This window comes from Alteromonas sp. KUL150 (assembly GCF_009811475.1).
In the GTDB taxonomy this organism is placed as follows: Bacteria; Pseudomonadota; Gammaproteobacteria; order Enterobacterales; family Alteromonadaceae; genus Alteromonas; species Alteromonas gracilis.
This window is the reverse complement of the sequence record NZ_BLIJ01000069.1, coordinates 57672-105645: the sequence shown is the minus strand read 5'-3', so window position 1 is coordinate 105645 and position 47974 is coordinate 57672. Positions and strand designations below refer to the sequence as shown.

Annotated in this window: 46 protein-coding genes (1 of these 46 running past the window's edge); 19 read left to right on the top strand and 27 right to left on the bottom strand. The window is 44.0% G+C overall.

The genetic code is table 11. The annotated features are described in order from the left end of the window. The 5 genes from GVO62_RS19530 to dusC form a co-directional block, all read left to right on the top strand. Positions 1-203 (top strand): hypothetical protein (locus GVO62_RS19530; protein WP_236547214.1); only part of this gene is annotated, 203 nt, incomplete at its 5' end. A 126-nt stretch (positions 204-329) separates the two neighbouring features. Continuing rightward, positions 330-1235, top strand: coding sequence for a M14 family metallopeptidase (locus GVO62_RS16855; protein ID WP_159120241.1), 906 nt, complete (start codon positions 330-332; stop codon positions 1233-1235). Positions 1236-1294: 59 nt separating this feature from the next. Next, positions 1295-1516, top strand: a complete 222-nt coding sequence (locus GVO62_RS16850; RefSeq protein WP_159120240.1) for a hypothetical protein — start codon at positions 1295-1297, stop codon at positions 1514-1516. Beyond that, the gene (locus GVO62_RS16845; RefSeq protein ID WP_159120239.1) at positions 1513-1683 is read left to right on the top strand and encodes a DUF1289 domain-containing protein; all 171 of its coding nucleotides are present in this window, start codon (positions 1513-1515) and stop codon (positions 1681-1683) included. The genes GVO62_RS16850 and GVO62_RS16845 overlap by 4 nt, the downstream gene beginning before the upstream one ends. A gap of 298 nt (positions 1684-1981) precedes the next feature. Next, entirely contained in the window at positions 1982-2920 is a 939-nt protein-coding gene (dusC, locus tag GVO62_RS16840) for a tRNA dihydrouridine(16) synthase DusC (RefSeq protein WP_159120238.1), read from the top strand. Positions 2921-2940: 20 nt separating this feature from the next. Here dusC and GVO62_RS16835 read toward each other — a convergent pair whose 3' ends face one another. The 3 genes from GVO62_RS16835 to GVO62_RS16825 form a co-directional block, all read right to left on the bottom strand. Next, the gene (locus GVO62_RS16835; RefSeq protein WP_159120237.1) at positions 2941-3915 is read right to left on the bottom strand and encodes a transposase; all 975 of its coding nucleotides are present in this window, start codon (positions 3913-3915) and stop codon (positions 2941-2943) included. A 328-nt stretch (positions 3916-4243) separates the two neighbouring features. Further along, positions 4244-4426, bottom strand: coding sequence for a hypothetical protein (locus GVO62_RS16830; protein WP_159120236.1), 183 nt, complete (start codon positions 4424-4426; stop codon positions 4244-4246). A gap of 45 nt (positions 4427-4471) precedes the next feature. Next, positions 4472-5128, bottom strand: coding sequence for an arylesterase (locus tag GVO62_RS16825; RefSeq protein ID WP_159120235.1), 657 nt, complete (start codon positions 5126-5128; stop codon positions 4472-4474). A gap of 16 nt (positions 5129-5144) precedes the next feature. Here GVO62_RS16825 and GVO62_RS16820 point away from each other — a divergent pair, with 16 nt between their 5' ends. Together GVO62_RS16820 and GVO62_RS16815 are read left to right on the top strand one after the other, a co-directional pair. Beyond that, a complete protein-coding gene (locus tag GVO62_RS16820) occupies positions 5145-5843 on the top strand; it encodes an ABC transporter ATP-binding protein (RefSeq protein WP_159120234.1) in 699 nt (232 codons plus the stop codon). Beyond that, on the top strand, positions 5844-8366 hold the full coding sequence (locus GVO62_RS16815; protein ID WP_159120233.1) for an ABC transporter permease: 2523 nt from the start codon (positions 5844-5846) through the stop codon (positions 8364-8366). Positions 8367-8706: 340 nt separating this feature from the next. Here the strand turns inward: GVO62_RS16815 and GVO62_RS16810 are convergent, their stop codons facing one another. Next, positions 8707-9597 (bottom strand): TIGR01777 family oxidoreductase, encoded by an 891-nt coding sequence (locus tag GVO62_RS16810; protein ID WP_159120232.1) that lies wholly within the window; start codon positions 9595-9597, stop codon positions 8707-8709. A gap of 23 nt (positions 9598-9620) precedes the next feature. Continuing rightward, positions 9621-9989, bottom strand: coding sequence for a dihydroneopterin triphosphate 2'-epimerase (folX, locus tag GVO62_RS16805; protein ID WP_105931964.1), 369 nt, complete (start codon positions 9987-9989; stop codon positions 9621-9623). A gap of 73 nt (positions 9990-10062) precedes the next feature. Between folX and GVO62_RS16800 the strand changes: the two genes are divergently transcribed. Continuing rightward, positions 10063-11103, top strand: a complete 1041-nt coding sequence (locus tag GVO62_RS16800) for an AI-2E family transporter (protein ID WP_105931965.1) — start codon at positions 10063-10065, stop codon at positions 11101-11103. A 246-nt stretch (positions 11104-11349) separates the two neighbouring features. Here the strand turns inward: GVO62_RS16800 and GVO62_RS16795 are convergent, their stop codons facing one another. The 3 genes from GVO62_RS16795 to GVO62_RS16785 are packed head-to-tail and all read right to left on the bottom strand — an operon-like array spanning position 11350 to position 13623. Then, entirely contained in the window at positions 11350-12681 is a 1332-nt protein-coding gene (locus GVO62_RS16795; protein WP_159120231.1) for an ATP-binding protein, read from the bottom strand. Then, positions 12678-13352, bottom strand: a complete 675-nt coding sequence (locus GVO62_RS16790) for a response regulator transcription factor (RefSeq protein ID WP_159120230.1) — start codon at positions 13350-13352, stop codon at positions 12678-12680. Before GVO62_RS16790 ends, GVO62_RS16795 begins: the two co-directional genes overlap by 4 nt. Before the next feature lies 1 nt (position 13353). Further along, complete coding sequence (locus tag GVO62_RS16785; protein WP_105931968.1) at positions 13354-13623, bottom strand: PepSY domain-containing protein; 270 nt, start codon at positions 13621-13623, stop codon at positions 13354-13356. 804 nt (positions 13624-14427) lie between these two features. Between GVO62_RS16785 and GVO62_RS16780 the strand changes: the two genes are divergently transcribed. Further along, positions 14428-14892, top strand: a complete 465-nt coding sequence (locus GVO62_RS16780) for a pyridoxamine 5'-phosphate oxidase family protein (protein ID WP_159120229.1) — start codon at positions 14428-14430, stop codon at positions 14890-14892. A 273-nt stretch (positions 14893-15165) separates the two neighbouring features. Here GVO62_RS16780 and GVO62_RS16775 read toward each other — a convergent pair whose 3' ends face one another. Genes GVO62_RS16775 through GVO62_RS16745 form a run of 7 tightly spaced genes read right to left on the bottom strand, consistent with a single transcriptional unit; the run spans position 15166 to position 22252 of the window. Further along, positions 15166-15465 (bottom strand): YciI family protein, encoded by a 300-nt coding sequence (locus GVO62_RS16775; protein ID WP_159120228.1) that lies wholly within the window; start codon positions 15463-15465, stop codon positions 15166-15168. Positions 15466-15469: 4 nt separating this feature from the next. After that, on the bottom strand, positions 15470-16279 hold the full coding sequence (trpA, locus tag GVO62_RS16770) for a tryptophan synthase subunit alpha (protein ID WP_159120227.1): 810 nt from the start codon (positions 16277-16279) through the stop codon (positions 15470-15472). After that, positions 16279-17460: a tryptophan synthase subunit beta gene (gene trpB / locus GVO62_RS16765; RefSeq protein ID WP_159120226.1), complete on the bottom strand. Its 1182-nt coding sequence runs from the start codon at positions 17458-17460 to the stop codon at positions 16279-16281. Before trpB ends, trpA begins: the two co-directional genes overlap by 1 nt. A 21-nt stretch (positions 17461-17481) precedes the next feature. Continuing rightward, positions 17482-18903 carry a bifunctional indole-3-glycerol-phosphate synthase TrpC/phosphoribosylanthranilate isomerase TrpF gene (trpCF, locus tag GVO62_RS16760; protein WP_159120225.1) on the bottom strand — a complete coding sequence of 474 codons (1422 nt, stop codon included), beginning with the start codon at positions 18901-18903 and terminating at the stop codon, positions 17482-17484. Beyond that, positions 18896-19927, bottom strand: a complete 1032-nt coding sequence (gene trpD, locus GVO62_RS16755; protein WP_105931974.1) for an anthranilate phosphoribosyltransferase — start codon at positions 19925-19927, stop codon at positions 18896-18898. Before trpD ends, trpCF begins: the two co-directional genes overlap by 8 nt. Further along, a complete protein-coding gene (locus GVO62_RS16750; protein WP_159120224.1) occupies positions 19920-20552 on the bottom strand; it encodes an aminodeoxychorismate/anthranilate synthase component II in 633 nt (210 codons plus the stop codon). The genes trpD and GVO62_RS16750 overlap by 8 nt, the downstream gene beginning before the upstream one ends. After that, complete coding sequence (locus GVO62_RS16745) at positions 20549-22252, bottom strand: anthranilate synthase component 1 (RefSeq protein WP_159120223.1); 1704 nt, start codon at positions 22250-22252, stop codon at positions 20549-20551. The genes GVO62_RS16750 and GVO62_RS16745 overlap by 4 nt, the downstream gene beginning before the upstream one ends. A gap of 278 nt (positions 22253-22530) precedes the next feature. Between GVO62_RS16745 and GVO62_RS16740 the strand changes: the two genes are divergently transcribed. The 6 genes from GVO62_RS16740 (at position 22531) to dkgB (ending at position 27680) form a co-directional block, all read left to right on the top strand. Continuing rightward, a complete protein-coding gene (locus tag GVO62_RS16740; protein WP_159120222.1) occupies positions 22531-23388 on the top strand; it encodes a PHP domain-containing protein in 858 nt (285 codons plus the stop codon). Between the two features lie 156 nt (positions 23389-23544). Beyond that, complete coding sequence (locus tag GVO62_RS16735) at positions 23545-24165, top strand: L-threonylcarbamoyladenylate synthase (protein ID WP_105931976.1); 621 nt, start codon at positions 23545-23547, stop codon at positions 24163-24165. A gap of 110 nt (positions 24166-24275) precedes the next feature. After that, a complete protein-coding gene (locus tag GVO62_RS16730; RefSeq protein WP_159120221.1) occupies positions 24276-25136 on the top strand; it encodes a segregation and condensation protein A in 861 nt (286 codons plus the stop codon). Continuing rightward, the gene (gene scpB, locus GVO62_RS16725) at positions 25123-25716 is read left to right on the top strand and encodes an SMC-Scp complex subunit ScpB (protein ID WP_159120220.1); all 594 of its coding nucleotides are present in this window, start codon (positions 25123-25125) and stop codon (positions 25714-25716) included. Before GVO62_RS16730 ends, scpB begins: the two co-directional genes overlap by 14 nt. A gap of 38 nt (positions 25717-25754) precedes the next feature. After that, the gene (gene rluB / locus GVO62_RS16720) at positions 25755-26651 is read left to right on the top strand and encodes a 23S rRNA pseudouridine(2605) synthase RluB (RefSeq protein WP_105931979.1); all 897 of its coding nucleotides are present in this window, start codon (positions 25755-25757) and stop codon (positions 26649-26651) included. Between the two features lie 225 nt (positions 26652-26876). Next, positions 26877-27680, top strand: a complete 804-nt coding sequence (gene dkgB / locus GVO62_RS16715; RefSeq protein ID WP_159120219.1) for a 2,5-didehydrogluconate reductase DkgB — start codon at positions 26877-26879, stop codon at positions 27678-27680. A gap of 156 nt (positions 27681-27836) precedes the next feature. On the opposite strand, the gene GVO62_RS16710 is transcribed toward dkgB, so the two are convergent. Both GVO62_RS16710 and GVO62_RS16705 read right to left on the bottom strand, forming a co-directional pair. Next, a complete protein-coding gene (locus GVO62_RS16710; RefSeq protein WP_159120218.1) occupies positions 27837-28403 on the bottom strand; it encodes a sugar O-acetyltransferase in 567 nt (188 codons plus the stop codon). Between the two features lie 39 nt (positions 28404-28442). Continuing rightward, on the bottom strand, positions 28443-29114 hold the full coding sequence (locus GVO62_RS16705; RefSeq protein ID WP_159120217.1) for a DUF4097 family beta strand repeat-containing protein: 672 nt from the start codon (positions 29112-29114) through the stop codon (positions 28443-28445). A 1016-nt stretch (positions 29115-30130) separates the two neighbouring features. Here GVO62_RS16705 and GVO62_RS16700 point away from each other — a divergent pair. Then, positions 30131-31417, top strand: a complete 1287-nt coding sequence (locus tag GVO62_RS16700) for a DUF445 domain-containing protein (protein WP_159120216.1) — start codon at positions 30131-30133, stop codon at positions 31415-31417. 95 nt (positions 31418-31512) lie between these two features. Here GVO62_RS16700 and tmpT read toward each other — a convergent pair whose 3' ends face one another. From tmpT to GVO62_RS16670, 6 genes are all read right to left on the bottom strand, one after another. Further along, the gene (gene tmpT, locus GVO62_RS16695; RefSeq protein WP_159120215.1) at positions 31513-32166 is read right to left on the bottom strand and encodes a thiopurine S-methyltransferase; all 654 of its coding nucleotides are present in this window, start codon (positions 32164-32166) and stop codon (positions 31513-31515) included. A gap of 100 nt (positions 32167-32266) precedes the next feature. Beyond that, positions 32267-32623 (bottom strand): outer membrane protein assembly factor BamE, encoded by a 357-nt coding sequence (locus GVO62_RS16690; RefSeq protein ID WP_105931985.1) that lies wholly within the window; start codon positions 32621-32623, stop codon positions 32267-32269. Positions 32624-32747: 124 nt separating this feature from the next. Continuing rightward, entirely contained in the window at positions 32748-34433 is a 1686-nt protein-coding gene (recN, locus tag GVO62_RS16685) for a DNA repair protein RecN (protein WP_159120214.1), read from the bottom strand. Positions 34434-34737: 304 nt separating this feature from the next. After that, positions 34738-35247, bottom strand: a complete 510-nt coding sequence (gene dps, locus GVO62_RS16680) for a DNA starvation/stationary phase protection protein Dps (protein WP_105931987.1) — start codon at positions 35245-35247, stop codon at positions 34738-34740. A gap of 272 nt (positions 35248-35519) precedes the next feature. Then, positions 35520-36395, bottom strand: coding sequence for an NAD(+) kinase (gene nadK / locus GVO62_RS16675; protein WP_105931988.1), 876 nt, complete (start codon positions 36393-36395; stop codon positions 35520-35522). 90 nt (positions 36396-36485) lie between these two features. Next, positions 36486-38843: a fatty acid cis/trans isomerase gene (locus tag GVO62_RS16670; RefSeq protein ID WP_159120213.1), complete on the bottom strand. Its 2358-nt coding sequence runs from the start codon at positions 38841-38843 to the stop codon at positions 36486-36488. Positions 38844-39114: 271 nt separating this feature from the next. On the opposite strand from GVO62_RS16670, the gene GVO62_RS16665 reads away from it, so the two are divergent. Then, positions 39115-40275 carry an iron-containing alcohol dehydrogenase gene (locus tag GVO62_RS16665; RefSeq protein ID WP_159120212.1) on the top strand — a complete coding sequence of 387 codons (1161 nt, stop codon included), beginning with the start codon at positions 39115-39117 and terminating at the stop codon, positions 40273-40275. Between the two features lie 102 nt (positions 40276-40377). Here GVO62_RS16665 and GVO62_RS16660 read toward each other — a convergent pair whose 3' ends face one another. The 4 genes from GVO62_RS16660 to GVO62_RS16645 all read right to left on the bottom strand — a co-directional run bounded on the left by GVO62_RS16660 (position 40378) and on the right by GVO62_RS16645 (position 44978). Continuing rightward, positions 40378-41145 (bottom strand): 3-hydroxybutyrate dehydrogenase, encoded by a 768-nt coding sequence (locus GVO62_RS16660; RefSeq protein ID WP_105931991.1) that lies wholly within the window; start codon positions 41143-41145, stop codon positions 40378-40380. Further along, positions 41138-42196: an extracellular catalytic domain type 2 short-chain-length polyhydroxyalkanoate depolymerase gene (locus GVO62_RS16655; protein WP_373996028.1), complete on the bottom strand. Its 1059-nt coding sequence runs from the start codon at positions 42194-42196 to the stop codon at positions 41138-41140. Before GVO62_RS16655 ends, GVO62_RS16660 begins: the two co-directional genes overlap by 8 nt. Continuing rightward, positions 42196-43506, bottom strand: a complete 1311-nt coding sequence (locus GVO62_RS16650; RefSeq protein ID WP_373996027.1) for an E22 family MetX-like putative esterase — start codon at positions 43504-43506, stop codon at positions 42196-42198. The genes GVO62_RS16655 and GVO62_RS16650 overlap by 1 nt, the downstream gene beginning before the upstream one ends. 176 nt (positions 43507-43682) lie before the next feature. Then, positions 43683-44978, bottom strand: a complete 1296-nt coding sequence (locus GVO62_RS16645) for a GntP family permease (RefSeq protein WP_159120210.1) — start codon at positions 44976-44978, stop codon at positions 43683-43685. Positions 44979-45240: 262 nt separating this feature from the next. Here GVO62_RS16645 and GVO62_RS16640 point away from each other — a divergent pair, with 262 nt between their 5' ends. Both GVO62_RS16640 and GVO62_RS16635 read left to right on the top strand, forming a co-directional pair. After that, positions 45241-47601 (top strand): TonB-dependent receptor, encoded by a 2361-nt coding sequence (locus tag GVO62_RS16640; RefSeq protein WP_159120209.1) that lies wholly within the window; start codon positions 45241-45243, stop codon positions 47599-47601. A 178-nt stretch (positions 47602-47779) separates the two neighbouring features. After that, positions 47780-47974, top strand: the 5' end (the start) of a protein-coding gene (locus GVO62_RS16635; protein ID WP_159120208.1) for a response regulator transcription factor. The gene runs 474 nt beyond the window's last position; the window shows 195 of its 669 coding nt (coding positions 1-195); its start codon is at positions 47780-47782; the stop codon falls past the right edge of the window.

The window sequence follows — 47974 nt, the reverse complement described above, 5'->3', positions numbered from 1 at the left end:
TATCAAAAAACCAGCCTTTTGGCTGGTTTTTTTGTTTCTGTCCTCTAAAACGCAATGGACAGACATTTATTCCTTTTTGCCAAGAAGCAATATTTTATGGACAGACACTCGTCTTTCCTTTCCTAAGCCACCAAGCCAATGTTTACAACAACCTCTTTTGTAGAATTTGGAAATTCTTATCAAGGGACGGTCAACACGTTTAATCGAAAACTATTATTAAGATTTGATGCGTAAAGAACTCATGTCATAAACATTTATGAATCTTTAGTGGGATAGATACTCACGCCCGTCTAACTGATATGATCTCTAAATTACTAAAGAGGTGCTATATGCAGAATTATACAATTGGAACTCCGGGTGAGCCATGGGGCGAAGAAGAAAAAGCCCAATGGAAAGCACAGCAGGCTGTGAAAAGAAGCTATCAAGAAGAAGTACTTAATAAACTTTTTAATATTATCCCTGAAGGGTTTGAGTTAAAGCAGTATGGCGCGCTGCCTTACGATACTGCGCGCTATCCACTATATGCCGTAATCCCCAAGAATATTGACGCTAAAAAGCCATCTGCGCTTGTTACAGGCGGTGTGCACGGCTATGAAACAAGTGGTGTGCAAGGCGCACTTCAGTTTATTGAAACTAAGCTGTCAAAGTATGCAGATCAAGTAAACATTATAGTTGTACCATGTGTGAGTCCTTGGGGATATGAAACAATAAACAGATGGAATCCGTTAGCATTGGATCCAAATCGCTCGTTTTACAGTGACTCTCCTGCACCAGAGTCTGCTCAACTTATGCAATTAGCATCTGATTTAGCGTTATCTCTATCGCTTCATATTGATTTACATGAAACGACAGACACGGATAACAGCGAGTTTAGACCAGCATTGGCTGCGAGGGATGGGGTAACCCATGACAACTGGAACATTCCAGATGGTTTCTATACGGTTGCTAACACTCCAAGTCCACAAATAGAGTTCCAAAAAGCTGTGATTGATGCTGTGAGAAAAGTAACACATATCGCACCAGCAGATGATAACGGAAAGATTATAGGTGCAGATGTGGTGAGTGAAGGTGTAATTTGCTATGACAAGAAGGCGTTGTACCTTTGCGGGGGCATGACAGATGCCCTGTATGTAACAACGACAGAAGTTTATCCTGATAGTGATAATGCAACACCTGAAAACTGTAATGACGCCCAGGTAAGTGCCATTTGTGCAGCACTCGATTATTTAATTTAGCCGCTTGAACGTTTAGACGTCTAGATGTATATTTGAGCCTCTTTTTTAGGAGGCTCTTTGTGTTTACGTATTCAGCGGTTATTTACGACGGTAAAAAGCAAAATTTAGTGAGACATGAATGTGGGACAGACACTGAATTTACGTCGTATCTCGATTCTCGTTTTGGTTGTCACGTTTGTTTGTGGTCCAACAAAGAGCTCTCAGCCAATACGCTAGCGGTTATTGAGGCTACTCGGTCAAACAGTAAAAAAGATGATTTTGATAAAACCAATGTATTATGAATTTAGAATCTCCATGTAAAGCTCTCTGCAAACTAACTGATGACGATATTTGTGCTGGCTGTAAACGCACTATTGAAGAAATCACAAACTGGCGGACATACACTGAAAATCAAAAGCAGGCTGTATTCGTTCGGCTAGCGAGTCTAGAAAAGACTAGGCCGAGTTAACTACCGTTTTTGACTAAATGCAAAGCTGTCTTCAGTTTCATGGCGTAAGTGGATAATCAGACAGACACTTAATATTGACCGTTGGACAGCCACTCAAGGTTGATTAGCTTAGCTTATTTCAACAGAGATCAAACAACCACCTCATATGCTCAGTATGGCGGTTAGTCTGCGCGATAACCGCGCGATAACCGGACAGTCATATAAGTTGCGAAACAAAACACCAAAGCCTGGCTGGCATTGTCGCTTTTTGATACACTCCCGCGCCAATTTTTTGTTTTAGCAGTTCGAGAAATACATAATGAAAGTAATGCTTGCCCCCATGGAGGGCGTTGTAGATCACTTGATGAGAGATATGCTGACTCGCGTGGGTGGCTTCGACCAATGTGTTACTGAGTTTGTTAGGGTCGTTGACCAAAAGCTGCCTAAAAAAACCTTCTATAGACTTTGTCCCGAACTTTACAATGGTGGAAAAACGCCATCTGGAATTCCTGTAAGAGTTCAGTTATTAGGTCAGCACCCAGAATGGCTTGCTGAAAATGCCCAAACCGCAGTAGAGCTGGGCTCTCCTGGCGTTGATCTTAACTTTGGTTGCCCAGCTAAAACAGTGAATAAAAGCAAGGGCGGCGCCGTTTTACTCAAAGAAACTCAAACACTTTACAACATTGTGAAAGCAGTGAGAGATGCTGTTCCTTCAGATATTCCTGTATCGGCTAAAATCAGGCTAGGTTTTGAAGATAAGTCGTTAGCTATCGATAATGCTGTAGCAATCACGGAAGCTGGAGCTTCTGAACTAGTAGTGCATGCAAGAACAAAAACAGAAGGCTACAAACCACCTGCTTACTGGGATTGGATTGCAAAAATTAAACAACACACTGATATTCCGCTCGTGGCAAACGGTGAAATATGGAATTCAGCAGATGCGAAACGATGCCAAGACGAATCTGGGTGCACTAACCTTATGATAGGTCGAGGCGCTTTGGCTATGCCGAATCTAGCGCTCTGCATTAAAGGTGATAAAGCACCTATGCCATGGGCAGAGCTAGCAGCTTTGCTCATACAATACTCGGGTTATGAAATATTCGGCGATAAGGGAAAATATTACCCCAATCGTATAAAGCAGTGGTGCGGCTATTTAAAAAGACAATATCCAGAAGCAGACGTCTTATTCAATGACATTAGGCGCCTGACAAAATCTCAAGATATTGTGGATGTATTAGCCCGTCAAGCCGATATATAGGTTTAGATCGTCGCATTAATTCAAGATAAATACTTTTGAGCGTTCGATACGTTCGGTCGACATCCTCTTTCGCAGCAATTGGCAAAATTATCCATAAGCTCAGGGCATCCGACTGGGCCAGTGAAAAGTGTTTCGAAATTGCTCGTTACCATTCGCCAATTCTCTCTCGTCATGCCGATTTTTGTAAGTAGTCGGCTTGGAAACTGGGGGAGATCTTGTTTAATTTTCGAATTCTCCTGCTTTAACGTGTTGTTAAGAAGCTGAAGGTAGTCTGGAAAGTCGAAAGGTAACGCTACTTTTCCATCTATGCGTTTATCATTAAAAGGCATTAGGAACTTTGGCACTTTGTTTGAACGTTGTGCATTCAATCGATATTGGATACTTGTAAAGTGAGAACTATTGAGTGTATTGGCTATGTTAGCGCGTATAGGGTTTAAATCTACGTAAGCCATAACGCTGGCCAATGCTTTTTCATCAAGTATTGCTTGGGATCTAAAGCGTCTTTCCCAGAAATATCCCTTACAGCTATCTTCCTTGTTTGCTTTTCTGGCTATATATTCATTTAACATTCGCATGAACCAACTGATGCTTTGCAAACGTTCTCTGTAGATTACTGAAAGCGATTTTAACTCAAGCATTTCATTAGGTTTTATCGAATCGATTTCATTGAAATATCGCTGTACTAAGGGGGGACATTTATAAAACATCCTCCAGCGCAACAGTACTTCCTCCATCGACCATTTATCGGCTCTCCCTTTCGCTACGTGAAGGACTAAGTGCACATGATTGTGCATAACCGCGTAGGCACATAAATCTATAGCGAAAGCCTGTGAGAGATTATGCAGTCTATCTTGTATCCACTTTCTTCTGTGTTCGTAACTGATACCCGTACGAGAGTCTCGTCCGCAAAGATAGGATTGCCTCACACAGCGGGAGATACAGTGATAAAAAGGCGTAACATCAGTATTAATTTGTTTATATCTAGGTAAAGGCATATCCGTATCCCAAAGTTATTTACATTGCATTATGAAATGTAAGAAATGAAATTTAAGTGGTCTTTGGGACAGTTTTAAATAAGCGGTATAAATTGAACGGTATTACCTACGAAACTTTTTGAGAAAGGATAAGGGAAAATAAAAGTTGTTAGGCTTAAATTAAAACATTGGACAGACACTTATTGTAAACACTAGATGTGTGGCCTCTTCAAGTTGAGTGTGTGTCCAATTAAATAATATCGATAAGAGCAAGGTCTGCCTCTCAGATTCGCTTCGGGATTTATATACCAATATTGAGCTCAGCTCTTTATTGGTCAGAATTTAGCGGTCAAACGACAACGTTAATTCTTGACCCCACGCGACTGTCGGGTGTAGTTGCCGCTTGTTGCGTGTTTTCCGGCTGCGTTGTGGGAGTTTCTTGTTCGCTTCTAGTTGCGTTCTGCTGTGGAGTTTGTTGGCTAGACTCCAAAATTGTCGAAACTGGCGTTGAATTGACTGAAGATACGTCCATAACCGAACCTCACGAGATGAATTCTAAGTTTATAGGGTAGCACAATTATTGACCATCGAGTATTAAACTTCTTAAGTGTCTGTCCATAAATGTTGCTATTAAGGGCTGAGCACTTGCATTTGGATGAATACCATCGTTTTGCATTAAGTCTTTATCCAAAGCTATCTCTTGAAGAAAAAATGGTATTTTCTCAACGTTGTTTTCGCTAGCAACTTTTTCGTAATTCTCTGTAAACATTTTCGTATATCGACCACCATAGTTTGAGGGGATCTGCATTTCTTGAAGATAAACGGTTGCGTTGCTTTCTTTAGCAACTTCAACTAACGCATTTAGATTGTTTTTTATTTTGGCGATATTGTGACCCTGAAGACCATCGTTTCCACCTAATTCGATTAGAACGTGGGAAGGATTATGCTGATTTAACAAGCGAGGAAGACGCGCTAATCCACCATCAGTCGTTTCACCACTTACCGCAGCGTTTACGATATCAATCTTAATCTCATCGTCATGCCACATGTTTTGTAACAAACTGACCCATCCCTCATGTTGCTGTAAGCCATATGCTGCGGATAAGCTGTCACCTAAGATGAGTAATACCGCATTTTCACCTGAATCGTCCTGCTCAGCTTGATCTGATAACGCGTGGCAAGGTATTAAAAGAATAAGTAAAAAAACGAACAAATTACGAAACTTAACTAACACGAATTGATGACCCCTTATGATAAAAGCTAATTCAGTAACTAAAGTAGTAAATACGAGTGAAGGTTCGTTGCAGATCCTTCGCCCAATTTCTTTTGAAGTCAAGTCAGGTGAGTCAGTTGCCGTTATCGGCGCGTCAGGTTCTGGAAAATCAACCTTATTGGGGTTGTTAGCCGGGCTAGATCAAGTTTCAGAGGGAGAAATCTTCCTAGATAACGAAGCGCTTCATAATATGGATGAAGAAGAACGAGCGGTACTTAGGGGGAATAAAGTAGGGTTTATTTTTCAAAGCTTTATGCTGGTTCAAAGTCTTACTGCGCTAGAGAATGTGATGTTGCCAGCGGAAATTGCTGGGCTTGACAACCCTAAAGCGCTTGCTATTGATATTTTAGAGCAGGTTGGGCTTAAACATCGTGCCCATCACTTTCCAAATCAGTTATCAGGAGGGGAGCAACAAAGGGTCGCGATTGCTCGTGCTTTTATCACCTCGCCGAAAATCCTTTTCGCTGATGAACCTACAGGAAATTTAGATGCTAAAAACAGTGAGAAAATAGAGGCGTTGCTCTTCCAAATGAATAGAGAAAAGGGGACCACACTAGTATTGGTCACTCATGATAATGAACTTGCTGAACATTGCGATAGACAGTTAACCATGAATGCAGGCGAACTTGTAGAAACAACGCAAAGTAAAATTGCGAACAAGAAAGAGGCGGTGTAAATGTCGACGTCTTTCAGCTTGGCCTGGCGGCTTTTTAAACATGAGGCTAGACGGGGTGAACTTACTATCATCTTGTTGGCCATTGTATTATCGGTAGCTGCTGTTTTATCTCTATCACTTTTTAGTGAACGACTGCAGGATGCGCTCAAATCTCGCTCAGCGGCATTTATCGCGGCTGACGCACAACTTCGATCAGATGAACCGCTCGATGAGGAATGGTTTCTCAAAGCGCAACAAGACGGTTTATCAACAGCGAAACAGGTATCAACTCGCTCGATGGTGTTTAACGGCGATGCAATGTCGCTAGTGGACTTGCGAGCAGTTAATAGCACGTACCCATTGAAGGGAACGGTAAATATTACTGATGAGCCTTTTGGCGAGAAACGCGACACTTCAGAATTGCCGCAAAGCGGAGAGGCTTGGGTTCAATCCCGGCTATTTCAAAGTCTTGGCTTATCTATCGGTGACCGCATCGAAATTGGAGACGGAAACTTTACCGTTACTAGGGTGCTGGTAGATATTCCTGATGCAGGCTTCAGTGTATTCAATACTGATCCTATCGCACTCATAAACCTTGCAGATTTAGAAAAAACAGCGGTTACAGGGCCAGGAAGTAGGGCGCGTTACGTAGGATTTTTTGCTGGTGACGCGAGTGATATTAGTAATTTTAACAGCTGGCTGTTACCGAAGTTAAATGATGACCTGCATTCATGGCGTACGGTTGAAGACGATGAATCAGCGATAGGTCGTTCAGTGGCAAGTGCTGAGCGTTACTTCCTTTTAGCCAGTCTACTGGCAATCGTCTTAGCTGCGGTGTCAATAGCCGTTGCTGCCCAGCGTTATGCGCAACGTCACTTTGACCCCGTAGCAATAATGAAAACACTTGGCGCAACGAGTGCAACTATTCGCAAAATTTATCTGTATCAAATTTTATTGATTACGGCTCTCGGGATTTTAATTGGTTTGGTGATTGGATTTATAGGTCAGCAAATCGTGGTTTCACTTGTAGCAGACAAAGTTGATGTTTCTCTTGACGTCTGGCACTGGCGGCCGCTGGTAATTGCTGTTGCAACGGGGGCTACTTGCGCCCTTTTGTTTTCCTTGTACCCACTGCTACAGCTATTTTCGGTGCCTCCGCTTCGCGTGTTACGTAAGGATATTTCTACCAATTTACGCTCAAGAGGTATTCAGTTTGCTGCATCAGGTGGCGCTATTTTTACGCTAATGTGGATGTATAGTCAGGATCTAAAAATCAGCGCAATTTTGTTTGTATCTGGCTCTGCGTTGGTGCTTAGTTTGCTCGGTGCTACGTTTGGATTAATAGCGGTGGGACGGAAACTTGGCAGCGGAAAAATGGGGCCATGGCAATTAGCTTGGGCCCGAATTAAGCGTCGCGCTATGGATAACAGTGTTCAACTCATCAGTTTCTCGGTCACAATCATGTTGCTACTCGTGGTCTTGGTGATGCGAAATGACATGGTTTCGCAATGGCGTTCACAGTTGCCAGAGGGGACACCTAATTACTTTTTGATCAATATCACACCTGATATCCAACCAAAATTGGACAGACACTTTTCTGACAACGGAGTGAAGATAGAGGAATTTTATCCAGTTATAAGAGGGCGTTTCGTTTCCGTTAACGGAGAAGGAGTCAATACCGACGTATCTAAAGAGGATGAGCCTAACAGAGAAGGGCGTAGAGGACTAGGTCGAGAAGCAAACCTTACCTGGAGCAATACGCTGCAAAAAGAAAACGAAGTTATAGAAGGTGAATGGCATGGCGATAGCGATGAGACGTTTGCCGACGGCTTGTTTCCCGTCTCTGTTGAAGAGGGCGTTGCGGAACGTTTGAATATTCAGATGGGCGACAGGCTTACGTTTAACGTAGGGAGCGAGATAGTTGAAACGAAGGTAACGAGCTTGCGTAAGGTTAATTGGCAAACTATGCAGCCAAACTTCTTTTTTGTAATACATCCGGATGCAATGGCGGCATTCAGTCCAACTTATATCACTAGTTTCTATTTACCCACTGAAAGAAAAGCTGAATTGACTAATCTTCTGAAGCCTTTTGCGTCAATCACTATGTTTGATGTTGATGCGCGGATAAACCAATTGAGAGAGATTGTTGACCAAGTCTCTGTGGCCGTTGAGTTTATTCTGGTACTCGTTTTACTTGCGGGAAGCTTGGTTTTAATTGCTCAGGTTCAGGCAAGTATGGATGAGCGAAGTCAGGAAATTGCGATATTACGGACTCTAGGCGCGAAGGGTAGACTAATTCGAAAAAGCGTCATCTTCGAATTCGTGATCATTGGTGTAGTTGCTGGCTTTATGGCAGCCATGGCGAATGAATTGAGTCTATACCTACTCCAAACCTCAGTATTCCAGATGCAGGCTAGTCTTCACCCTGAATATTGGGTTATAGCCCCGGCGGTAGGTGCTGTAGTGGTTGGTATTTTAGGTGCCGTGGGGTGCTGGAGGTTACTGAAATTAAATACCAGTCAAATGCTTCGTAATATGGTTTAAGAAAATAAATATTGTGAATAAATATTGTGGACAGACACTTTAAATCCATGGGTGTCTGTCCATTGTTATCTTTTGTCAGCTGCTCCAAAAGTTCTGTCGTTTTAAAATGACCAGGGGTAAGTGTCTGTCCATAGTTTCCCTGTCAATAGTCTTATCGTGATTTCCGAGAGCCGTTCGGTTTTATAATAAAAGTTGAAAAACCTCTTTGGGAAGGATAGCTGGCGTTAGCGGTAGAGCTAGACTAGGAGAATATCGGAGAAGCAAATTGGACAGACATTTTGTTACAATGAAGTGTCTGTCCATAATGAGAGAACTATTACTGGATTAGCGCGGTGTAGCACTAATAAATGTCGCTTAACGCCTCTGTTAGAGAAGGGAATGTAAACTTGTATCCTGCAGCAACTAGTTTTTCAGGGATAACTCGCTGGCCTTCTAAAATCATTGTTGACGATTCTCCCATGGCTAATTTCATCACAAAGCTAGGCACGTTGAATAGACAAGGCCGCTTTAGTGCTTTTGCAAGTGACTTTGAAAATTCTTTATTCGTCACAGGAACTGGAGCGGTCAGATTAAAAGCGCCTCTACATGAGCTGTTATTAAGTAAGAATGAAATTCCTTGAACCATGTCTTGAAGGTGGATCCAAGCTAAATACTGTCTGCCAGAGCCCAATGTTCCGCCTGTACCTAACTTGAAAGGCAAAGCCATTTTGTCTAGCGCACCTCCCTTTTCGGTTAAAACAACCCCTGTTCTAAGTGTCACTACACGAGTGTTTTCTTGAACAACGCTGTTAGCTATTGCCTCCCATTTCGCACACAACTCATGAGTGAATTCGTTGTGAGGAGGCGTATCCTCAGAAACAACCCTATCTCCTTGGTTTCCGTAAAAGCCGATAGCTGAGCCCGATATAAAGACTTCAGGAGGGGAAGTGCTGTCGTTAATTTTTGAAACCAATTCAGCAGTTATGTTCCAGCGGCTGTCGCAAATTTTCTTTTTTTGCGTGTCTGTCCATCGTTTATCAGCAATCGGTTCACCCGCTAAGTTTATTACTGCATCAAACGTATCGAAGTTTTGCAAAGCGGCAACACTTTCCACATACTTAACGTCGTTCCCCAATAACTTTTTTGCTTTAGCAATATTTCGGGAAACGACAGTAAATGTATGTTCATCCGTAAATTGTCGAATAAACTCACTGCCAATTAGTCCGGTGCCGCCAGTCATTAATATGTTCAACACACGCTCCTTAGAGGATAAGTCTATTCAGATTTATTGCATGAAAGCGTTAAAGAAACTGAGTCAGAAAACCTCAATGCGTGGGGTTTATCAACTTCCACCTCTGCGTAACGCACTGATGAATGCTCAGCCGCGATACTTAACACATCAGCTGTTAATTTTTCTAAAAGTGAAAATCGATTGTCCTCAACTAGCTTAATAATTGCCTTTGTAATGGTCTTATAGTTTAAAGCATCGGACATATCGTCGGTATTGGTAGCTTTTTCGGCGTCGTAGTCAATTTTTACATTGACAACAACGTCTTGTTTGTTTTTTATCTCATCTTCATTGATGCCAATGTAAGTACGTAGTCTTAGGTTTTTAATTTTTATAGTGGCAAGATTAAAATTCATTGGAGTCTCTTGTTTGTAGTTGTCTATAAGTCGTTGTAAAGTGTAGTCGTTTCAGTCAGGAATGTAGCACAATATGTCAATGGAACTACGCTCGCCAACAGCAAAGATTCTTATCGTTTTAGCATGCTTAGTGGTTGTAATGGCAGGCGTTAAAGCCGCTAGTACAATTATGGTACCTTTCTTTTTATCTATTTTTATTGCCATAGCTTGTAGTCCAATAATTCGCTGGACCTCTAAATTTGGCGTGCCGAAATGGCTCTCGATTACCTTTGTTATACTGCTCATAGTGGTATTTGGTTTTCTTTTGGCTGGCCTAGTAGGGCAGTCAATGACTGAATTTCGCGAGAACCTTCCCGAATACAGAAGCAAGCTCGATTCTGAATTTGCATGGGTGGTCGCCAAGCTCGCTGAATTCAATATTCATATCAATAGAGAGCTCATTGCTTCTCATTTGGACCCTGCAACGGCCATGTCAGTCGCAACAAACTTTATAAGTGGTATGGGGGGCGTGCTCTCAAACCTATTTTTGATACTGCTTACCGTGATATTTATGCTTTTTGAAGCAGATAGCATACCTCGTCGTTTACATATTGCCCTAGCTGACCCTGGTATGAAACTTCAGCATATTGATAAGTTCATTAGGTCTGTAAATAGTTATCTAGCAATAAAAACAGTGGTAAGCCTTGGGACAGGCTTAATTATAGGTACGTGGTTATACGTAATGGGAGTAGACCACTTCATGCTATGGGCTGTATTGGCCTTCATGCTGAACTTTATCCCTAACATAGGCTCAATCATTGCCGCAGTTCCAGCAGTACTCATCGCCTTTGTTCAATTAGGGCCTGCGTCGGCGGGGTTTGCCGCATTAGGCTTTGTGCTAGTTAATACTATAATGGGAAATATGGTAGAGCCAAAGTTAATGGGCAAAGGCATGGGGTTGTCGACTCTTGTCGTATTTCTCTCGCTTATTTTTTGGGGATGGCTATTAGGAACGGTTGGTATGCTTTTATCAGTCCCGTTGACAATGGTTGTGAAAATCGCTCTTGAGTCACGAGAAGAGAGTAAGTGGTTGGCTGTACTACTGTCGAGTGAAGGCCAAAAAGCCTCATCATAAACGTGGTATTTTTGTTGGTTAATAGAGGACAGACACTTCTTTTCTTTTGCGCTGATGTGGAAGTGATTTAAGCAACAATTTAGGGAGCGTTGATAAGCTTGCCTAAAATGGACAGCCACAGCATTTTTTTGACTGGTTAGATTGGACAGACACATCTTATGAGACTAAGTGTCTGTCCCTAATTTTTTTCGATTGAATAGCGCCCTAAATTGAAGAAACTTATGCGATGGACATCTTAGCTCGATGTTAACCGTGTTTTGGGAATTCAACAATGATGCTTGCGCCACCGAGAGTACTATCCTCTATGTGCATTCTTCCTTCGTAAATAGAAACTAAATCGGCAGCTAGCGCCATACCGATACCATGTCCTTCAGCGTATGTGTCTAAGCGTGCTCCTCGCTCTAAAAGAAATGCTTTTTTATCGTCGGGGATCCCTGGCCCGTCATCATCCACTTTTAAAATAAGCCACTCAGCATTTATCTCGCCGTAAACTATGACATTTCGTTTCGCTGCTTTACATGCGTTATCCAGAAGGTTGCCACAAAGCTCCATAAGATCGGTTTCGTCTCCTTTAAATGCAATGTTTTCGTCAACGTCAAACTCAATGTTAAGTGCTTTTTCTTGATAGACTTTATCCATCGCATCGGCAAGTTTGTGTAGAACCGGTGTAATCGGAACGGCTTTTTGCCAGCCAGACTTTCCTGCACTGGCTCTTTTGAGCTGCCGCTTAATTATTCGGTCAATCTGTTTTAACGCTTCATCCACCTCAGTCGGAAGCTCAGGGTTGCCAGAGGCAACAGCCAGCGGGGTTTTTAAACTATGGGCCAAATCGCCCAAGCTATTTTTATACCTCGCTCTTTGTGCCGCTTCACTTTGAAGTAGACCATTGATAGATTGCTTCAATGAGTCAAATTCCACAGGATAGCGTGAATTTAGCTGTGGTTTAACACCATTGGCTGTTTGAGATATTTCAGCAATTAGCTTTCTTACGGGCAGCAGTACTACGCTTACACCAACAATAATAAAAACGAGAAGCACGAAGCAGAGTGTGAATATCCACTGCCACGTGGTATTTATAAAAGTACGACGCTCGCTTTCGAAAAGGGCCTTGTCATTAAAGATATAAAATCGCACTGGCTCAAAGTCTCTGCTAGAAGCAAATTCTGCGGTAAAAGCGTAGACAAAGTACGAAGCGTTTTCTTTAAATGCTGGCGTGAATGACTCCAAAAATAGCTCGTTTCCTACCGCGACTTCTATTTCTGGTGATGAAAAGGTGTATTCGAGGGCAGAAGCTGACTGCCAGATGACTTCGTCTCGAAATACGATAACTCCGAGGTATCCTGAACCTGGTAGATTTAATTGTTCCTCGTAAAGGATTTCAGGCATGTAAGGTTGGTCACCATCCAACTCAAATGCAGAAAGCAAACCTAAATTCATTAATCTAAGTTCGCTCATTTTGGCTTGTGTCAGGCTTTCAGTGTAGGCTTCGTCAAGAATGATAACAGTGAATGGCGCAAAAAATGCCAAAATAATAACCGCGAAAAAGATGCTTCGCAGGCGAAGTGACAATTGTCTCATAAATTTTTATTTATCCGATAGCCCCTACCTCTTAGGGTTTCAATCGGCTTCAAATCGCCCGAAGGATCGAGCTTTTTACGCAACCTACCGATAAACACTTCAATCACGTTACTGTCTAGATCAAAGTCTTGATCGTAGATGTGTTCAGTAAGTTCAGTTTTTGAAATAACTTTATTGGGGTTTAGCATCAAGTATTCCATCACTTTATACTCGTATGCCGTTAAGTCCAGTGCTTGCCCATTCAGCGATAGCTCTTCACTTACTGTATCTAAAGCAATAGGACCAAATTGTATCGTCGGGTTGGCTTGTCCTGAGGCCCGCCTGATTAACGCCTTGGCTCTGGCCAGTAATTCTTCATTATGAAATGGCTTGGTGAGGTAGTCGTCGGCACCTGCATCCAAACCTTCAACTTTCTCCTGCCACCGATCTCTTGCAGTTAATATTAGAATAGGGCATGAAATGTCGGCTTGACGCGCTTTTTTGATAACCTCAAACCCGTCAAGCTTTGGCATTCCTATATCAACAATGGCAAGGTCATAGCTATATTCTTTTATAAGAAATAGCGCGTGTTCACCATTATCTGCCAAGTCAACGCTATAACCGTTTTGCTGCAATAAAGCGTCAAGTTGGGTCAATAGTCGGCTATCATCTTCAGCTACGAGAATACGCATATTAATCCTTACCTTTACTTTGTTTGACCTTACCTGAGCGTTTGTCGACTTCGACTGATACAACGCGACCAGACTTCTTCAAAACTTTAACCCGGTAGTTCTGCGAGGTTTGTTCAACTTTTAAAACACGACCATCTGCTGCTATACGTGCACGCTCCGCGGCCTCACTTTTAGAGATATCACCGCCTGAACTTTGTAACGCCATAGCGGGGGCAATGCTTGACAGTGCTAACGCTGCACAAAACACCAAAATTCGAAGCGATAATGTCATACACCCTCACAATAATTGTCCTACTCAGGCCAAACTACAGATAAGTATAACTTGGTAAACTGAATCTATTCTGAATTAGGTCAAGTCTACCTTGCCAAGCAAAAACTGTATATAACGCATCAGTTACTTACGCACCAAGAAAAGACGCAAGAAAAAACGGACAGACACTCAAAAAGGTTAGAGGTTAAAAAATTTCATTCGAAAAATTTGGACAGAAATTTGAGCAGTGAAAGTTTAGGACACACACTTGATTGACAATAAAAGTAGGAGCATTTTCAAAATAACCTTTAAAACTGACTTAATAAGAGTGTCTGTCCACGATTTCTCTGTTTACGATTTACCGAGATTTCCATAACAACCCGTCCGATCAATGAAGTAAGTGTCTGTCCATAATTACGCAGACTGTGGCCATGACGACTTCTCCCAAGAACACAGAGTAAATTTTACTCACGTATTGCAAAAAAGTGTCTGTCCATAGTGGTTATCGGAAGACTAATCGCAACTCTATTCCTACAGTAGGTGCATCAAAATTGGACTGGCTCCAGATTGCAGTAGTTTGAGCGGTAATCATTAAATGTGTACAGGCTTAGAAGGAGCGTGTTAATGCGGGGAGGTAACCAGTTTGCCAGTTACGAAAGTTCGAAGCTCTACAAAATAGCGATCGAGGCTTAGAGCATTGGCATGACATGTGCGTGAATCTATTCACCGAGTATTCACAAATGGAATAGAAGTATGCGTTAGGTTGACTCGTACCGAAGTACTTTTCAGGTATCAACCTCTACTTTTATCTTTTAAGGAGAAACAATGTCTAGTGATATCAAGAAAACAATGTGGAAAGCAATGTCAGACAGCCCAAAAGTCATGGTTACTTTGATAGGCGAAGATATGCATGCCGAGCCAATGTATGCACAGCTTGGTAAAGAGGCTGATGGTGAATTTTGGTTTTATACCTCTAGAGACAATCGCATTGCTAAAGGCGGAAAGGCAATGGTGCATTTTGCATCTAAAGGGCATGATGTATTTGCCTGTATTCGTGGAACGCTTACCGTTGAATCGCGTAAAGAGATAATAGACAAATACTGGTCAAATCCCGTTGAAGCGTGGTTCGAGCAAGGTAAAGATGACCCTTCTCTACTGATGCTTCGTTTCGAACTTACAGACGCTGAAGTGTGGGACGCTGATCCGTCGCTCAAAGGTATGTTTAAAATGCTTACCGGAAAAACAGTAAAGCCTGAGGAAATGGGGGCGCACGAGAAAGTAGATTTGTAAAGGTAAGCTTGCTTGCAGCTTGCGTTTGACCTATAGCGATGCTGACTCAATTGAATAGATCACTTAAGTGTCTGTCTATAGTTAACTTATATTCGGCTTAGTAATCAGGCTTGGACCACAAATTTATATTCACGCTTCAAAACAAGTGTCTGTCCAAAACGAGTTCAAAACTAACTTGAATGAACTTTACAAAGAAAAAGCCCCAGAAATTCGGAGTTATCCGATTTTTTGGGGCTTTTGCTATTTATAAAATCAAAAACTCTAGGCCAAAAGCTAAGGCAAAACTTTTTTGTACGGTTTCACTATAACGCTTTCATAAACACCGGCCTCAATATACGGATCGGCGTCTGCCCACGTTTGTGCATCCTCTAACGAGTCAAACTCTGCTACTACAAGTGAGCCTGTAAATCCAGCCGGCCCCGGGTCTGGGCTGTCAACAGCTGGGAAAGGCCCAGCCATAACCAGACGTCCCGCATCTTTCAAAGCATTTAAACGTTCAAGGTGTGCAGGTCGCGCAGCTAAGCGCTTTTCTAAACTCTCCGCCACATCGGTGGCACAAATCATATATAGCATGCGCTTATCCTTTGGCCGTTGCAGCTTTCATGCTTTCAACAAAGCTGCCGAGCTCGCTTAGCATTTTATGACTGTCCGACAAGTTAGCCGCGATAATATTTACTGTTGCCGAGCCAGAAATTGCACCGGCAGCGCCAGCATCAATGGCAGATTTAACCTGCTCTGGTGTAGAAATACCAAACCCTAGCAGTGCCGGAGCAGCTTTGTGCTTATTCAAACGTTCGATAAGTTCAGATGCTGGAATATTTGCTGCGGTCTCTGCACCTGTGACGCCAGCACGACCAAGTAGATAGGTATAACCTTTTGAGTATTCGCCAATCTTTTCCATGGTTTCGTCAGTTGCATTCGGTGGAGCAATTAAAATTTGTGAGATGTTTGTCGCCTCAGCAGCCTTTTGAAACGGTGCAGCTTCGCGGATTGGCACGTCTGCCACTAGTATCGAGTCGACGCCTGCCGCTTGCGCTTTGCTGTAAAAGTTTTCAACACCCTGTGCCATTACCAAGTTGCTGTATAAAAGCAGCCCAATGGGTACTTCTGGGTATTTTGCGCGTACTCGCGAAATTACTTCTAAGCAATCTGCTACGGTAACCTTGCCTTTAAGAGCGCGGATAGCCGAGGCTTGAATAGTCGGACCATCGGCTATCGGGTCTGAATACGGAATACCTAGCTCTAGCGCGTCTGCGCCGCTTTCTACTAGTTGACAAATAATGGCTTCAGATTGCTCTAAGTCCGGGTCGCCAACCATTACAAAGGGTACGAATGCGCCTTGGTTCTTTTCCTCAAGGCCAGCAAACATTTGTGCATATCTATCCATTATAAATCTTCCCCTAAAATGTTGATAACGTGCGCTAAGTCTTTATCACCACGGCCCGACAAGTTAACTACAATAATCGTTTCCTCGTCAGCTTCGTCAGCCATGTTGAGCGCGTGTGCAAGAGCATGTGATGATTCTAATGCTGGAATAATCCCTTCTTTTCGCGCTAGAAGCTGGAATGCATTCAACGCTTCTTCATCGGTTGCAGCCACATATTCAGCGCGTCCAATGTCGTGCAGGTAGGCATGCTGAGGACCAACAGCTGGATAGTCGAGCCCCGCCGATACGGAATAGCTCTCTTCAATTTGACCTTCTTTGTCCTGCATGATGAAGGTATAAGCGCCGTGAAGAATACCTTTTGTACCCGTAACTATGGTGGCACCATGCTCTTTGGTGTGAACGCCTTTTCCGGCAGGCTCAACGCCCACTAATCGAACAGATGGTTCATCGATGAAGTCTGCAAACATACCGATTGCATTTGACCCACCACCAACGCACGCAACTACGGCGTCAGGCAAGCGGCCCTCTTTTTCCATGATTTGTGCGCGCGTTTCTTCACCAATCATACGATGATATTCACGAACAATGGTCGGGAAAGGGTGAGGGCCTGCTGCAGTACCTAAAAGGTAATGTGCAGTATCATAGTTTGCAGACCAGTCACGCATGGCTTCATTTACCGCATCTTTAAGCGTGCCAGACCCGGCATTCACGGGAATAACCTCAGCACCCATTAATTTCATTCGAAAAACATTCGGCGCTTGACGCTCTACGTCTTTCGCACCCATGTAAATGCGCGCTTTAAGACCAAGTAAGGCACACGCTAGTGCAGTTGCAACACCATGTTGGCCAGCACCCGTTTCAGCAATAACTTCTTTTTTACCCATGCGCTTGGTAAGTAGCGCTTGACCCAATACCTGGTTGGTTTTGTGGGCGCCACCGTGAAGTAGATCTTCACGCTTAAGATAAAGTTTCACTTTTGGGTTGCTAACAAGGTTCCGTGTTAACGTCATCGACGTAGGGCGGCCTGCATAATCTTTTAGCAGTGATAAAAACTCTTCGTTAAAACTTGGATCGTCTTTGGCATCTAAGAACGCTTTTTCCAACTGATCCAATGCTGGAATAAGTAATTCGGGCACGTACATGCCACCAAATTCGCCAAATTTTGTGTCTAACTGGTTCATTACGTTGTCCTGTTTTTTAAATTAGTAACGGCGGCAAATAGTAAAAAGTGCGTCGAGCTTGCTTTCACTTTTTGTGCCTGGCGCGGTTTCAACGCCTGAATTTACATCAATGGCGCCACAGCCTGTTGCAATTGCATTCGCCACATTGTCGGCGTTTATACCGCCAGCAAGCACTAACTTATGCTTGGCTTGAATATCATTAATAAGTTGCCAGTTGAAAGATTCACCTGTACCACCTTTCGTGTCGCCTACTTGGCAGTCAAGTAGTACGCGGCTTAGTAGGTCATTCTTTAAGTGTCTGTCCACTGATTTGTCCACTGATTCGGGAAGGGCGTCTGCGGATGTTGCCTGTACGCCTTCTGCTTTCCAAATTTCACAACCTTCAGGTAGTTTATCTGCTAATGCTGCGATGTATGTTTCATCCTCGTTACCATGTAGCTGAACGGCAAAGAGGCCTAGTGAGGCAGCAAGAGACGCCACTTCATCAACATCATGGTTTACAAACACTCCCACAAAAGCACCCTCTACATCTTGCGTGATAGATATCGCCTGTTCCTTTGATACACAACGGGGAGATTTCTCTGCAAATATAAGCCCGCCAAAACTAGCGCCTCTATCGAACGCCATCTGCGCTTGTTCTTTGCTGGTTAATCCGCAGACTTTCACTGCTCCATTAACCAATGTTTTTACAGCGCGTCGAAGGTCAGTCTCTGCCATCAGAGCGCTGCCAACCAAAAAGCCCTGTGATACAGGTGCCAAGCGCAATACGTCTTGATGGGTGTATATACCTGACTCTGAAATAACCACGTAGTCGTGCGTGGATTCCTTTAACATCGGCACAAGGCGCTCAGTAGTAGCTAGATCAGTAGAGAGATCACGAAGATTGCGGTTATTGATACCAATAATATTAGCTTCAAGCGCAATGGCTCGCTCCATCTCTTCTTCGTTGCTCACTTCAGTAAGAATGTCTAATGATAGCGAATTTGCTACGCTAGCCAGCTCGCGATACTCATCGTCGCTCAAAACGCTAAGCATGAGCAGCACAGCGTCAGCGTTATAGTGGCGGGCTAGATACACTTGATAGCTGTCGACAAAAAAATCTTTGTTAAGAACCGGCTGAGAAACGCGCTCTGTCACGTAAGCTAGGTATTCAAACTTCCCTTGAAAGTACTTCTCGTCAGTAAGCACTGATATCCCAGCAGCGTGAGGAGTATAGGCCGATAAAATCTCGTCTAAATCGAAATTTTCTCGAATAAGCCCCTTTGAAGGAGATGCCTTTTTACATTCAAAAATAAAGCCTGCATTTGGCTCGTTTAGCGCAGCAAATAAGCTTTTTTCGGAAGCAGTCAAATTAGCTTTAAAACTATCTAGCGGCAGCGCCTCTTTGCGCGCGGCGACTTCTTCTCGCTTGTCTGCAACAATTTTCTCAAGCACATTAGCCATTCGTGCTTACCTCCTGAGTAATTTTGGCAACCTTTGATAACAACTGCATAGGTAACCCTTCTGCCATGGCGTTCATTGCCATTTCGGCGCCTTCTTTGAACGTGGTAGCTTTGCCCGTCACTTTCAACAGTGCACCACAGTTCATTGCAATAGCCGCGCGGTGCGCCTCTTTGCCTTCACCGTTAAGGGCTGCTTCAACAAACTGTTTATTTTCTTCTGGCTCGCCACCTTCAATTGCCGATAGCGGATAGTGGGGCAAACCAAAATCTTGTGCAGTTACCGACAGCTTACGAATGTCGCCATGTTCCAGATCGTAAATGATTGATTCGCCATGAAGAGCCAACTCATCCAGTCCGTCTCCGTGAACAATCATGGCGCGATGTTGCCCAAGCAGCATCAGTGTTTTTGCATAGGGTTCTAGCAGTTGGGGAGAGTATACGCCGAAAACGCCGTGAGTTGGACCCGCAGGGTTTGCCAATGGGCCTAATATATTGAATAGCGTTCTGGTCTTCATCGCAGCTCGCACGGGGGCTGCGTGGCGCATGCCTGCGTGATATACCGGTGCAAAAAGAAATGTGAAATTTGCTTCATCTAAACATTTACGAGAGGTCTCAGGGCTTATTTCTAGATTTAAACCAAATTGACGAAACAAATCGGCTGAACCAGACTTGCTTGAGACACTTCTATTCCCGTGTTTTGCCACTTTTACGCCGCATGATGCTGCGACTACGCCCGCAGCACTGGAAATGTTGATAGTGTTATGCCCGTCACCACCAGTGCCTACAATATCCGCAAACTCGTAAGACGGCGTAGGGAAAGGCAGGGCATTGGCCACCATAGCGCTCGCTGCGCCGGCTATTTCGCCTGGCGACTCTTTTTTCATTTTCAGCGCGGTAAGCACGGCTGCAATCATTACTTCACTTTGCTCACCGTGCATGATGCTGTTGAATAAGCTGTACGCTTCGGTTTGCGACAGCGATTCTCGCAGCATAATTTGTTCAAGTAGAGGGCCTGCGTTAAGCATGGTTCGCTCCCTGTAGCGTTAAATAATCAATACTTTGTTTCAACAACAAACTGCCGTGTGCTGTTAAAATCGATTCTGGATGAAATTGGAAACCAAGCATGCGGTCTTCATCATTGTAAACTGCCATCACTGCCTCACTTCCATCATCGTTTATTGTTGATGCACAGACGGTAAGCTTCTCAGGCAATTCGTGGGCTACTAATGAATGGTAGCGTGCAACGTGCAGCGGCTGCTGAAGATCTTTAAACATGGCTTCTTCCGAATGCGTAATGGCCGACGACTTTCCGTGCATTACTTGGCTAGCTCGCCCCACTGTACCGCCGTAGTACTCCACAATTGCCTGATGGCCAAGGCAAATACCAATGACAGGAAATACGCCGCTGACCATTTTAAGCAAAGCAGGCATACAGCCAGCATCACTGGGAGCGCCAGGGCCTGGGGAAAGCATCAATAAAACAGGGCCTTTCGTCGCTTGTTCCTGCATTTTATTAAAAAGAAGCTCAGCTGACACAGTATTTCGATAAACTTTTATGTCTAAGTCTAATGTACGCAGTTCATCGACAAGGTTATAGGTAAACGAGTCTACATTATCGAGCAAAAATAAAGTGGTAACTTGGTGGTTCATGCGCTGCCTCCTTTATTTGACGCGGCACTTATGTGTTCTATTTCCTCTTGAAGTGCCGCCTTAACAGCACCTATAACGGCCTGTGCTTTGGCTCGCGTTTCGTCAGCTTCAGCTTGGGGAATGGAATCGTATACCACACCTGCGCCTGCTTGAATGTAAGCTGTGCCGTTTTTAACGAAGGCAGAGCGTATAACGATACAAGTGTCCATGTCGCCTTGGCTATTTAAGTACCCCACTGCACCACCGTAACTACCACGACGCTTTTTCTCTACTTCACGGATCAAGGTGGCTGCGCTGACCTTTGGTGCACCTACCAGAGTACCCATATTCATGCAGGCTTGATACGCGTGCAATGGGTCTAGGTCGTCGCGCAATTGACCTACCACGCGAGACACTAAGTGCATTACGTGTGAGTAGCGATCTACTTTAAGCAAATCTTTAACGAATCGAGTACCCGGACGGCTAACTTTAGCCACGTCATTTCTCGCCAGGTCAACCAGCATGATGTGCTCAGATTTTTCTTTCGTATCTTCGCGAAGGTTTAACTCTATGCGACTGTCCAAATCTCTATCAATGCTGCCGTCTGGACGCTTGCCTCGAGGGCGAGTTCCTGCAATAGGGTAAATTTCTACTTGATTGCTTTCTCTTTCGTATTTAAGCGCCGACTCGGGTGAGGCCCCAAAAATACTAAAAGCGGCATCTTGCATGAAAAACATGTAAGGGCTTGGATTCGATTCTTTAAGTTTGGCGTAAGCGAGCAGTGGCGAAGGACAGGGGAGAGAAAATGTGCGCGAAGGCACAACCTGAAAAATATCGCCAGCAAGAATGTGCTGCTTTAAATCAAGCACGTGGTCACAAAACTGCTCGTCGCTAATGTCTACGCTTGCCTCAAAAGAAGAAAGTGTCTGTCCATTTTGTGTTTGTCCATTTTGTGTTGCTTCTATTAATTCGAGTGTCTGTCCATTTTGCGATTCATTCTGTCTACTTGTTAATAGTGGCTCAGCAGGCATCTCATGAAGCAGTTGATGAATGGCCTCTAACCGCTGCGCAATTGCAAAATATTGCTGAGCTACATCCTCACCGCTAAATACGCTGCCGATAAGGTGGGTTTCGCGGGTTTGATGATCAACGGTAATTAATGTCTCCGCCAAATAGAACACAAAATCAGGGCAGTCATTTTCACCTTCAGCAACATCCGGCAGTTTTTCGAAGCCCGCAAGCATGTCGTAAGCGAATACACCGCCCAGAAAAATAGCATGAGGGTGTTGGCGGATGGGGGTTACTTTATTGAGAACAATACGCAGCGCGTCCATAACGCTCGCGGCTTTCAACCGGCTATCTTCGTCTAATTCGTTATCTGCGTCATCGCAAAGAAGAACGATAGAAGTGTCTGTCCTATCAATGATATTCAGGCCTTCGGGAGCGTGCGTAGCAAACAAAGGTAAAACTGAAGCGCCGTTTCCTGTTAGTGCCTTAACCTCAACTCGGTTGCCTCTGCATTCCATGCGAAGGGCGGCATCAACCATCAATAAACTTTGCAGGTCATCTTTTGAATCGATTTCTGCTGATTCTAAAAGTAGTGCGTTACTTGTATTCCCACAAAGGTGGGCAAACGCGGCGAGTGGATCATCAACATAGTGACCTACCTGCTCTATTGTCTCTACTTTACCTGGGGAAGTCCCCAGTTCCGCTAAACTCATTTTTGCTACTCTCCAATTGCAAAAAGATAAAAAAAAGGCCCGTATAAACGGGCCTTTATGTGTTTTCATTCACGCACTACAGTGCACACCGCCCGTTAAGTTAGGGAGTGCCACCACCAAGCTGCAACTGTCATTGCTGTAGAAATGTTGTAAGAATGCATGAATTACTCGTTGTTTTTTCAAACTTCAATAGGATTTGAAGCTGTTAGTACGTATACTTTGTGCGTATAGAAGAAAACAAATTGCCTTTCGTGTCAACCTAAAATTTGCATATTACTTTGAAAATAGATTTACATAGCCATACAAAATACTCAGACGGCCATCTCACGCCAGAAGAATTAATCCTTCGAGCTCACACCATGCAGGTGGATGTACTTGCGCTTACCGACCACGACACCGTAGCGGGCTTAGACGAGGCTCATGCCACTCAAGCGAAACAAAAGCGGTCTTTGACCATCATTGATGGTGTTGAAATTTCCACCACTTGGCACGGTTTTGATATCCACATTGTAGGCTTGAACGTAGACAGACAATGCCCAACGTTCTTATCTCATCTCAATGGTCAAGCTCAAGTCCGCGAGGCACGCGCTGAAAAAATAGCTGATAAACTCGAGAAGTGTGGGTTTGAAGGCGTTTTAACGCGAGCTAAAGCACTAGCCGGTGTAGGGCAGGTTACTCGCGCTCATTTTGCTCGAGTCTTAGTGAACAATTATGGCGTGCCGACTATGCAGGCTGCCTTTAAAAAGTATTTAGGCAAAGGTAAAAGGGCAGCGGTTAAAGCCGAATGGCCAAGTATAGAAAGTGCAATTGAATGGATCCACGATGCAGGTGGCCAAGCCGTGCTCGCGCACCCCGCGCATTACGATATGACGGCTAAATGGCTAAGGCGATTAGTAGATTTGTTCGCACAATCTGGTGGAGATGCTATTGAGACGGCGTTCCCCGGTATAAACAAAACTAAGCAAGAACTGATCAATGAAATTGCACAAACTCACAATTTGCTAGCTTCAGCGGGCTCCGACTTTCACTTCCCCTCTCGCTGGACTGAGTTAGGTAAAAACCTTGGAATTAGTAGCCAACTAATCCCTATCTGGCACGATTGGCTGCAGATTAAAGAGCTTGAAAGTGCACCGTAAGCAAATCTATAGTTGAAATTCAGTGGCAATAAGGCGTTGATAGAAGCAAAGCGATAACGAGTCGGTCCTCAGCCAATCAATGCCCACATAAATAACCATAAAAAGTGCTAGCAACCAGAACAAGTTGAATAGCGTTTTTTATAAAAGGAAGTAATCATGAGTCAATTTTTTTATGTACACCCAGATAACCCGCAAAAACGCTTGATAAGCCAAGCATGCGAGCTAATTCGCGAGGGTGCGGTTGTGGTCTACCCTACAGACTCAGGCTATGCCATAGGCTGTCAAATGGAAGACAAGAAGGCGTTAGAGCAACTTTGCCGCATTCGTCAAATAGATAAAGACCACAATTTTACTTTGATGTGTCGTGATATGTCAGAGCTATCAATTTATGCCAAGGTTGATAACACTGCCTTTAGGCAGATAAAGAACAATACGCCAGGTCACTATACGTTTGTGCTAAAAGCAACGCGAGAAGTACCGAAGCGCTTACAGAATCCCAAACGCAAAACCATTGGGATCCGCGTGCCGGATAACGCCATTGCGCTAGCATTACTGGAAGAACTTGGCGAGCCGTTGATGTCTACGTCTTTGATTTTGCCAGGCAACACCATGGCTGAATCAGACCCTGACGTGATTCGAGATAATTTAGAAAAGCAAGTTGGGCTTATCATTCACGGCGGTTATATTGGCGAACATCCCACAACTGTGATTGATTTATCGGAAGATACGCCCGTTATTTTACGTCATGGTACTGGCGATCCGTCTCCGTTCGAATAATTGGCGGTTGCTCTGCCAATCAAAGAAAGTTGCCAGGTGGCATGTGACGTTAATGAATGAACGTTAGAACCAATAATATTCGCTGCGGCAGGTAAAACGGTTGTGGGACTGTGTCTGAATTAACTAAAACAAATAACAACAAAGAAACGCCTCATGAAAAGGGGCTTTCGACACCTGTTCAGCAGCCGCTTCCCCTTGCGTTTATTAATGGCGAGGCGCTTATTGAGAAACCGGAAGATCTGTTCATTCCTCCTGATGCCCTTGAAGTTATCCTTGAAACTTTCGAAGGGCCTCTCGACTTACTGTTATATCTGATCCGTAAGCAAAAGTTCGATATCACAACTCTGCCAATTGCTGCTGTTACTAAGCAATATATGGAATATGTAGACGCCATGATGGCGCTAAAGCTAGAGTTGGCAGCAGAGTATCTGCTGATGGCTGCAATTCTGGCTGAAATAAAGTCTCGTCTTTTATTACCGAAGCGCAGTGACGACAGTGAGGAAGAAGACGATCCTAGGGCCGAGTTGATCAGACGTCTAAAAGAATATGAACTGGTGAAACAGGCCGCAGAAGACTTGGATATTCAGCCTCGTCTTGAAAGGGATGTGTTTAAAGCACATGTGGAAGTTAGTGAGAACGTTGCGCCAATTCGTGTTGAGCCTGACGTATCTTTAGCCGAGATAGTGCTGGCATTTAGCAAAGCGATGAAACGGGCGGAAGCGTTTGAACATCACACTATTGAAAGGGAAGCCTTGAGCACGCGAGAGCGCATGTCGCTTATCTTATCGTTGCTTACGTCTGCAGAATATACGCCGCTTGAACGCCTTTTCACTGTTGAAGAAGGAAGGGCCGGTGTAGTGGTTTGCTTCTTAGCAATTTTAGAATTGGTAAAAGAACAGCTAATTTTATGCATTCAGGCAGGTTCTTATGCAAAAATTCATGTAAAATTAGGATCGCATGAAGAAAATTAACACGGCGCAGCTGAAACAATTGGTCGAGGCCGCAATATTTGTGGCCGACACGCCCGTAACGAAGCAGCAGTTGAAAGAAACGGTGCTTAACGAGTTCACCGTGGCTGATAGAACTTTGAGTAAGGTAATTAACGAACTAAAGTTAGATTATCAACCTCGGGGCATTCAGCTAGTAGAAGTAGCGAGTGGCTATCGCTTTCAATCATTAGATGCATTAAGCCCGTGGTTAAGTAAATTATGGCAAGAAAATGCGCCTAAGTACTCAAGAGCAATGCTTGAGACACTTGCGCTCATTGCCTATCGTCAACCTATTACCCGCGGAGAGATTGAGCAGGTAAGAGGTGTAGCGGTAAGCAGTAATATTATAAAGACACTCACAGAACGAGACTGGATTAAGGTAGTTGGTCACAAAGAAGTACCGGGGCGACCCGCACTTTATGCTACCACGAAAGGCTTTTTAGACTACTTTTCAATGGCGTCATTGAGCGATTTGCCCAATGTTCATGCCTTTGAAAATATGGCCGAAAGTATTGCGTCAGACTCGCCGCTTAAGGTGTTAAATGAGGCACCGTCTGAATAGACCGTGCGACCGTAAACAAGCAATTAAGAGTGAAAACCATGACTGAAAAGTTGCAAAAAGTACTGGCTAACCAAGGGCTAGGCTCGCGACGAGAAATGGAACGTTGGATTGAAGAAGGCCGTGTATCGGTCGATGGCACCAAAGCAACCCTTGGCGATCGAGTTGACCACACCGCACAAATTCGCGTAGATGGGCATCTATTGTCTCGCCAAACTGAACAACCGGTATGCCGTGTTCTAATGTATAACAAGCCTGAAGGTGAACTATGCAGCCGTCATGATCCAGAAGGGCGCGACACAGTATTTGACCGACTTCCAGCTATTCGATTGGGCCGTTGGATCACGGTGGGCCGCTTGGATATGAACACTAGCGGCCTTCTGTTATTTACCAATGATGGTGAGTTAGCAAACCGCCTGATGCATCCTAAATGCGAAGTAGAGCGCGAATATGCCGTTCGCGTATTTGGTGAAGTAACGGGTAAAACGCTGCATACTTTGCAAAAAGGCGTTGAGCTTGAGGATGGTGAAGCGAAATTCCTTACCATCTCTGGCGCTCCAACCCCACAACATGCCGAAGATGAAAGCATGAACCGCTGGTATAACGTAACGTTAAAAGAAGGCCGTAACCGTGAAGTACGTAGGTTGTGGGAATCACAAGGTGTTCAGGTTAGCCGACTCATACGTGTTAAGTATGGCCCAATAGAGCTTCAAAAACGTTTGCCTCAAGGTGCGTGGGTTGAGCTTGGGTTAGAAGATGTAAACGCGCTACGTAGCCATGTTCAGCTGCCAGATGAAACGCAAACTATGATCAACGTGAGACAGGGCAAACTTGACCATGCGCGTTTAAGTCGCATGCGCCGCTCGGTTAAAAAGCATAAAGTACGTAAGCAACAAGGCTTAAGTAAACGTGCTGGGCGCCCAGCAAAACGCAAATAGCTAACTACTCGCTTTTACACAGCACTAACAAAGCCGCTAATCATTACTAGCGGCTTTTTTTATGTCTTCCTCTTATTGAGGGTTCAACAAATATTTATCCTTTCTTTTTGAATGCGTCAATTTATACCGTGTTTATACCGATCTTCTTAGTGAAACTTAGCGTAGCAAAATAGGAATATGCTACGTGACGTAGCGAAAATCTAAGACACGGAAAAGGAGATGGTAATGAAAGACATGCCTCAGTTGGGAATGGGAACATTTCGTTTAGAAGGCGAGGAAGCCCGAGAGTCAGTCAGTAAGGCGCTGGATGTTGGCTTTAGACACATAGACACCGCCCAGTTTTACGGAAATGAAGCGGAAGTGGGAGACGCGATCAAGACCAGTGGCTTAGACAGAAGCTCGCTTTTTGTTACAACGAAAGTGTGGCATGAGTCATTGGGAGACGCTCATTTTATTCCAAGCGTGCATGAAAGTTTGGAAAAATTGAAGCTAGAATACGTCGATTTACTGCTTATCCATTGGCCCTATCCTGGAAATGACATAACGTTAGAAAGTTATTTGGGAAGTCTTGCGCAAGCAAAAGCGGACGGCTTGACGCGACACATAGGTGTGTCGAACTTTACCATCGACCTGCTAGACAAAGCAGAGAGTATTTTAGGCGAGGGTGAAGTGTATACCAATCAGATTGAGATCCATCCTTTCATGCAAAATAAAAAAGTAGTGGAAGCCTGTAAAAAGAAAGGAATTCGAGCGACCGCTTATATGCCATTCGCGGTGGGGAAAGTCATGAAGGATGAAACGCTGATGCGAATTGCTCAAAATCACGATGCAACACCTGCACAAGTGGTATTGGCGTGGATGGAAAAACGTCATATTTACGCTATCCCCTCATCAACCAGTAAACAGCACTTGGCGGAAAATTTAGCGTATGGTGGTGTGCATTTGACTGATGAGGAGCTAGCGCTTATCGACGATTTAGACAATGGTGAACGTATCGTTAATCCAGACTTCGCTCCTACGTGGGATTAACCTCATACAGTTTTTATAGCTGTTAAGTTAAATAGTGAAGTAATAGATTAGCTTTTCATGTCGCCGCCTCCAATTATCAACTTTAGGCGGCGGCAAAAAATTGAGTTGAGGAAATGAAGGTAAGTTTCGATCTGCTCGCAATAAAATCCCGCACGTTTAGCTCTTCTCTACTTCTACGTGTTTAAGAATTCTGGCTGGGTTGCCTCCAATAACAACATTATCACCGAAAGATTTTGTTACTACAGAGCCCGAGGCAACAACCACGTTATCCCCTAGGCTCACGCCGGGATTTATAACAGCCATTCCACCAATCCAGCAGTTATCACCAATGGTTATGGGTTTTGCAAACTCAATTCCTGTAGCCCGTCGAACTGGGTCAATTGGATGAGTAGCGGTGTAGAGCCCAACTTGAGGAGCGATCATACAGTTATCGCCAATGGTTACTCTGGCCGCATCTAAAATAACACAGTTAAAATTGGCGTAGAAATTTTCGCCTACATAGATGTTTTCACCGTAATCGCATTTGAACGAAGACTCAATGTAAAGCCTTTTCCCCGTCGAACCGAAAAGGGCTTTTAATAGTCCTGTACGCTTTTTATGGTCACTTTGACAGGTCGCATTGAGCTCGTCTAATTGAATACGGCATTGCTTACGCAATGCCGTTAATGTTTTGTCTGACGGGTAGTATAAATCGCCAGCGAGCATTTTTTCTTGTTCGGTCATAAGGTTTTAAACACAGCGCTACAAAATAATGTCGATACGTTACTGCGCACTACCATAGCTTACAACGACTTTTTGTTTTAACGTTTCGCTTTCAATGTCTAAATTGACAGGGCGTTTTAAAATAATATTGCCTTCAACAGTAACTGAAGCGCTTATAGACAGCGTAGGTTTGTCATCAGATTTGTTTCCCCATGAGCTTTCATTCTCTCTGTAAATAATATCGCCATGTACGTGAGAATTACCAGAAAGCGTAATATCACCGTTTAGTGTTTTGATATGTTTCTCTATTTTGGTATCTGCTGCCGTGATATCACCATTTACTGTTTCAACGCTGCCGCCCACGCTACTTTGAGAAGGCAGCGCTACGTTTCCATTTACAGTCTCTAAGTCTTTAAGCACAGTTAAATGTGAAGATGCATTCACGTCTCCATTGACGATATCAATATTTCGGACAGTCACATGACTACCCATTTCAAGGTTGCCGTTAACAATGTTGACTTCGTCAGCACCCGCATTGTCGCTAATCTCAACATTACCGTTTACCGAAGAAATATCGCCGGCATGCTTTCCTTCTGCAATGTCTATATTGCCTAGAATAGAGCTTAAGTCACTGCCATCCAATGCACCAGCATTCCCCACATGTATAACGCAACCAGAAAGAAGAGATGCAGAAAGCAGAAGCGCTGTTGAGGTTAAAATAGACTTTTTCATATTCTTATATCCTTAACGGTTTTTATATATTTTTGATAGCACGCTTGTTTCGATGTATTAATCAGTAAACTGTCGAGTTTTACTTCAACGTTATTTATCACATTACTCATCACGTTTTTCACGTTACGTGCCATTATTTAAAATATAATTAAAACAAAAGGATAGCGTTTTTGTTCGAAAGGCGGAACTCAACGCGGTGGCGTAATTATTAGCTTAATAGCCTCATCAACTAACGTGTAGTGCATTTGACCATCTGAGATATCGATACACGAAGGTACAGAAGTGCAGAAGTGGACAGACACTAAGCTCGCTAGAGCACAGAAAGGGACATACATTTAATTGAAGCTTTGCATTAAAGAAAGGGACAGACACTTGAGAAAAGTGGTTTGAAGCTAACTTAATAAGGTTTAAGTGGGTGTCCAAAACTTGCACGTAAAACATTTACGAAAGTACAGACGTGGACAGACACTCGAAACTCCGCTTTAAAGTGAGAGGAGGCGTCTGAGAAATGTGATTTTGTGTCAATCCGCTGAGAGATTTAAGTGGGTGTCCAGAGATGACACCAAGAAATGCACTGATACTGATGATGGTTTCGCAATATAAAATAGGGGTGATAGAGTAAGTAAAGGCTGAATATGTGTGCAATTTATTTATTGAACGCTGCCCACCTTCTCATCCGAGAAGCGATCCTAATAACAACTTTGGCAATAGCTGAATTAGAGCTACTTGATGACTCAGTAACAAAAAATCCGTTTTAACGTGATGCCGAGACTCTCCGGTTTGGTGATAAGGCCTATTGTTTGCATACTAAATGATGAGTACGACTTGCCGACTTCTGTATCTTCACAGATAAGAGGTGGTAAGAACGCTATTAATAGTCAGAGAAAAATAGTAAAGCTACATCGCCTGAGCAAGGCGCCTTAGATATTTTCCTTCTGTGGTTAAGAACGTTTTAAAAAAACGACATACATCTAATCGGCCAAGATGACAAACGATTAATCTAAACGGAGCAGTAGATGCAGGACAAATATGCACAATTGAATAAAGCTAAGCGGCTAGCCTTGTACTGTTTAATTTTTGCCGCGTGTGTATTTGTTTCAACAATATTATTTCCTAAGTTTTATACAGAATTGCAAGGTGCCTGGTGGTTGGGGCTTATAAAGATGGCCAGTGAGGCAGCGCTCGTTGGTGGCCTCGCCGATTGGTTTGCTGTGACCGCACTGTTTAAACCAATACCTGCAAAATATCCCATTCCTCACACCAACATAGTCGCTAGCAATAAGTCTGTTATTGCTAATAACTTGTCATTATTCGTAAAAGAAAAGTTCTTTCATCCCGAAGCGATAGAAAAGCTTATTCGCGATAGTGATCCTGCCAAAGGAGCGGGAAGATGGTTGTCCCAAAAGAAAAACTCTGCTCGTTTGAGCCGATTTTTGTGTGATGCTTTGGCTGGCGTGATGCGTGTACTTGATGATAAACCGGTGAAAGCGTTTATCGCTAAAACCGCTCAGAAAGGTATTAATGAACTTGACCTCAGGCAGCTTATGGTAACGTCATTAGGCGCTGTGACGAGAGAGCGGCAGCATCAAGTTGTCCTTGATAGGGTGCTAGGAAAACTAGCCAAACTGCTCGCGGAGCCTGAGACCCAGATTTATATAGCAGATACATTAGTTGTTTGGTTAAAAACCGAATACAGCCGAATTGAAAAGTTGTTGCCGTCTAGCTGGTTGAGTGAACAGGGTGCGTTAATTGCTGTAAAAGCCGTTTCGAGTATTTTAGAAGACATATACGAAGATGAGCACCATCCGATTCGCCATGCCTTTGATGAGCAGGTGCACGAATTTTTATACGAGTTACAGCACAGCCCATTAATGGAGAAAAAGGTAAACAGCTACCGCGAAAAGATTATTAATGATCCAGCACTAAACGCCTATGTTCAGCAGTCGTGGGCCAAGTTCCATCAATGGCTGTTAGCGTCTCTTGAAGAGAAAAATGGTAAAGCAGAGGTAAAGGTCTCTGGCCTCTTAACAGACTTAGGCACTACGTTGACGCAAGACAGTGAATTAGCAAAAGCATTTAACAAGCATATTGGTGAAGCGGCTAAATATATGGCGCCAGAGCTGGCTGAGTTTCTCACACGTCATATTCGTGACACGATAAATAGCTGGGACGAGCGAGAAATGGCGCAGCAGGTGGAGCTGAATATTGGGCGAGACCTCCAAAAAGTGCGAATTAACGGCACGATTGTCGGTGGGCTAATTGGTGCAATACTGTTTGGGATAGAAGCGCTGATTGGCGTATAGCGTTCTTCGCAAATAGACAATGTAGCTTAGTTGAAAACTTGTCGAAACATTGATTATTTGGAGATTAAAACAATATTCGCTGCTGCACGCTCGATTCATTTAACGTGAAGAGCGAATACTAGATTATCAGCTTCAACCTTACCCTTTAAACCCCCTTTTAATACAGAGCGTTCAAGACGGTTGATAGTGTAGTTATCGGAGTAAAGGGACGTAACTGTATCTTCATTTACACTAAAGGGAGGGCCGGCCATTTCATTCTGGTCATACTCGAATGAGATGATTAGCTGCGGTGCGCATTGAGTAATGGCCATTAAATGCGCAGCATATTGCTCGCGAAGCGGGCTAGGTAGTGCTACCAATGCTGCTCTATCGTAAACACCCGTTACCTCACCTAAGTCGGTTGGCGTTAGCTTAAAGATATCACCGACGTATATGGTCAAACTATCTTTAGCATAAATTTTACCGTTTGCTGTCGTGGTAACGGTAGGCTTCACATCTAGCTCTTCAAACAACTGAATGACTGCTAATTCGCTAAGCTCAGCACCTACTACATCACATCCTTGAGAAAGCAACCAGCCTATGTCTCTTGTCTTCCCGCATAGTGGTACAAATATACGTTTTAAAGAAGCTTTAGAGGTTTCGTCACCGAGTAGAAAAGACGCGTACTTTACAAGAAGTGCATTGCCTTTTGGTTCATGAAATCCAATTTCGTTCTTTTGCCATTTACTATGCCAAAAACTATGCTCCATTAGAAAACCTCTTAGCAAGACGCAGAGCGAGCTCCACAAACAGTTTTATTTTCAAAGTAAGATAAAAAAGCAGCGCGAGATGGCTGCTTTTAAAGTGATATTAATTATCAAGCGGTGTGTTGAAGTCTTCAGATAATTCGAAGTCACCTTCAACAGTTGTCACTTTGTCATCGACAAAGTTTATGACCATTTGCTTTTGAAAATCTTCTCCGCGTTTTTTCATACCGCGCTTCATATCATATACATAGTACCAAGTATCATCGTCGAACGAGTCTTGGACAACCGGATTTCCTAGTACATAGATAACTTGCTCTTTTGTCATTCCAACGCGTAGCTTTTCAACGTCTCTCTGGTCTAGAAAGTTTCCTTGAGGAACGTCGATTCGATAGATCCAGTTCGAGCAAGCCGTTGATGTTAATGTGATACCAAGAATTACTAATAGATGGTGCAACTTCATTCGTTAATTTGTCCAGTATTGCCTTTGTTAGTGCCATCGAAGCTCGCTAATGCGAATTTCGCGGCTGTTTTATTGCAAGCGCGAAGGCATGCTACATTGACAACTATGACCAATCAACTGCATTTTAGTTCGATGCAGCGCTTTTAAGCAGCTCTTTTGCATTCGCTAACGCTGATTTTGTAACTTTATCGCCGGCTAGCAGTCTCGCAAGTTCGTCAATTCTATCTTGCTTGGTAAGCGGCAGCATTTGGGTTTCTGTGCTCTCACCATCGGTAATCTTGGTTACAAAAAGTTGATTGTGTGCCTGGGCGGCAACCTGAGGCAAATGCGTTACACACATTACTTGTGATTGGCTGCCTAGCTTACGAAGCAAGCCGCCAACAATAGAGGCTGTAGGGCCGCTAATGCCTGTGTCCACTTCGTCAAAAATCATTGTTGGTGTGGCGTGATGGTCGCTTGCAATCACTTGAATCGCTAGCCCAATGCGAGAAAGTTCACCGCCTGACACGACTTTGTCCAGTTTATCTGCGTCTTGACCCGGGTTAGTCGAGACCTTAAATTCCACTGAGTCCAGCCCCGTACTTACAGGTTTTTTAAGTTCATCATACTGTATTTGAATGTCTACTTTTGCGTGAGGCATATTCATCTGACGAATTTGCGTTTCAATATCTTTACTTAGCTTTTGCGCCGCCCGCTGCCTACTTTCCGAAAGGCTTTGTGTTGCAACTAAATAAGCTGTTCTCGCCTCGGCAACTTCACTTTCTAATGTGCCTAAAAGCGTCTCTTGATCCGACAATGATGCGAACTCAGCAGCCAATTCTTGATGGTGCTGATAAAGGGCCTCGGGCATGACTGAATGTTTACGCGCCAAATCCATTGCCTTAGCATAACGAGCTTCAACCTGTTGAAGGCGTAAAGGATCGATTTCTAATTGGTCACAATAGCTGCGCAACTCGCTTGCCGCTTCTTCTACTTGAATGGCGGCATCGTTTAATAGTGCAATCATTGGGGTAAGACTAGCGTCGTGAGCTTCTAACTCACCCAATCGCTCTATGCTGCTTTGTATGACAGAAAGCGCGTTGCCCTCATCGTTTTCATACAAGTTATACACACTTGTTTGCGCTTGCTCTAACAAGCTTTGTCCGTTACTTAAACGTTTGTGCTCCGTTTCCAGCTCTTCAAATTCGCCATCCTCAATAGCGAACTCGTCGAGTTCCTGTACTTGATACGTAAGAAGCTGAAGACGGTCTTCTCGTTGCTGAGCTTGTTCTTGAAGTATTTTGAGTGTGCGCTGCTTGTCTCTCCATTGGGAGTAAGCGTCTTTTACCTTTTCTAAAACATCATTGTGTTTTGCATACCCATCGACGAGGTCGCGTTGGTGGTCTTCTTTAAGCAGTTGAAGGTGGGTGTTTTGCCCGTGAATGGCAAGTAAAAACTGCCCCAGTCCCTTTAACTGCTGCAATGAAGCAGGCACACCATTGATGAATGCTTTTGAGCGACCTTCTTTTGAAATAACGCGGCGAATGAAGCAGCTGTTTTCATCTTCATCAGATGTCAGCTCATGTTCGTCAAGAAACGCTTTGGCCAATTCATTTTTACTTAGTGAAAAGTGAGCAATAATTTCAGCTTTAGCACTGCCTTTGCGAACGGCATTTGCATCTGCACGTTCTCCCAAACAAAGGCTCAAAGCGTCTATAGCAATAGATTTACCAGCACCGGTTTCACCCGTAATCGCAGTAAGCCCGTTTTCGAGCTGAACGGACAACTGTTTGACAACTGCAAAATTAGAAATAGAAAGATGCGCTAACATAACCACACTCGGAAAAAGTTGAACATGATGATATATACAGTAACTGATAATATATACAGTATTTAACTGTGTAAAGTGAAGTCGTATAAAAATTGATAAAAAATAGAGTGTAGAGGGGTAAGTTTTTGAATTTATGAGGCTTATAAATATTTTAGTTAAGGTTGGTTACGAGTAACAGCTATATCAGAATACGAGGTTACTTTTTTTATACAGTAAAAAGGAGAGCAAAAGCTCCCCTTTATAAAAATCTATCTAAGTTTGTAATGTACTGCTTTTAAACTAGCAGTGCACCCAAGGCTAGAGATTACTGTTGCAGTTCACCGCTGCCAGATTCGATATGGGCGCGAACGAACCATTGGAACTGTTCTAAATCAGCTAATTGACCTGTAATCATGTCTTCTGAAACAGGGTCAATGTCACCCAAAATCTCTAGTGCTTTTCTGTGATCGCCATTCACGCCATCATAAACAGCATCTAACGCCTTGAGGTGGTCAAGCACCAAGCCTTTACCTAATTGATAGTCTTCCCAGCTGCGACCTTCTACAATCGCTTTTGGTGTACCCTTAGGTACTCCGCCCAACGTGGCAATGCGCTCTGCGATGGTGTCGGTCATACCACGAACCGCATCAACCTGCGGGTCCAACATTTCGTGCACACCGATAAAATTCGGTCCCACAACATTCCAGTGAACGTGTTTAAGCGTAAGCTGTAAATCTAATAGCGCGACTAATCGTTGATCCAATACCTTGATAGTTTTGGCAGCGGCATCGTTATCCATTCCTGGGGCTGTAAATTTGATATTGGTATTACTCATGATATCTCCTATTGCTGAATAAAATATCAGCGAATTGTTAACAAGAACTTATGAGACTTAAGGAAGTCTAGCTTCGCCTTGTAAATCATTTCGCTGAGAGCTTGACTAAGAAGGTGCAACAGGTATGCCGTATACGAGGATGTTTATAAGTAACGGATTTCTATAATCATTTTTAGTAATATTAAAAAATCTTTATTTTTCAAGCCTGTAGCTTTGGGAAAATGCTACAGGCTCATGTAATAAATGCACGATTGAGGTTGTTACGCGGGAATCTAATAAAGCTTGCTGCCCCAACCTAGTTTTTTGCGAAGTACATTGAAATAGCTATAGCCTTTGGGATGGACTAAATGAAGTTTATCGGTACTTTTGTTTATTCGAATTTCGTCGCCCGGCAGAACCGGAAGCACAATATGGCTGTCGCAGCTAACTTGAAGAGAATGACTATTTACTTTTGATACTTTCATCGATACTTGGCTGTCGGCGTCAACAACGATAGGGCGACTGCTAAGGGTGTGAGGGAACATGGGCACTAGTGTAAGGGCGTCTAGTTTAGGCATGATGATAGGGCCACCAGCAGAGAGTGAATACGCTGTCGAACCTGTTGGTGTGGCAACAATAAGCCCGTCACTGCGTTGGCTAAACACGAACTGCTCATCTATATAGATTTCGAACTCCATCATATGGGCAACTTTTCCGTGATGCAGCACCACTTCATTCATTGCAGAGTTATTACTTTTGAGTTTTTCATGCCTGTAAACACCCACTTCAAGCAGAAACCGTTCTTCAACTACGCATTCCCCAGTAAAAATGAGATCGAGTTGTTGAGTAATTTCATCGGGGTGAATATCTGTTAAAAAGCCTAAATTTCCGCGATTGACGCCCACCACGTGAATGTCGAAGCGCGCCAGTACACGAGCGGCGCCGAGCATACTACCGTCACCACCAACAACAACCGCTAAATCTGCGTTTTTACCGATGGCAACAAGATTACAGCTTTCAAAATTTTCAGTTTCGAGCTCTTCAGCAATGGTTTCTTCAACAAGCAGTTTGCATCCTTTGGCCAGCAAATAGTCCGCAAGAATGTTTAAGCTGTCATGAGTTGCAGCGTGCTGAGGCTTTCCGATTAACGCAACGGTTTGATAGGGCATGGAATGCTAATGTCCTTTCATTTCCAATGGTTGGACATTAGCACAGGTATTTCGTAAAAGAAAAGCGTAAAGCGATTCAGAGCATGAGGTTTATCTATCCTCTAACCTGTTGTAGTCTAAAAGCCCCCCTTCAATAGGGTATTGCTCTTCTGACCACCTTAGAAGGTTATCGCTAAACGTCCAAAACTGTGGATTAGTGCGGCGCATTCCCACTTTATCAAGCAATGCTTTGTAATCCTTCTCGTTTTTAATTGATTTTAACTGTTCAATTGAACCTATAACCTCCGAAGTTTTGATCAACCAAAATGCGTCGGGGTAACTCCCTAATAATCCGTGTACGAGGGTGATAGTATCTTTAGAAGGCTCGCGATTTTCCTCTTCTTCGAAAAGGCTGTTCACGTTGTAATGAGCACTGTTTCTAAGCGCCGTGAAAACGTCAATTTTCTCCGGTTCTTCATCGTCTTTTATCACAATTATGGTGGTCTCTGGCATTAAGGTAGCTTGCTGTGCGGGAAGAAAGTCAAGACTCGCTAGCGCTGAAACCTGTTTCTCTGACAATATATTTTTATCGTAGGTCGTGCCTGATGGCAGAACATTGGATAAATGCGTGGAAAGCATTTGGTAGAGCTCTTGTTGAGGGTTTTCTGTTTCAAATACAATGCCCGAGGGTTGTTCAAAGCTGTTTATATCTCCCTCTAGGTAGTCGGTTAACTCAGGACTTGCATTTTGATACCACTCCTTAAGTAGCGTATGGCGCGTTTCTGGAGGCAGTAAATTAAGGAAATTTGACTCACCCTCCATCCGCAAAAAGTCCATATACAAACGCGTCATCAATTGATGGCCGTAATTACCGTAAACATCAAAACCTGCAACGAGTAAATAGTGAATTCGCTCTAACAAAGCGTAATCGATAACCCATGCGGTTTTAGTAGGCTCACCTGTCATACCCTTTACCACAGTCGCGTTATCGAAATGACGGAACACCGTTAGGCTTGCGTTAGTGTTGTCGCCATCGCCATCCCATATGCTGGAAATATTTAAGTGTTCACCGTTTTTAAATTCTTCATTCATAAACGCGGTGCGAGCGCGCATATACTTGCCTTGACGTTTAGCATACTTGACCCAGTTAACAGCTAAGGCAGAGCTGTCTTTTTCAGCAGGGAGGTGAAGGTTTTCTTTTTGCGAAGTGTAAAACGCGTTCATTTCTTCAGAGGCAGCTATTTCTGGGTCGACGAAGAGCACCCAAAATCTGTCGTTAATCACATTGAGTGCGACCTGACCGCGGCAAACAGGGCCTTTGATATAGCCCATAATTGTGTTCTGCGCCCGCTCAAGCATAAAGCGATAGCGACTTTTCACAGGAAGCAGAGAAAACGCGGTAAGGGGGTTAGCGGCGACTTCTGATTCGTAAGAGGGGAGCGTTTCAACTTTATAATCGGCGTCGACAAACCAGGCTTGCCATTTATTGGTTAGCGTTTCATTGATGGCATACGCTTGATGAGTTTTGCTTACGATAGTGGAAAATACAGGCTGTAGTCGGTAGTAAACGCGATCGACCTTTGGGTCGTCAAAAGGTCTGCGCGTAGCAATAATATCAAGGGGCTCGCCAGAGGGAGTACGTGAGCGTACTAGGTTAAAAAACTGAGGTTGCTCTTTTTCAGCTGTGACATTTTCAAAATATAGATGAGACGTAAATAAATGCTCATAGATATAGCGGGCAGACAACCGCATTTTGTTGCTATCGCCATTTAACCATTTTTCTAATGCCACTATTTTAGCGTTTAGTTCTTCTGATATAACTTTACTTGAGGAAAGCGGAGCACCGTGATGTAGCCACTGCATGAGGGTATTATGCTCAGCATCTGATAATCCAGGCAGGGCATAGGGCATCCCTCCTAGAGGCTGCTCAGCAATATATTCACCCATTTCGTCAATAGTAGGGCATTGGTTTTCACGGCTTAGACTAATGTCAAAGCCAGAACCTAAATGAGATGTATCAGGAAGTGGATGTTGCTTTTTTAGCAAAAGCATTTGCGCTAGAACTGATGATTGTGTTTTAGGTTCACCTGCTTCCTTATTTGCAGGCAAGACATTAAAGAAGCCTCGCTCACGCCACGCCTGTGTGCTGTGTGCGTCTAGAAACATGCGGTTGGGTTGAGCGGCCGTTATTCGGGTTCCTTCGTAAACTTTTTCTTTACTAGCTCCCCTAGCAACGCCCTCCGAGGACGATATTTTCAACTGACAAGGCGCGTCGTAACACGCGTGGCAAACCACACAGCGCTGCGTAAGCACGGGGTTAACTTGCTCATCAAAAAAATTGTCAGGCAACTGTTTTGCAAAGGAAACATTCTCCGTTTCAGCTAATAAGGGAGCCTCGGGTTTCGGCCATTGCCACAACGCTGTACAGAGAGCGATTGCAAGCAATGCAATTACACCGAACTTTTTCATAATTTTTATCCAAAGTAGAAGTGGTGACAGTTTACCATTCAATTTTAGGAAAAGGAGGTTCACATTATCTTTTTACATAGTCGTAGTTCTATCCAAAAATGACGTTGTTTTAACATCAATTTCACATGTTTGTTGCTTTGCGTACAGCGGTAGGTATGCTGAGAGAAATACTGTCTAAGCGTGCAATGCAAAAGCGCAAGAAGCAATTTCTGTTTATCTTGTAACTCGCTTTACGGTAAGTCACACATCAAATAGTTGCAGCGAGGGAAACATGGCTCATCAAATTATACTGCCAAGAACGATGCAGATAGGCAAAGATGCTAGCAAGCAAATTACGGAAACGTTGGCTAGCTTAAATTGTTCTAAGCCTTTGCTTATTACCGATAACGTGATGGTTGAACTGGGATATGCAGATCGGATAACGAGCTACTTAGCCGAGCACTCCATAGCACTTGATGTTTTTTCTGATACTGTACCTGAACCGACAGTTGCCTCTATATCAGCCGGCGTTGAGGCTTTGCGCGCCAAACCTTACGACTGCATTATTGCGCTTGGCGGCGGCAGTCCAATTGATAGTGCTAAGGCAATTGGTATCTTAGGTAAATACGGTGGCGAGATGCGCGACTATAAGTTCCCCAGAGTGGTGAACGAAGAAGGGCTTCCTTTAATCGCAATTCCCACAACGGCAGGCACCGGCTCTGAGGTGACGCGCTTCACTATCATCACTGATGAACAAACAAGTGAAAAAATGTTGTGTGTGGGCTCAGGGTTTATGCCCACTGCTGCACTTATAGATTTTTCCCTTACTTTGAGTTTGCCTCAACGAGTAACCGCAGACACTGGTATAGATGCGCTCACTCATGCTATTGAAGCTTATGTGAGTCGCAAAGCGAATCTATACAGCGACGCACAGGCACTCTCTGCCATGGCCCTAATTGCGCCGAACTTACGTACCGTATTTGCAGATGGTAAGAACGAGAATGCCCGTGAGGCCATGATGTTGGGGTCTACGCTGGCGGGAATTGCCTTTTCCAACGCATCAGTGGCGCTGGTGCATGGGATGAGTCGCCCCATTGGCGCAGCCTTTCATGTTCCCCATGGGCTTTCAAATGCTATGTTATTGCCTGCTGTTACTGCATTTTCCATTCCTAGCGCTCCCGTGCGTTATGCACAATGTGCTCGCGCGATGGGAATAGCAACACAAGGTGATTCAGACGACTTAGCTAATCAAAAATTAATTGGTGAATTAAAGGCCCTTAACGCCGACCTCCAGGTGCCAACTCCGAAGGATTTTGGAATAGATAAAGAGGCGTTCTTTACGATAACCTCCACCATGGCTGAGCAAGCATTGGCCTCAGGATCACCTGGAAATAACCCGCGTATACCGACCATTGAAGAAATGGTAGCTATCTATATTTCGTTGTGGGACTAGAGAAGTATAACGTTAGTTTAAAGAGCGTATCAGGCTAAATAAAAAGACTGCACAGAACAGTCTTTTTCACTTCTAAAGCCTGTACGTAACAGCACTGCGCACCTATCTTGCCGTCCAACCACCGTCAAGGACCATGGTTTGACCGGTTATATTGCGGGCACTGGGCGACATTAAGAAGTTCGCTGTATCTGCGAGTTCTTCCACACTTACGAATTGCTTTTTGGGCATGGGCTCTAACATTATCTTTGTTATTACCTCTTCTTCGCTCAAATTATTTTCTTTTGCTTGGGCCGCAATTTGCTGTTCTACCAACGGCGTTTTTACATAGGCGGGGCATAGTGTGTTGATGGTCACGTCACAGTCACCGGTTTCAAGAGCAATGGTTTTTGCGAACCCCAAAAGCCCGTGTTTGGCTGCTACATAGGCGGATTTAAAAGGAGAAGCCACAAGAGAATGTATTGAACCTATATTGATTATGCGTCCATAATTTTGCTCGCGCATGGCTGGTAAAAAGGCTTGGGTCAGCAGAGCAGGGCCTACCAGCATAATATTGATCAGCTGCTGCCACTTATCCGCAGGAAAATCCTCAAGGCGAGATACATGCTGTATGCCCGCATTATTGATTAATACATCAACCGTATATTTGCCTAGAGCGTCAGGTAGTGCTGCCACCTGTTTAGCATCGCAAACATCAACGGCAATAGCACTAGCCGAGCCTTCCAAATGGGCAAGCTTAGTTACGGCATCCTTAGCCGCCTGTTCGTTTATATCAGCAATAATAACGTGGTGGCCTTGTCTGATCATAGATTCAGCAATACCGAAACCAATACCGCTGGCGCCACCTGTGATAAATATCGTTCGCTTACTCATCGGCGTTTCCTTTATTGTCCTTCACAGGAAGACGAGTGTTCAGTGAAAATAGCAGCTCTTTAACGGCGGCGATTTGTGCGCCATCCCTGTTAGCGTAATCACTGGACGCGTAGCCCCACCAATCCCAACAACCTTGCGGGTTTAGCGGCATAAACAGCGATTTTTTAGTTTGCGGATAAAGTACGACGATATTGTTGTCATCGGCCCACTCATTTAGCCCTGTTTGAGTTGTGTAGGCGTCGCCAACGGCGTCTGCGTATTGATTACAGCCGTGAAAACTAATGTGTGCTTTACAGGCCTCTCCTTGTGCGCAGCTTTCTGGTATATACACAAAGCCTTCGCTTGCTAAGGTTTTTGCGTTGCTCCCTGCTATTTTTTGCTGGTCTATGGAATGTATTTTCCCAGAAAGTGATTCATCAGGTGTGGTAACGTCTGCAATGAGGTGAGAGAGCAGGGCGCCTGCGGCGTCATAGTCGCAGTTACCAATGAAAGGGCTTTCTGATTTCATGCAGTTTACGCCCTCTTCCTTTGTTGGGAATAAATGCGCCATGGGCTTGTCGTTGATATATGTAATGTTTTGCGTGTCTGTCCATAGTTTGTATTGTTCAAAAAGTAAGTCGCTGACTTTCGCGACCACTCTGGTGTCTTGGGTGCCATGGAAAAGCCAAACTTTCGTATCTTTCATATTATTGAGCGGCGCGATTTTTCCTTCCGACTCATAGTGTTTAGCTTTTTCGTTTAGCGCTTTAATGTCTATTTCGCCCTCAACTTTATTGACACATTGTGCTAGCGCAGTGGTTATGTCTCCTTGAGCACAGAAGTACGGACCTCCGGCGATAACGCCCACGCCTTTCACCCAGTCGCTATGGGCTAACTGGAATTGGGTGGCCATATACCCGCCAGAAGATAGGCCAGACACGGTGACATTTTCTAAATCGAGTGCGAGCTTGGGAATATCGTTGTTAGCAACTGAAGCAGCACTGAACGCAAGCGCGCTAGCACTGAAAAAAGAAAGACACAGAGCCCGGCGTAAATAAAATTGTTTTTTCATCATAAATTTGCTTCCTTTTCATTCTCTAAAAATCGGCGAATGGCCTTTGCCTGAGCGGAAATGTTACTGACGCCTTCTAAGTGTCCTAACTTACCGTTTAGTGTTAAAAGTGTGGAATTCTTGTTCTGTGAGAGTAAGCCTTGGTGGGCATTTTGTGACAAATAAGGCATTAGAAGTAAATCGGTTTCTGCCGGTATAAAAAGTGTTTTTGCTTTTATCGATGCAAGGCTTTGCTTAAGGTTATTATCATGGCCTGCCACAAATAGTTGGCAGGCACGAACCAAGTATAAAAGGTGATTAGCATCCATACTTTCTGCACGGGCTTCAGCGCGTTCACGCAGCCATCTCACAATGCTATGCGACTGTCGAATATCGTCAAGCGGAGCAGATTCAATATTTTTATATCCTAGGTTGCTGCCTTGCTCGTTAAAAAATGTTGGGGTAAGCGCATGTTGGGTGATCAGCATAAGCGAGGCCACCAAGCCTTTAAATGGTCTATCGTTTTCGGTGTAGGCACCGTCGTTCCATTTGCTATCAAGCTTGATGGGATTAGCCCAGTGCTCAAGGGCAGATGTGGTCCAGGCGTCACTTTGTCCAGCCCCGATGACAGAAATCATTCGTTCAACCCAGTCGGGATAGGTACTTGCCCAATCAATGGCTTGCATCGACCCCATAGAAGGCCCGATAACGGCGTAAAGCTTACTAATGCCTAGGCTTTCAAGCAACGCCTTCTGCACGTTAACGAAATCTCGAATGGTGACCACTGGGAAGTCTAAACCATAGGGCTTTCCTGTATCTGGGTTAATTGAAGCAGGCCCTGTAGTAATAACGTTAGGGTCATAAGCGTTTAAATTGGCCAATGTATCTACACTGACAACGTAAAAGCGGTCCGTATCTATTGCTTTTCCTGGACCAATGATGCTGTCCCAATATCCTGTAGCAGCATCATCGGGATTGTATTTTCCAGCTGCATGGGATGAACCTGAAAAATAATGTGTGATAAGAATAACGTTACTTTTATCCTCATTTAACTTTCCGTACGCTTCCCAGCCGACCTTCACATCTTTTATATGCTGGCCACCAAACGTTTTAAAAAGTGGCATTTCAAATACCTGCTTTTTTACTACCAACGGAGATGAAGGTGCCGCTCCTGGTTTTCCGGTATTCTTCGCTTCATTAGCAAGCGACGGAGAACTTAGCACGGTTACTAAAGACAAAACTAAACAAAAACCTAAAGAAAGTCTTAGGTTCAATTTTCTACTAGAAGTAGCATGTTGTTTTATAGAAAAACGGTCTGTTAACTCCATCATAAATGGCAAAATCGAAAGTCTTTGAAACTTGCTATTAATCGATAAGAGCCTCATGGCAAGTTGAGCTATATTTTTTACACACCGACTATTGGCACTCATAGAACCTTTCCTTTTTTGCGTCTGTTGCATAGCGCAGCATATCCAGTGTTTGTTTTTTTCATAACGTTTATGCCACCCTACAAAACGCTAAACAGACCAATGGCCATGGCAAGGCCAATAACCGGTACTACTACAGTCAGCGCGCCAACGGCCCAATAGGCGGCCTGATGGGTTTCATGACATATCGCACGTATGGTAGTTACGACGTAACCATTATGGGGTAGCGAATCTAACGCACCTGACGATATAGAAACAATTCTGTGTAACTGTTCAGGCTCAACGCCTTGGTCAAGATAATGAGGTGCCACTAAGGGAAGGGCGATGGCCTGTCCACCAGATGCGCTGCCGGTTAAGCCAGCAATAACACTAACAGCGATGGCGGCGCCAATTAGCTCGTTTCCAGGAATTTGCGTCATTAATGCAACGGTGGTTTGAAACGCGTCAGTGTTCTTTGCAATTGAGCCAAAACCTACAACTGCTGCAGTATTACCTATCGCAATAAGCGCGCCCGTTGTGCCTGCGTTAATGGCCATTGGTAGACTCTGAAAATGCTTGAAATTAATAGTTAACAAACACAATACGCCACCGCCTAATGCAAGAATAAGCGCCAGTTGCGCGAGTTCTTCATGAAATAAAAAAGAAATAACTAACACCACAACCAGTGGGACAATACCGGTAAGTGGGTGAGGCAGGGCTCTTTCACGCAGTTGCGGATCACTTGCTCTAGCTTCGAAAACCTCGCCATTGTTCACGGCCTTTCTTATCATTTTAGCAAGCCACCAATAGCCAAAACATGCCATAAACATAGCGACAATCAGACTAACTTCCCACGCTGCAAAGGGTGAAGTACCCAAGTACTTTATAGGGATCCAGTTTTGGATTTCAGGTGAGCCCGCAGAGGTCATGGTGAAAGTCACCGATCCGAAGGCCATAGCCGCAGGAATAAAGCGACGGGGTAAGTTGGCATCTTTAAACAAGCTTACGGCCATAGGATAAACAGAGAATGCCACCACGAAAACGCTGACGCCACCATAAGTTAAAATAGCGCAAGCGAGCACAACAGCTAAAACGGCGCGCTTATAGCCAATCTTCGTGATGATCCAGCGAGATACCGCATCGGCGGCCCCAGTGTCCTCCATGAATTTACCAAACAGAGCACCCAGTAAAAACATAAAAAACCAAGAGGCGATAAAGCCTGAGAACCCACTCATATAGGTCTCAACAAAATTTACGTCACCGGTGAATACCCCAATGTTGTTGGTTACAGCGACGACGAGGGCACACAAGGGGGCAGCGATAAACAGGTTCATTCCGCGTATTGTCAAAACAATAAGCAACAACAGACCGCCTACCAAGCCAATCATACTTAACATAATTATTATTCCTTAAAAATCTGTGACCGCAGATGATCCGAAACAGTTAAGTCGATTAGTGATTTGCACACACTCAAAACCGCAAAGTGTATACAAATCAGATAAAAAGCATTCATAACAGACCCAGAGTTTGACGTTACTTTTACCAAAATCCCATAGTACGATGGTACTACATACTATTAACAATTAATTAACTAAAGTGATTTTGACCGTAGGCAATACATCCGGCAGTGATCAGAACTTAGAACAACAAGGACTCACTATGTCTAAATCAACACACACACTAAATTGGGTTTCATCCTACAAAAGAAAATCAAATACATGCGCTGTGGCTAACAGGCCCGCTCGTAGCCTCTGTGCTCTTGCAGTCGCCGGCGTACTTTGCTCTACGCCAGCGTTTGCACAAGAAAATCAATCGCCGACAAGTGATCAGGATGCAGAGAAAGGTAAGTTAGAACGCATCGAAGTCACAGCGCGAAGAACCGTGGAGTCGCTTCAAGAAACACCGGTTGCGATCACGTCCATTGGCGCCGTTGAGCTTGGCGAAAAAGGCATCAGCGTGCTAACCGAAATCCAGCAGTTTTCTCCGAATACCACACTGCAAACAAGCCGCGGAACGAATTCAACGCTTACTGCTTTTATTCGTGGCTTAGGCCAGCAAGATCCGCTATGGGGCTATGAACCAGGGGTTGGGATTTACGTTGATGACGTCTATATTGCGCGTCCTCAAGGTGCGGTACTTGACCTGTTAGATGTGCAAAGAATTGAAGTATTGCGCGGTCCTCAAGGTACGCTATACGGTAAAAATACAATCGGTGGTGCAGTAAAGTATGTGACCAAAGAGATGACCGGCGACACTCAGATGAATGTAGAGGCGACGGTAGGCAGCTATAGTCAGCGTGATATTAAAGTTACCGGTCAAATTCCTCTTATCGAGGATACGGTTTATCTCGGCGTGGGATATGCTAACTTGAACCGCGATGGTTTCGGCGAATACCTGATCAGCGCACTGCCAAATCAAGATAAAGAAAACTACAACAAAGATTTGTGGGCAGCGAGAGTATCTCTTGAAATTCACCCTAGCGAAGATTTATTTTTCCGAATCGGATGGGACAAAACAGAAGACACGTCTAATGCAAAAGGAGGCTACCGCTTAATCCCAAGTATCTTAACCGATGCACCTGTGCCGGATTCAGTGTACGACTCGTATACCAGTCTACCGACGTGGAATAAAGTTGAGCTAGAAGGGTATAACTGGTTAGCGCGCTATAACGTGAATGACAACTTAGAGCTTAAGTATATTGGCTCACATCGAGAAAGTTATTCACCTACCAATATCGATTTTGACAACACGCCGTTGCCCATCTTTGACGTGCCCGCAGAATATGATGACAGCAATGATACCCACGAGCTTCAAGCAAACTATATTGGAGATACTTTTAGTCTTGTGTCGGGATTATATTTCTATGACGGTGAAAGCTGCGGAAACTTTGACGCAATCCTAGGTGTGCTCGGTCAATCATTAGGAGCGCCAGGATTAACCAGGGAAGTGACCGGTTGCAACAACTCAGAAAGCTGGGCCGCTTATGCGCAAATGAGCTATGACGTTACCGACAAGCTATCGCTTTCTTTAGGTGCTCGCTTTACTGATGAAGAAAAGTCAGCCTTCGTAAATAACGGCTTGGTGTTTGACAACGTGTATCCTTATACCGATTGGATTGACGGTTATGTTCGTCCTGATGGGCAGCTTGTCCCTCAAGTACTTGGTACAGATACTAACGGTGATGATGTACTTGATGCGCCTGCGGTGGAAAGCTGGTCGCGATTCACGCCGCGAGTGGGCGTAGAATACCAGATGAACCGAAATACTATGTTCTTTGCCAGCTATTCCCAAGGCTTTAAATCTGGCACATTTAACCCACGCGCTCAAATTAATGAGCCTGGTGTTGAACCAGAGGTAGTAGATAGCTTTGAACTGGGCGTTAAAAGTGACCTAACTGATGCGCTTCGCCTGAACGTAACCTTGTTCTCCTATGATCATAAGGACCGTCAATACATAGGTGTTGAGGGAGATTTGTCTGACCCTACTGCTCTTGATCAGCGCTTACGCAATGCGGCGGAAACTGCGGCAAAAGGTGCAGAATTAGAAATGACATGGGTAGCGTCAGATAACCTACAGTTTGATGTTGCCTATGGCTATATCGACTTTGAGATTAAGAAAAATAACGCCATTCCTCCACTTATCGGTTTGGCAAGCACGCCGGAAAATACGTTTAATTTCAATGCCAACTACTTACTGGAAACAAGCTTTGGGGATGTTACGTTCAACGCCAACTATTATTATCGCGATGACTACCTTATCTTTGAAACCAGCGACCTAATTCAGCAAGATGCCTACGGCATGGTGAACTTAAGCGCCCGCTGGGAAAGTGTTGAAGGCGACTGGTATGCCGGATTACACGTTAAGAATCTGACCGATGAAGAATATCTGGTTGGTGGTTACGACTTTGTCACTCAAGATGGCGAAGGTAACTTTGGTCCCGGCTTAGGCGGTGACACTACGCTTATTGGTTACTATGGCGACCCGCGCACGGTGCACTTGACGGTTGGCTATAGATTCTAGGTAGAGAACTATTTAGATTCACTTGCTATGTCTAGGCCTAAGTGCCTAGGCATGCTTGCTGTAGCTCTTAACGCAGAGATGCTCATGTCATGCGAGTTTTACCTAAGCAATAACGTTAACTTTTTTCACTGGCGTGGTAGTATGCAAATTAACAAGGTAGTTACAAGTTGATAGCATTATGTCTGTAAAAATCCTGATTGCTGACGATCATCCGTTGTTCAGGGCCGCAATGTGTCATGCGCTTAATAGCATCGATCACATTTCGCTTGTAGAAACGTCCACCTTTCCTGATACCCTTAACTGTTTATCGTCAAATAACGATATTGATATACTTTTCCTAGACCTTACCATGCCTGGCAACGAAGGATTAAAT

Excerpts from the sequence above, each read along its gene's own strand:
- GVO62_RS16745 (WP_159120223.1), bottom strand. The coding sequence starts at position 22,252 with ATGAGTTTAGCGGAACTGGGGACTTCCCCAGGTAAAGTAGAGACAATA.
- GVO62_RS16705 (WP_159120217.1), bottom strand. The coding sequence starts at position 29,114 with ATGAAAAAGTCTATTTTAACCTCAACAGCGCTTCTGCTTTCTGCATCT.
- GVO62_RS16845 (WP_159120239.1), top strand. The coding sequence starts at position 1,513 with ATGAATTTAGAATCTCCATGTAAAGCTCTCTGCAAACTAACTGATGAC.
- dkgB (WP_159120219.1), top strand. The coding sequence starts at position 26,877 with ATGAAAGACATGCCTCAGTTGGGAATGGGAACATTTCGTTTAGAAGGC.
- GVO62_RS16645 (WP_159120210.1), bottom strand. The coding sequence starts at position 44,978 with ATGTTAAGTATGATTGGCTTGGTAGGCGGTCTGTTGTTGCTTATTGTT.
- GVO62_RS16785 (WP_105931968.1), bottom strand. The coding sequence starts at position 13,623 with ATGACATTATCGCTTCGAATTTTGGTGTTTTGTGCAGCGTTAGCACTG.
- GVO62_RS16830 (WP_159120236.1), bottom strand. The coding sequence starts at position 4,426 with ATGGACGTATCTTCAGTCAATTCAACGCCAGTTTCGACAATTTTGGAG.
- GVO62_RS16710 (WP_159120218.1), bottom strand. The coding sequence starts at position 28,403 with ATGACCGAACAAGAAAAAATGCTCGCTGGCGATTTATACTACCCGTCA.
- GVO62_RS16650 (WP_373996027.1), bottom strand. The coding sequence starts at position 43,506 with ATGATGGAGTTAACAGACCGTTTTTCTATAAAACAACATGCTACTTCT.
- trpB (WP_159120226.1), bottom strand. The coding sequence starts at position 17,460 with ATGAACCAGTTAGACACAAAATTTGGCGAATTTGGTGGCATGTACGTG.
- GVO62_RS16775 (WP_159120228.1), bottom strand. The coding sequence starts at position 15,465 with ATGCTATATATGATTTGTGCCACCGATGTGGCGGAGAGTTTAGAAAAG.
- GVO62_RS16640 (WP_159120209.1), top strand. The coding sequence starts at position 45,241 with ATGTCTAAATCAACACACACACTAAATTGGGTTTCATCCTACAAAAGA.
- folX (WP_105931964.1), bottom strand. The coding sequence starts at position 9,989 with ATGAATTTTAATCTTGCCACTATAAAAATTAAAAACCTAAGACTACGT.
- GVO62_RS16690 (WP_105931985.1), bottom strand. The coding sequence starts at position 32,623 with ATGAAGTTGCACCATCTATTAGTAATTCTTGGTATCACATTAACATCA.
- nadK (WP_105931988.1), bottom strand. The coding sequence starts at position 36,395 with ATGCCCTATCAAACCGTTGCGTTAATCGGAAAGCCTCAGCACGCTGCA.
- tmpT (WP_159120215.1), bottom strand. The coding sequence starts at position 32,166 with ATGGAGCATAGTTTTTGGCATAGTAAATGGCAAAAGAACGAAATTGGA.
- trpA (WP_159120227.1), bottom strand. The coding sequence starts at position 16,279 with ATGGATAGATATGCACAAATGTTTGCTGGCCTTGAGGAAAAGAACCAA.
- trpD (WP_105931974.1), bottom strand. The coding sequence starts at position 19,927 with ATGCTTAACGCAGGCCCTCTACTTGAACAAATTATGCTGCGAGAATCG.
- trpCF (WP_159120225.1), bottom strand. The coding sequence starts at position 18,903 with ATGGCTAATGTGCTTGAGAAAATTGTTGCAGACAAGCGAGAAGAAGTC.
- GVO62_RS16855 (WP_159120241.1), top strand. The coding sequence starts at position 330 with ATGCAGAATTATACAATTGGAACTCCGGGTGAGCCATGGGGCGAAGAA.
- GVO62_RS16790 (WP_159120230.1), bottom strand. The coding sequence starts at position 13,352 with ATGCGTATTCTCGTAGCTGAAGATGATAGCCGACTATTGACCCAACTT.
- GVO62_RS16795 (WP_159120231.1), bottom strand. The coding sequence starts at position 12,681 with ATGAGACAATTGTCACTTCGCCTGCGAAGCATCTTTTTCGCGGTTATT.
- GVO62_RS16665 (WP_159120212.1), top strand. The coding sequence starts at position 39,115 with ATGGCTCATCAAATTATACTGCCAAGAACGATGCAGATAGGCAAAGAT.
- GVO62_RS16655 (WP_373996028.1), bottom strand. The coding sequence starts at position 42,196 with ATGAAAAAACAATTTTATTTACGCCGGGCTCTGTGTCTTTCTTTTTTC.
- GVO62_RS16800 (WP_105931965.1), top strand. The coding sequence starts at position 10,063 with ATGTCAATGGAACTACGCTCGCCAACAGCAAAGATTCTTATCGTTTTA.
- recN (WP_159120214.1), bottom strand. The coding sequence starts at position 34,433 with ATGTTAGCGCATCTTTCTATTTCTAATTTTGCAGTTGTCAAACAGTTG.
- dps (WP_105931987.1), bottom strand. The coding sequence starts at position 35,247 with ATGAGTAATACCAATATCAAATTTACAGCCCCAGGAATGGATAACGAT.
- GVO62_RS16660 (WP_105931991.1), bottom strand. The coding sequence starts at position 41,145 with ATGAGTAAGCGAACGATATTTATCACAGGTGGCGCCAGCGGTATTGGT.
- GVO62_RS16700 (WP_159120216.1), top strand. The coding sequence starts at position 30,131 with ATGCAGGACAAATATGCACAATTGAATAAAGCTAAGCGGCTAGCCTTG.
- GVO62_RS16750 (WP_159120224.1), bottom strand. The coding sequence starts at position 20,552 with ATGAACCACCAAGTTACCACTTTATTTTTGCTCGATAATGTAGACTCG.
- GVO62_RS16780 (WP_159120229.1), top strand. The coding sequence starts at position 14,428 with ATGTCTAGTGATATCAAGAAAACAATGTGGAAAGCAATGTCAGACAGC.
- GVO62_RS16835 (WP_159120237.1), bottom strand. The coding sequence starts at position 3,915 with ATGCCTTTACCTAGATATAAACAAATTAATACTGATGTTACGCCTTTT.
- rluB (WP_105931979.1), top strand. The coding sequence starts at position 25,755 with ATGACTGAAAAGTTGCAAAAAGTACTGGCTAACCAAGGGCTAGGCTCG.
- dusC (WP_159120238.1), top strand. The coding sequence starts at position 1,982 with ATGAAAGTAATGCTTGCCCCCATGGAGGGCGTTGTAGATCACTTGATG.
- GVO62_RS16815 (WP_159120233.1), top strand. The coding sequence starts at position 5,844 with ATGTCGACGTCTTTCAGCTTGGCCTGGCGGCTTTTTAAACATGAGGCT.
- scpB (WP_159120220.1), top strand. The coding sequence starts at position 25,123 with ATGAAGAAAATTAACACGGCGCAGCTGAAACAATTGGTCGAGGCCGCA.
- GVO62_RS16820 (WP_159120234.1), top strand. The coding sequence starts at position 5,145 with ATGATAAAAGCTAATTCAGTAACTAAAGTAGTAAATACGAGTGAAGGT.
- GVO62_RS16670 (WP_159120213.1), bottom strand. The coding sequence starts at position 38,843 with ATGAAAAAGTTCGGTGTAATTGCATTGCTTGCAATCGCTCTCTGTACA.
- GVO62_RS16735 (WP_105931976.1), top strand. The coding sequence starts at position 23,545 with ATGAGTCAATTTTTTTATGTACACCCAGATAACCCGCAAAAACGCTTG.